This window comes from Streptomyces sp. NPDC007088 (assembly GCF_042869355.1).
Classification (GTDB): Bacteria; Actinomycetota; Actinomycetes; order Streptomycetales; family Streptomycetaceae; genus Streptomyces.
This window is the reverse complement of the sequence record NZ_JBIAFO010000029.1, coordinates 1-57,671: the sequence shown is the minus strand read 5'-3', so window position 1 is coordinate 57,671 and position 57,671 is coordinate 1. Positions and strand designations below refer to the sequence as shown.

The 57,671-nt window shown below is 73.7% G+C and carries 38 protein-coding genes and 1 other RNA gene (1 of these 39 running past the window's edge); 21 read left to right on the top strand and 18 right to left on the bottom strand.

What is annotated here, in order from left to right:
- The 4 genes in view from ACFYMP_RS29845 to ACFYMP_RS29830 are tightly spaced (at most 56 nt apart) and all read right to left on the bottom strand, a layout consistent with a single transcriptional unit that may run on beyond the window.
- Positions 1-215, bottom strand: the start of a protein-coding gene (locus ACFYMP_RS29845) for an AAA family ATPase (protein ID WP_388863367.1). It extends 769 nt beyond the left edge of the window; the window shows 215 of its 984 coding nt (coding positions 1-215); the start codon lies at positions 213-215; its stop codon lies off the left edge, out of view.
- On the bottom strand, positions 212-1,492 hold the full coding sequence (locus ACFYMP_RS29840) for a DUF4350 domain-containing protein (protein ID WP_388863375.1): 1,281 nt from the start codon (positions 1,490-1,492) through the stop codon (positions 212-214). The genes ACFYMP_RS29845 and ACFYMP_RS29840 overlap by 4 nt, the downstream gene beginning before the upstream one ends.
- A gap of 56 nt (positions 1,493-1,548) precedes the next feature.
- Complete coding sequence (locus tag ACFYMP_RS29835; protein WP_388863365.1) at positions 1,549-2,247, bottom strand: DUF4129 domain-containing protein; 699 nt, start codon at positions 2,245-2,247, stop codon at positions 1,549-1,551.
- Between the two features lie 4 nt (positions 2,248-2,251).
- On the bottom strand, positions 2,252-3,751 hold the full coding sequence (locus ACFYMP_RS29830; RefSeq protein WP_388863363.1) for a glycerophosphoryl diester phosphodiesterase membrane domain-containing protein: 1,500 nt from the start codon (positions 3,749-3,751) through the stop codon (positions 2,252-2,254).
- A gap of 140 nt (positions 3,752-3,891) precedes the next feature.
- Between ACFYMP_RS29830 and mtnA the strand changes: the two genes are divergently transcribed.
- From mtnA to ACFYMP_RS29795, 7 genes are all read left to right on the top strand, one after another.
- On the top strand, positions 3,892-5,040 hold the full coding sequence (gene mtnA / locus ACFYMP_RS29825) for an S-methyl-5-thioribose-1-phosphate isomerase (protein ID WP_388863361.1): 1,149 nt from the start codon (positions 3,892-3,894) through the stop codon (positions 5,038-5,040).
- Positions 5,041-5,044: 4 nt separating this feature from the next.
- The gene (gene mtrA / locus ACFYMP_RS29820; protein ID WP_363148841.1) at positions 5,045-5,734 is read left to right on the top strand and encodes a two-component system response regulator MtrA; all 690 of its coding nucleotides are present in this window, start codon (positions 5,045-5,047) and stop codon (positions 5,732-5,734) included.
- Between the two features lies 1 nt (position 5,735).
- Positions 5,736-7,937: an MtrAB system histidine kinase MtrB gene (gene mtrB / locus ACFYMP_RS29815; RefSeq protein WP_388863358.1), complete on the top strand. Its 2,202-nt coding sequence runs from the start codon at positions 5,736-5,738 to the stop codon at positions 7,935-7,937.
- Positions 7,927-9,765 (top strand): LpqB family beta-propeller domain-containing protein, encoded by a 1,839-nt coding sequence (locus tag ACFYMP_RS29810; RefSeq protein ID WP_388863356.1) that lies wholly within the window; start codon positions 7,927-7,929, stop codon positions 9,763-9,765. Before mtrB ends, ACFYMP_RS29810 begins: the two co-directional genes overlap by 11 nt.
- A gap of 90 nt (positions 9,766-9,855) precedes the next feature.
- The gene (locus ACFYMP_RS29805) at positions 9,856-10,815 is read left to right on the top strand and encodes a ComF family protein (protein WP_388863354.1); all 960 of its coding nucleotides are present in this window, start codon (positions 9,856-9,858) and stop codon (positions 10,813-10,815) included.
- Positions 10,816-11,095: 280 nt separating this feature from the next.
- Positions 11,096-11,806, top strand: a complete 711-nt coding sequence (gene hpf, locus ACFYMP_RS29800) for a ribosome hibernation-promoting factor, HPF/YfiA family (RefSeq protein ID WP_388863373.1) — start codon at positions 11,096-11,098, stop codon at positions 11,804-11,806.
- A 207-nt stretch (positions 11,807-12,013) separates the two neighbouring features.
- Positions 12,014-12,763 (top strand): response regulator, encoded by a 750-nt coding sequence (locus ACFYMP_RS29795; protein ID WP_388863352.1) that lies wholly within the window; start codon positions 12,014-12,016, stop codon positions 12,761-12,763.
- 201 nt (positions 12,764-12,964) lie between these two features.
- Here ACFYMP_RS29795 and ACFYMP_RS29790 read toward each other — a convergent pair whose 3' ends face one another.
- Entirely contained in the window at positions 12,965-14,176 is a 1,212-nt protein-coding gene (locus tag ACFYMP_RS29790) for a winged helix-turn-helix domain-containing protein (protein WP_388863350.1), read from the bottom strand.
- Positions 14,177-14,786: 610 nt separating this feature from the next.
- Positions 14,787-15,365, bottom strand: coding sequence for a GNAT family N-acetyltransferase (locus tag ACFYMP_RS29785; RefSeq protein WP_388863348.1), 579 nt, complete (start codon positions 15,363-15,365; stop codon positions 14,787-14,789).
- Between the two features lie 239 nt (positions 15,366-15,604).
- Here ACFYMP_RS29785 and secA point away from each other — a divergent pair, with 239 nt between their 5' ends.
- On the top strand, positions 15,605-18,421 hold the full coding sequence (secA, locus tag ACFYMP_RS29780; protein WP_388863346.1) for a preprotein translocase subunit SecA: 2,817 nt from the start codon (positions 15,605-15,607) through the stop codon (positions 18,419-18,421).
- A gap of 200 nt (positions 18,422-18,621) precedes the next feature.
- Here the strand turns inward: secA and ACFYMP_RS29775 are convergent, their stop codons facing one another.
- The gene (locus ACFYMP_RS29775; RefSeq protein WP_388863344.1) at positions 18,622-19,047 is read right to left on the bottom strand and encodes an Rv3235 family protein; all 426 of its coding nucleotides are present in this window, start codon (positions 19,045-19,047) and stop codon (positions 18,622-18,624) included.
- A 396-nt stretch (positions 19,048-19,443) separates the two neighbouring features.
- On the opposite strand from ACFYMP_RS29775, the gene ACFYMP_RS29770 reads away from it, so the two are divergent.
- From ACFYMP_RS29770 to ACFYMP_RS29760, 3 genes are all read left to right on the top strand, one after another.
- Entirely contained in the window at positions 19,444-19,938 is a 495-nt protein-coding gene (locus ACFYMP_RS29770; RefSeq protein WP_388863342.1) for a DUF6912 family protein, read from the top strand.
- A 300-nt stretch (positions 19,939-20,238) separates the two neighbouring features.
- Positions 20,239-20,904 carry an HAD family hydrolase gene (locus ACFYMP_RS29765; protein ID WP_388863340.1) on the top strand — a complete coding sequence of 222 codons (666 nt, stop codon included), beginning with the start codon at positions 20,239-20,241 and terminating at the stop codon, positions 20,902-20,904.
- A 679-nt stretch (positions 20,905-21,583) separates the two neighbouring features.
- Positions 21,584-26,569: an NAD-glutamate dehydrogenase gene (locus tag ACFYMP_RS29760; protein WP_388863338.1), complete on the top strand. Its 4,986-nt coding sequence runs from the start codon at positions 21,584-21,586 to the stop codon at positions 26,567-26,569.
- Positions 26,570-26,630: 61 nt separating this feature from the next.
- Here ACFYMP_RS29760 and ACFYMP_RS29755 read toward each other — a convergent pair whose 3' ends face one another.
- From ACFYMP_RS29755 to ACFYMP_RS29740, 4 genes are all read right to left on the bottom strand, one after another.
- Positions 26,631-28,355, bottom strand: coding sequence for a glycosyltransferase family 2 protein (locus tag ACFYMP_RS29755; RefSeq protein ID WP_388863336.1), 1,725 nt, complete (start codon positions 28,353-28,355; stop codon positions 26,631-26,633).
- On the bottom strand, positions 28,352-30,595 hold the full coding sequence (locus ACFYMP_RS29750) for a CDP-glycerol glycerophosphotransferase family protein (protein ID WP_388863334.1): 2,244 nt from the start codon (positions 30,593-30,595) through the stop codon (positions 28,352-28,354). The genes ACFYMP_RS29755 and ACFYMP_RS29750 overlap by 4 nt, the downstream gene beginning before the upstream one ends.
- Before the next feature lie 303 nt (positions 30,596-30,898).
- A complete protein-coding gene (locus tag ACFYMP_RS29745) occupies positions 30,899-31,702 on the bottom strand; it encodes an ABC transporter ATP-binding protein (RefSeq protein ID WP_388863332.1) in 804 nt (267 codons plus the stop codon).
- The gene (locus ACFYMP_RS29740; protein ID WP_388863330.1) at positions 31,695-32,621 is read right to left on the bottom strand and encodes an ABC transporter permease; all 927 of its coding nucleotides are present in this window, start codon (positions 32,619-32,621) and stop codon (positions 31,695-31,697) included. Before ACFYMP_RS29740 ends, ACFYMP_RS29745 begins: the two co-directional genes overlap by 8 nt.
- A gap of 227 nt (positions 32,622-32,848) precedes the next feature.
- Here ACFYMP_RS29740 and ACFYMP_RS29735 point away from each other — a divergent pair, with 227 nt between their 5' ends.
- Positions 32,849-33,493, top strand: a complete 645-nt coding sequence (locus ACFYMP_RS29735; RefSeq protein ID WP_388863328.1) for a TetR/AcrR family transcriptional regulator — start codon at positions 32,849-32,851, stop codon at positions 33,491-33,493.
- Between the two features lie 49 nt (positions 33,494-33,542).
- Here ACFYMP_RS29735 and ACFYMP_RS29730 read toward each other — a convergent pair whose 3' ends face one another.
- The 6 genes from ACFYMP_RS29730 to ACFYMP_RS29705 form a co-directional block, all read right to left on the bottom strand.
- Positions 33,543-35,144 (bottom strand): glycosyltransferase, encoded by a 1,602-nt coding sequence (locus ACFYMP_RS29730; protein WP_388863326.1) that lies wholly within the window; start codon positions 35,142-35,144, stop codon positions 33,543-33,545.
- A complete protein-coding gene (locus tag ACFYMP_RS29725) occupies positions 35,141-36,823 on the bottom strand; it encodes a hypothetical protein (protein WP_388863324.1) in 1,683 nt (560 codons plus the stop codon). Before ACFYMP_RS29725 ends, ACFYMP_RS29730 begins: the two co-directional genes overlap by 4 nt.
- A gap of 386 nt (positions 36,824-37,209) precedes the next feature.
- Positions 37,210-38,151, bottom strand: coding sequence for a carbohydrate ABC transporter permease (locus tag ACFYMP_RS29720; RefSeq protein ID WP_388863322.1), 942 nt, complete (start codon positions 38,149-38,151; stop codon positions 37,210-37,212).
- Positions 38,148-39,560 carry a carbohydrate ABC transporter permease gene (locus ACFYMP_RS29715; RefSeq protein WP_388863320.1) on the bottom strand — a complete coding sequence of 471 codons (1,413 nt, stop codon included), beginning with the start codon at positions 39,558-39,560 and terminating at the stop codon, positions 38,148-38,150. Before ACFYMP_RS29715 ends, ACFYMP_RS29720 begins: the two co-directional genes overlap by 4 nt.
- A 4-nt stretch (positions 39,561-39,564) precedes the next feature.
- On the bottom strand, positions 39,565-40,926 hold the full coding sequence (locus tag ACFYMP_RS29710) for an ABC transporter substrate-binding protein (RefSeq protein ID WP_388863318.1): 1,362 nt from the start codon (positions 40,924-40,926) through the stop codon (positions 39,565-39,567).
- A gap of 343 nt (positions 40,927-41,269) precedes the next feature.
- Entirely contained in the window at positions 41,270-44,992 is a 3,723-nt protein-coding gene (locus ACFYMP_RS29705) for an FHA domain-containing protein (RefSeq protein WP_388863371.1), read from the bottom strand.
- Positions 44,993-47,221: 2,229 nt separating this feature from the next.
- Here ACFYMP_RS29705 and ACFYMP_RS29700 point away from each other — a divergent pair.
- The 4 genes from ACFYMP_RS29700 (at position 47,222) to ACFYMP_RS29685 (ending at position 52,767) form a co-directional block, all read left to right on the top strand.
- Complete coding sequence (locus ACFYMP_RS29700) at positions 47,222-48,934, top strand: serine/threonine-protein kinase (RefSeq protein WP_388863316.1); 1,713 nt, start codon at positions 47,222-47,224, stop codon at positions 48,932-48,934.
- A gap of 248 nt (positions 48,935-49,182) precedes the next feature.
- Complete coding sequence (locus ACFYMP_RS29695; protein ID WP_388863314.1) at positions 49,183-50,430, top strand: serine/threonine-protein kinase; 1,248 nt, start codon at positions 49,183-49,185, stop codon at positions 50,428-50,430.
- 78 nt (positions 50,431-50,508) lie between these two features.
- Complete coding sequence (gene prfB, locus ACFYMP_RS29690; RefSeq protein WP_388863312.1) at positions 50,509-51,624, top strand: peptide chain release factor 2; 1,116 nt, start codon at positions 50,509-50,511, stop codon at positions 51,622-51,624.
- Between the two features lie 381 nt (positions 51,625-52,005).
- Complete coding sequence (locus ACFYMP_RS29685) at positions 52,006-52,767, top strand: hypothetical protein (protein WP_388863310.1); 762 nt, start codon at positions 52,006-52,008, stop codon at positions 52,765-52,767.
- 255 nt (positions 52,768-53,022) lie between these two features.
- Here ACFYMP_RS29685 and ACFYMP_RS29680 read toward each other — a convergent pair whose 3' ends face one another.
- Complete coding sequence (locus ACFYMP_RS29680; protein WP_388863308.1) at positions 53,023-53,214, bottom strand: hypothetical protein; 192 nt, start codon at positions 53,212-53,214, stop codon at positions 53,023-53,025.
- A 277-nt stretch (positions 53,215-53,491) separates the two neighbouring features.
- On the opposite strand from ACFYMP_RS29680, the gene ftsE reads away from it, so the two are divergent.
- The 5 genes from ftsE (at position 53,492) to ssrA (ending at position 57,547) form a co-directional block, all read left to right on the top strand.
- The gene (gene ftsE, locus ACFYMP_RS29675; RefSeq protein WP_388863306.1) at positions 53,492-54,181 is read left to right on the top strand and encodes a cell division ATP-binding protein FtsE; all 690 of its coding nucleotides are present in this window, start codon (positions 53,492-53,494) and stop codon (positions 54,179-54,181) included.
- 64 nt (positions 54,182-54,245) lie between these two features.
- Positions 54,246-55,163 (top strand): permease-like cell division protein FtsX, encoded by a 918-nt coding sequence (ftsX, locus tag ACFYMP_RS29670; RefSeq protein WP_388863304.1) that lies wholly within the window; start codon positions 54,246-54,248, stop codon positions 55,161-55,163.
- Between the two features lie 159 nt (positions 55,164-55,322).
- The gene (locus tag ACFYMP_RS29665) at positions 55,323-56,483 is read left to right on the top strand and encodes a S41 family peptidase (protein WP_388863302.1); all 1,161 of its coding nucleotides are present in this window, start codon (positions 55,323-55,325) and stop codon (positions 56,481-56,483) included.
- Between the two features lie 18 nt (positions 56,484-56,501).
- Positions 56,502-56,984 (top strand): SsrA-binding protein SmpB, encoded by a 483-nt coding sequence (gene smpB / locus ACFYMP_RS29660; protein ID WP_388863300.1) that lies wholly within the window; start codon positions 56,502-56,504, stop codon positions 56,982-56,984.
- A gap of 175 nt (positions 56,985-57,159) precedes the next feature.
- Positions 57,160-57,547, top strand: a transfer-messenger RNA (tmRNA) gene (gene ssrA, locus ACFYMP_RS29655).
- Positions 57,548-57,671: the final 124 nt, after the last annotated feature.

Below are 57,671 nucleotides of genomic sequence, written 5' to 3'. Positions count from 1 at the left end.
TCGAGTGAGGCGGCCAGGGCTCGCACCAGGAGGGTCTTGGCGACGCCGGGGACACCTTCGAGCAGCACATGGCCCCGGCACAGGAGGGCGACGACGAGACCCGTCACGGTCGCGTCCTGGCCCACCACCGCCTTGGCGATCTCCGTGCGCAGGGATTCGAGTGCCGCGCGGGCCTGGTCCGCGTCGCCGGGGACGGAGGCGGTCGGGGCGGTCATGAGGTGCGTACCTCTCTTTCGAGGGCGTCGAGCCGGTCGGCGAGGGTGACAAGTGCGAGGTCGGTCGTGGGTGGCGGGCCGAAAAGGAGGGCGGCGAGGGTGTCGGGGGCGCTCGTGCGGAGCCTGGCCTCGACGGGCGGCAGCAGTGTCTCCGGCAGGTGCGCCTCGGCGGCGGGGAGGCCGAGTGCGGCGGCGAGCCGGGCGCGGGCCGCCGCGCGGAGAGTTTGCGCGGCGCGGTCCCTGGCGTCCGCCTTGCGGTAGAGACGGGCGCGGCCCTCGACGGTCTCGGAGGCGCGTACCGCCACCGGGAGGCTCTCCTCGACGAGCGGGCCGAGCCGGCGGGAGCGCCACAGGGCGGTCAGGAGGGCCGCGACACCGAGTTGGAGTGTGCCCCAGCGCCAGCCGGACGGGATGAGGTCGAAGAAGCTCTGGTTGCCCTCGGCGCCGGAGGAGTCGGTGCCGGGGTCGTCGGCGGAAGGGAGGTACCAGACCAGATGAGGGCGGGAGCCGAGGAGTTGGAGAGCGAGCGAGGCGTTGCCGCGCTCGTCGAGACGGTCGTTGGCCAGGATGCCGGCGGCGCCGAGGACCACCGTGTCGCCCTGGACGGCCTTCCGGTCGTGCGGCCTGCCGGGCGCCGCCGGTACGTCCTGGCGTGGCGGTACGGCGGTGTTCGGCAGGCGCAGGACCGTGGGGGTGCCCTCGCTCAGGTAGCAGAGGTCGGCCCCGGCGCGGGTGGTGGAGTAGCGCAGTCCGCCGGTCGACAGCGGGCCGGCGCGGCGGGCCTGCGGCAGGTCGCAGGAAGGGGTGAGGCCGGTGGAGCCGCTGGTCCCCACGAAGGTGACGTCGGGCAGGAGATCCCGCGTCGAGACGGTGGGGGCGACGAGGACCGTGCGGGCGTCCGAGGCCGTGAAGGTGCGCCGGAGAGCGGTTCTGCCCTCGGCGCTGAGCGCGTCGGGGCGGGCGACGAGGAGGGTGCTGTCGGGGCGGAGGGCCGCGCGGGCCTCGGCGAGGGTGGTCACGACGCGGGTCGTGACGTTCCGGTCCTTGAGCAGTTCGGCGACGGCCCTGCTGCCCTGCGGGTCCGCGGAGCGTGGATCGAGCCGGCCGTGCTGGGCGCCCGAGCGGGCCAGGGCTATCGCGAGCGCCGCGACCAGCAGGATCGCGAAGCCGATGAGCAGGCCCCGGTTGCGGGTCCATATCTGCCGGGGCGACCTGTTCAGCGGCGTGGAGCCCGAGGGCGTGGACGACGGCGCGACGGTGTCGCCCGTGGTCCTCATGCCGCCCGTGGTGCCCGTGGTGCCCTTGGCCCCCGTGGTTCCTGTGATCCCCGTGGTCATCGGACGGCGCCCCCGTCCGTCGTGAGGGCCGGGCGGCTGTGCCCGAGGTCGGTGTCCAGGGCGGTCAGCCGCTCGTACAGCGAGGCGTCGGCGCTGTGGCCGCCGTACGCGACCGCGTCGAAGTCCCGGGCGGCGGAGCGCAGTTGCCCGCCGTACGCGGGGAGGCAGCGGCCGGCTTCGGCGGCGGCCTCGTCGGCGGTGCGTCCGGGGCGCGGGTCGAGCAGGGCGCGCTCCTCCAGCGCGCGGAAGACGGCGCGCATGCGTTCCTGTACGGCCGCGTTCCAGTGGCCGCGGGCGGCGTGGGCCTCCGCCGTCGCCCGGTGCTCGGCCGCGCTGCGCGGGCGGGTGTCGAAGAGCGGGGCCGCGGGGGTGGTGCGGGAGCGGCGCGGGGAGCCGAGCCGCCACCACAGGGCCAGCAGGGCGAGAGCGACGACGAGGACGACGGCCACGAGCCCCAGGGTGCCCCCCGGGGTCGCCCCGGCGGCACGGTCGAGGAGGTCGCCGGCCCAGCCCCAGAAGCGGTTGAGGGCGCGCTGGAACAGGTTGGGATCGTGCTCGTGGTACATCGGCCTGCTCAGCTCGCGCTCCGCGGCCCGGCGGGCGTCCTCGGCCGGAACGGTCAGCGGTGGCGTGTCCGTGTCGCGCGCGAGGCCGCCGAAGGCCGCCCAGGACGCCGCTCCCCCCGTGGCTGTCACCCCGTCAGCTCCCGGGGGCGGTGTCGGAGCGGCCGGTGGCCTGCCGGGCCGCGGCCGAGGCGAGTTCGATGTCCAGGGCCTCGCGGCGGATGCGCTGGTCGACGTAGAGGAGGACCGTCACCCCCGCGGTGATCGGGAAGGTGAAGGTCGTGGCGATCACGGTCCCGACGGCCGAGACGATCAGGTAGGCCCAGCCGAAGTCGCCGCCCTCGATGAGGAAGTTGCCGGCCTGGTCACCGCCGGTCATCGCGGCGATCAGGCCGAAGGGGATGCCGACGATGCCCTGGATCATGACCGCGAGGACCATGGTGAGCAGCTGGATGCCGAAGACCCGCCACCAGGAGCCCCTGACGAGCTTCGCCGAGCGGCGCAGCGAGGCGATCACGCCCTGCTTCTCCAGCATCAGCGCGGGGGAGGCCAGGACGAACCGGACGTAGAGCCAGACGGCGAGGACGAGTCCGGCGAGGCCGCCCAGGACCGCCAGGGCGAGACCGCCGTCGGTCGGGCCGACGGCGCTCACCACGATGCCGGGGACGGTGCAGACGAACACGGTCGCGACGACGATCACCGGGACGAGGAGGGTCACGCCGAGCAGGCGCCACAGTTGCGGGCGGGCGTCGCGCCACGCCTCGCCCGTCGTCGCAGGCCGGTCGATGACGGCCCGGCTGATGATCATGGTGAGCATGGCCGTCGCGACGATCGTCCCGAGCAGGGCGATGAGCTGGACGACGGCGCTGCCCGCCAGGGTGGCACCGAGGGCGTCGCTGATCTCACTGAAGCTGGCCGAGGGGTCGTCCAGGGCTTCGGGGTCGAGGGAGTCCAGGAAGAGGCCCTGGACCAGGACCGACAGGACCTGGGTGACGGCGGCGACGGTCAGGGAGATGCCGAGGACGGGGCGCCAGTAGGCGCGCATCGTGGAGACCGCGCCGTCGAGTATCTCGCCGACGCCGAGCGGGCGCAGCGGGATGACGCCCGGCTTGGCCGCGGGAGGCGGCCCTCCCCAGCCCGCGGGCCCACCGGCCCAGCCGCCGCCGGGAGCGCCCCAGTTGCCGCCGGGGCCGCCCTGACCGGGGCCGGCGGGCGGACCGGGCGCAGGAGCCGGCGGCGGGGTGTGTGGGGCGCCCCAGTTCTGCGGCCCCGGCGGAGGGGGCGGGCCCTGCTGGGGCGGCACCTGCGGCTGCCGGGGCCGCTGTCCGGGAACACCGGCGGGCGACTGCGGGTCCGGGCCGGGGACGCCGGGAGCCGCCCAGGAGGCGGGGGGCGGCTGCTGCTTCGACCACTGGTCACCGGCCGGACGGCCGTCCGCCGGGCCGCTCGCGCCGCGGTCGTCCTGGCCCTGGGCGCCCTCGGCCTGGGCCTGGGGAGCGTCCCCGGCCCGCACGCCTCGGCTCCGGGCCTCCTGGTCCTGCGCGTCCCGGACATGGTCGTCCTGGCCCTGTGCGCTCCGGTCCGGACCGTTCGAGGGGCCCGGTCCGGGCGAGGCCCAGCCCGGAGTGTCGTTCATCGTCGCTCCTTCACGGTGCCCGGCCGCGGTCGCGGCGGCAGCTTGGCTGCCATCGTGTCATGGGGGCGCGCCCGGCGAACCGGGTGCCGCTGGGGCTGCGCGTCTTCAATTGTCCGGCTCCCAGGGGGCAGACTGAGCGGATGGCCGATCCGCACGCGCGAGCTGCGCAGACCACCCCGCCCCCCGACATATCCGCGATCCGCTGGGAGGAGCCGCCCGAAGGGCCCGTCGTGGTCCTCCTCGACCAGACCCGGCTGCCGGCCGAGGAGGCCGAGCTGGTGTGCACGGACGCGCCCGCGCTGGTCCAGGCGATCCGCACCCTCGCGGTACGCGGGGCGCCCCTGCTCGGCATCGCCGGAGCCTACGGGGTGGCGCTCTCGGCCGCCCGGGGCTTCGACGTGGACGAGGCCGCCGACGCCCTCGCGGGAGCGCGGCCCACCGCCGTGAACCTCGCCCGGGGCGCGCGCCGGGCCCAGCGTGCCTTCGGTGCGGCGCTCGCGGCGGGCGAGGACCGCGCCGGTGCGGCCGCCGCGGCGCTCGTGGAGGCCCGCGCCCTGCACCGGGAGGACGCGGCGGCGTCCGCGGCGATGGCCGGGTACGGTCTGGCCCTGCTCGACGAACTGCTGCCGGGCGGCGGCCACCGGCTGCTCACGCACTGCAACACCGGCGCGCTCGTGTCCGGCGGGGAGGGCACGGCCTTCGCGGTCGCGCTCGCCGCTCACCGGCAGGGGCGGCTGCGGCGGCTGTGGGTCGACGAGACGCGGCCGCTGCTCCAGGGGGCGCGGCTGACCGCGTACGAGGCGGCGCGGCGCGGAATGGCGTACACCTTGTTGACGGACAGCGCGGCGGGTTCACTGTTCGCGGCGGGAGAGGTGGACGCCGTGCTGATCGGCGCCGACCGGATCGCCGCGGACGGGTCGGTGGCGAACAAGGTGGGGAGTTATCCGCTCGCGGTGCTCGCCCGCTATCACCACGTGCCGTTCGTCGTGGTCGCTCCGGTCTCCACGGTGGATCTCGGGACGCCGGACGGCGGGGCGATCGAGGTCGAGCAGCGCGGTGGCCACGAGGTCACCGAGATCGCCGCCCCGCACGCGCGGGTCCCGGGGGTCGAAGCGGGTTCGGGGGTGCCGCTGGCGCCCCTGGGGACGCAGGCGTACAACCCCGCGTTCGACGTGACGCCGCCGGAACTGGTGACCGCGATCGTCACGGAGGAAGGGGTGGTCTCCCCGGTCACGGGGCCCGCCCTGCGAGAGCTGTGTGCCAGGTCACGTCAGGTAACGATGAGCTAATGGGATGATGTCAGGCATGAAGGGACGAGTCCTTGTCGTCGACGACGACACCGCACTGGCCGAGATGCTCGGCATTGTGCTGCGTGGTGAAGGTTTCGAGCCGTCGTTCGTGGCGGACGGGGACAAGGCGTTGGCTGCCTTCCGCGACACCAAGCCCGATCTGGTGCTGCTGGACCTGATGCTGCCCGGGAGGGACGGCATCGAGGTGTGCCGGCTCATCCGTGCGGAGTCGGGCATCCCCATTGTGATGCTCACGGCCAAGAGCGACACGGTGGACGTGGTGGTGGGCCTGGAGTCCGGGGCCGACGACTACATCGTGAAGCCGTTCAAACCGAAGGAGCTGGTGGCGCGTATCCGGGCGCGGCTGCGCAGGTCGGAGGAGCCGGCCCCCGAGCAGCTGACGATCGGCGATCTGGTGATCGACGTGGCCGGTCACTCCGTGAAGCGGGAGGGGCAGTCGATCGCGCTGACCCCGCTGGAGTTCGACCTGCTGGTCGCGCTCGCCCGCAAGCCCTGGCAGGTGTTCACCCGTGAGGTGCTGCTGGAGCAGGTGTGGGGATACCGGCACGCGGCCGACACGCGGCTGGTCAACGTGCACGTCCAGCGCTTGCGCTCGAAGGTCGAGCGGGACCCGGAGCGGCCCGAGATCGTGGTGACCGTGCGCGGTGTCGGCTACAAGGCCGGACCGAGCTGACATGTCCCGGGACAGTGCCGCTTCGGCGACCGGCCGGACACCGGCGGGGCCGCCCGAGCGGACCGTCCGGGGCAGGGGTACGCGGCTGGGCCGCCTCGTGGACGGGGGCCGGGTTCTGGGTGGCGGGGTGAACGGCAGCCCGTTCCTGCGCCTGTTCACGCGCTGGGTGCGGCGTCCGCTGCTGCCCGCGGTGCGGTTGTGGCGCCGCAACCTCCAGCTCAAGATCGTGGTGACGACGCTCCTGATGTCGATGGGCGTCGTGCTGCTGCTCGGCTTCGTCGTCGTCGGCCAGGTGCGCAACGGGCTGCTCGACGCGAAGGAGAAGGCCGCCCAGAGCCAGGCCAGGGGCGGGTTCCTCGTCGCCCAGGAGCAGGCCAACGCGGCCGGAGCGCTGGGCGGCGCCGACGACGGTTCCGGCGGCGAGGCCGCGCCCGACGACGGCGCCCCGCAGAACGTCATCCAGTGGTTGTCGAAGCTCACCACCCAGCTGTCCAGTGGGGGCCAGGGCTCCTTCGACGTCGTCACCCTCGGCGCGAGGTACACCGGTGACTCGACCAGCAGCCGGGGGCCGCGGGTCTCGGGCGGGGTGCAGCCGTTCGAGAGCGTCCCCGCCGCGCTGCGCGACGAGGTGACGCGCAGCAGCGGCGCGCTGCGCAGCTACACCCGCGTCGTCTACATCAACGGGGAGCAGCCGAAGCCCGCCCTCGTGATCGGCCGGGAGCTGAACGACCCGACCGGGACGCCCTACCAGCTGTACTACCTGTTCTCCCTGGAGCAGGAGGAGAAGACGCTCAGCCTGGTCAAGACGACCCTCGCGACGGCCGGGATGTTCGTCGTCGTGCTGCTCGGCGCCATCGCCTGGCTCGTGGTGCGGCAGGTCGTGACCCCGGTGCGGATGGCGGCGTCCATCGCGGAGCGGCTGTCCGCGGGGCAACTCCAGGAGCGCATGAAGGTCACGGGCGAGGACGACATCGCGCGCCTGGGCGAGGCGTTCAACAAGATGGCGCAGAACCTCCAGCTCAAGATCCGGCAACTGGAGGAGTTGTCGCGGTTGCAGCGGCGCTTCGTGTCGGACGTGTCCCACGAGCTGCGTACGCCGCTGACGACCGTGCGGATGGCGGCCGACGTCATCCACGAGGCGCGGTCCGACTTCGACGCCGTCACGGCCCGGTCCGCGGAGCTGCTCGCCGATCAGCTGGACCGCTTCGAGTCGCTGCTCGCCGACCTGCTGGAGATCAGCCGTTTCGACGCGGGGGCCGCCGCGCTGGAGGCCGAGGCGATCGACCTGCGGGAGGTGGTGCGCCGGGCCGTGAGCGGGGCGGAGCCGCTCGCCGCGCACAAGGGCAGCCGCATCCTGGTCACGGGCGACCAGCAGCCGGTGATAGCGGAGGCGGACGCCCGCCGGGTCGAGCGGGTGCTGCGCAACCTCGTGGTCAACGCGGTCGAGCACGGGGAGGGCCGCGACGTCGTGGTGCGGCTGGCCGCCGCCGGCGGTGCGGTCGCCGTCGCCGTACGCGACTACGGGGTCGGGCTGAAGCCCGGCGAGGCGACGCGGGTGTTCAGCCGGTTCTGGCGCGCCGACCCGGCGCGGGCCAGGACGACCGGCGGTACGGGCCTGGGCCTGTCCATCGCGCTGGAGGACGCGCGGCTGCACGGCGGCTGGCTCCAGGCGTGGGGCGAGCCGGGCGGCGGTTCGCAGTTCCGGCTGACCCTGCCGAGGACCGCGGACGAACCGCTGCGCGGATCGCCGATACCGCTGGAGCCGGAGGACTCCCGGGCCCGGCGGGCCGAACAGGAGGCGGCGCGCGAGGCGCGGTCCCGTACGGCCGCTCCCGCGCGCGAGCCGGCCGCCGAGCCGCGGTCGCCCGGCGAGGAGCGGGCCGTGTCGGTACCCGCGCGCGGACCCGTGACGCTGCGCGGCACCGCGCAGCCCTCGGCGGACCCGACGGCGCTGCCCGGCAGCGGGGCCCGGGTCGTGACCCGGGGCACCACCGAGCGGGGCACCGCGCCCCGCAACGGCAACGGCAACGGCAACGGCAACGGCAGCGGCGAGGGCGTGGCCGGGCGCCCGGCCGCGCGACAGGCGGGGCACGCGCCGGGCACGGCGGCCGGAGTGGACGAGGGCGGCGACGAGGACGTGCGGGACGCGGCGGAGGACAAGGCCCACGAGGGCGGGCGGGGGACGGGGCGGCATGAGGGCTGAACGGCGCTGGTACACGGGCGCGGCACTGGCCGCGGCGGCCCTGCTGGTCAGCGGCTGTGCCTCGATGCCGGACAGCGGCGACGTCCAGCCCGTCGACTCCTCACCGCGCACCGACCCACGGGTACGGGTGTTCGCGCTCGCCCCGCGTGAGGGCGCGGAGCCGGTCGAGGTCGTCGAGGGCTTCCTGGAGGCGCTCACGAGCGAGGACCCCGACTACGCGGTCGCCCGCAAGTACCTGACCGAGGACGCCTCGCGCAAGTGGCGCCCCGAGGAGTCGACGACCGTGCTCACGGACGGGGCGGGTATCCACTCCGACGAGGAGGGGATGTCCGGCAAGGGCCGTGAGGAGTACACCTTCACGCTCACCGGCCGGGAGGTCGCCCGGGTCGACAGCCGGCTCGCGTACCGGCCGCACGAGCAGCCCTACGAGAAGGTCATCCATCTCGTCCGGGGCACGAAGGGCGACAAGGGCGAGCGGGAGTGGCGGATCGACCGGCCGCCGGCCGGGGTGGTGCTCGGCCGGCTCGACTTCCAGCGCCTCTACTGGCCCGTCAACAAGTACTACTTCGGCGCGCGCTCGGTGAACGGGCGGCAGGCCCAGCAGCGGCTGGTCGCCGACCCGATCTACGTGCGCTCCTGGGAGGACCCGGTCACGGTCACCGTCCAGGAGCTGCTGAAGGGCCCCACGGGCTGGCTGAGCGGGGTGGCCGACTCGCCGTTCCCGGAGGGCACGCGGCTGCGCAAGGGCACGAGGACCCTCGTGCCGGACGACCAGAACCTGCTGGTCGTGCCGCTCAACAAGACCTCGAAGGACGTCCACCTCGGGCAGTGCCGGCAGATGGCCGCGCAGCTCATCTACTCCCTGAAGGACCTGACGTCGACGAGCGTGGATCAGGTCGAGCTGCGCGGGGAGAACGACACGCAGCTGTGCGTCGTCGACGACGAGCAGGCCGACAATCTGGTCACCTCGCGCACGGCGGGCCACGCCGCCTACCAGTACTTCCTGGACAAGGAGCACCGGCTCGTACGGCTGTCGGCTCGCTCCGACAGCCGTACCACCGAGGTCCGGGTACCCGGGCCGCTGGGCGAGGGGGAGCAGTCGCTGCGCTCGGCCGCGGTCTCCCTCGACGAGGAGCGGGCCGCCGGTGTCTCGCTCGACGGCAAGAGGCTGTTCACGGCCGGACTCGGCGGCGAGGAGTCGCTGGAGACCACCGTGGTGCGCAGTACGGCCAAGGACGAGAAGGACCGTCTGTCCACGCCGAGCTGGGACGGGTTCGGCGACCTGTGGATCGCCGACCGGGACCCGCGCGCGCCCCGGCTGCTGTGGCTCGGCCAGGGCGCGGGCGAACCCGTGGAGGTGCCGGTCGCCGGACTCGGCGCGAAGGCGCGGATCGAGTCGGTGCGGGTCGCGGCCGACGGGGTGCGGATCGCCCTGCTGATCCGGGACGGCGGTACGACCTCGCTGCGGACCGGGCGGATCGAGCGGTCCGGTACGGCCGAGCACCCGAAGGTGTCGGTGGCCGGACTGCGGTCGGCCGCCCCGCAGATGGAGGAGGTCACCGCGATGTCCTGGGCCGGGGGCAGCCGGCTCGTCGTGGTCGGCCGCGAGTCGCGCGGGGTACAGCAGCTGCGGTACGTGCAGAGCGACGGATCGGTTCCGGCCAAGCCCTCGCTGCCCGGACTGACCGGGGTCACCGACGTCGCCTCCTCCGGCGACGCCGGGCAGCCGCTGATCGCGCACTCGGACGACGGCATCGTCCGGCTCCCGGCCGGGGGGAACTGGCAGACGGTGTTCAAGGACGGGACGGCGCCCTTCTACCCGGGGTAGCGCGGCGGTCACGCAGCCGTCGGCCGAGTTGTCCACAGGGGGTTGTCCACAGGGGTGGCCGAGGTGCCGGGGGCTTGGCACAGTGGCCGTATGCCCGGATGGTGGGAGGACTTCGCCGATCTGGTGCTGCCGGCCGAGTGCGGGGGCTGCGGGGATCCTCGTGCGCAGGTGTGCCGGCGGTGCCGGGAGGCCCTGTGCGGTGCGCCGCCGCTGCGGGTGTGGCCGGAGCGGGTGCCCGGGGGCCTGCCTCCGGTGAGCGCGGCGGCCGCGTACGGCGACGCGGTGCGGGCCCTGCTGCTCGCGCACAAGGAGCGGGGCGCCCTGGGACTGGCGCGGGTTCTCGGACCGGCCCTCGCCGCGGCGGTGCGGCACTCGGTGGCGGGCGCGATGGGTGCGACGGGTGCGGCGGGCTCCGGCCGGGGGACGGCCGCGGGCCCCTCCCGCCACCAGGGCGGGGCGCCCTGGCCGGAGGTCGTCCTGGTGCCGGTGCCCTCGGCGGGGGCGGCGGTGCGGGCCCGGGGCCACGACCCGGTGCTGCGCCTCGCCCGGACGGCGGCCGGGACGCTGCGCGCACAGGGCCTCGTGGCGCGGTCGGCGCCCGTGCTGCGCTTGCGCGGTGCCGTACGGGACCAGGCGGGGCTGGACGCCGCCGCGAGGTTCGCGAACCTCGCGGGTGCCCTGGAGGTCAGGCCCCGCTGCGGGGCGCTGCTCGGGCCCGCGTCGCGAACGGGCCGGTCCGCGGGCACCGCCCTCGTCCTGGTCGACGACCTGATGACGACCGGAGCCACGATTGCCGAGGCCGCCCGTGCATTACGCGCCGCAGATGTGGAAGGAGTCCTGACAACGGCGCAAGCCCTGGAAACAGAGACAGCACGGACCACTCGAAGTGGGACACCGGGACACGGGGAGCGGGACATGACGCGGGAGCCGGTAATGATCACCGCGGCCGTCGTCGCCGCTTCCGTGGGCCCCTTCGAAATAAACCGGGACCGACGGAAAACTTCCGCCATCGCAGGTGAAGCGGGGGGTAATTCCCCTGAATGGAGGTAATGGCCGGTAGAGGGTGCCGACACCCCTCCGAGCGAGCTATGTTCGGTGGTGAGGAAAGGTTCAAGCCATTCCTCAGCGAGATGTCGCCCCTCGATGAAGCCGAACGCGCTGCCCGGTCCCCGCGACCGGGGCGGGTGTTCGGGCATCTTTTCCCCCGCGGGGTGGAGGAGGTGGAAGTCGCCGAGTCCGGGGCTTTCGGGTAACGAGCCGGAAGCCTGGTGCAAGAGGGAGATTCTCCGCCGAGGGCGGAGTGAATCCGGGAACGGAGTTCTGCGTGGACATCGACATCGTCGTCAAGGGCCGCAAGACCGAGGTACCCGAGCGGTTCCGCAAGCACGTGGCCGAGAAGCTGAACGTGGACAAGATCCAGAAGCTCGACGGCAAGGTGATGAGTCTGGACGTCGAGGTGTCCAAGGAACACAATCCGCGTCAGGCGGACCGCTGCGACCGGGTGGAGATCACCCTGCGTTCGAAGGGTCCGGTGATCCGCGCGGAGGCCTGCGCGGCCGACCCCTACGCGGCTCTCGACCTCGCGACGGCGAAGCTCGCGGCACGTATGCGCAAGGAGCACGACAAGCGCCGCTCCCGCAGGGGCAGCGACCGGCTGACCGCGGCCGAGGTGGGCGAACGCATCCCGGACGCGGCGGAACTCAACGAGGACGGCACGTTCGTCGGTGACGACGAGCCGGACGACGGCGTGCCCACGACGAAGATCGGCTCCCTGGAGGTGCAGGGGGACGGGCCCCTCGTCGTCCGCGAGAAGAACCACGTGGCCGCACCGATGTCGCTGGACCAGGCGCTGTACGAGATGGAGTTGGTCGGACACGACTTCTATCTCTTCGTGGACGCCGAGTCCAAGGAGCCCAGCGTCGTCTACCGGCGTCACGCCTACGACTACGGCGTGATTCATCTCAGCACCGATCCGATGATCGCCTCGGCGCCTGAGCCCGCGGGGGCGGGCGGAGCGCTCGGGGGTCAGCCGGAAGACTGAAAAGCGCTCCTCGCGCGGCGGTCCGCGCGGGTGGCTCTCCTATGCCCCTGGCGTGCGCTGATGCGCCCCCAGGGGCATCAGCCTGCTGTGATGGGTACGTCGCCGCCGCGCCGGGGCATGGAATCATGGCCGGATCGGCCAACCGGTGTGCTGCCGACCCGGGTTGGCACAGTTGACATCAGGTCGCGGCCAGCAGGGGGAGAGACGATGGCGGACAGCTTCGGACCGGTGCGGGACGAGGACGTCGACGACGGCTCCGTGGACCTCCTCCCGGAGGCGGCGGCCCGGCCGCGCGAGGAGCCCATCAGGGTCCTGGTCGTCGACGACCACGCGCTGTTCCGGCGCGGGCTGGAGATCGTGCTGGCCGCCGAGGAGGACATCCAGGTCGTCGGTGAGGCCGGGGACGGCTCGGAGGCCGTCGAGAAGGCCACCGACCTGTTGCCGGACATCGTCCTCATGGACGTCAGGATGCCCAAGCGCGGCGGGATCGAGGCGTGCACCGCCATCAAGGAGGTGGCCCCCAGCGCGAAGATCATCATGCTGACGATCAGCGACGAGGAGGCCGACCTCTACGAGGCGATCAAGGCCGGGGCCACGGGCTATCTGCTCAAGGAGATCTCCACCGACGAGGTCGCCACCGCGATCCGCGCGGTGGCGGACGGGCAGTCCCAGATCAGCCCTTCGATGGCCTCGAAGCTGTTGACCGAGTTCAAGTCGATGATCCAGCGCACCGACGAACGGCGCCTGGTGCCCGCGCCCCGGCTGACCGACCGGGAGCTGGAGGTGCTGAAGCTCGTCGCCACCGGGATGAACAACCGGGACATCGCCAAGGAGCTGTTCATCAGCGAGAACACCGTGAAGAACCACGTCCGCAACATCCTGGAGAAGCTTCAGCTGCACTCCAGGATGGAGGCCGTGGTGTACGCGATGCGGGAGAAGATCCTGGAGATCCGCTGAGCCGGGGGGGCCGGGCCCCTGGGGCCGGTGATCTCGTGGCCGGGAGGCTTCCTTGATCGGGGCGGGACGTGTTCGGGACGAGCGGCCTCGGTTTCTCCTTTTCTGTTGGCCCCTCTGCTCTCTCTACTCCTTCCAGCCCTCTCCTCCCGCCAGGCTCTCTGGTCCCTCTGGTCCCTGTGGTGATTTTCGCTGTCGCGGCCGCTACCGCTGCCGGGCGGCGACGGCCCGCGTCGCTTCGGCGGCCAGGGCGGTGCGCAGCTCGGGAGGGTCTACGCGTTCGACGCGGACCTCCGTGCAGCCGACCCAGGAAGCGGCCTCGGCGAGCGCCTCGGCCGTCGGGCCGAGCGCCTTCTTCGCCGGCACGCCGCCGGGCTGGTCCCCGCCGAGGGACGCCTGCCGGGCCACCAGGGTGCGGCCCTCGCGCGCCGGGTCGACGCGGCCGACCAGCCGGCCTCCCGCCAGGACGGGCATCGCGAAGTAGCCGTACACCCGCTTGGGTTTGGGGACGTACGCCTCCAGGCGGTGCGTGAAGCCGAACACGCGCTCGGTGCGGGCGCGTTCCCAGATCAGCGAGTCGAAGGGCGAGAGCAGCGTCGTGCGGTGGCGGCCGCGCGGGACGGTCTCCAGGGCCTCCGGAGCGGCCCAGGCCGGTTTGGCCCAGCCCTCCACGGTGACCGGGACCAGACCGCAGTCGTCGATCACCGCGTCGAACTGCTCGGCCCGCAGCCGGTGGTAGTCGGCGAGGTCGGAGCGGGTGCCGACGCCGAGGGCGGTGGCGGCCTGGCGGATCAGGCGGCGGGTGCACTCCAGGTCGTCGAGGTCGTCGTGGAACAGCTCCTTCGGGACGGCGCGTTCTGCGAGGTCGTAGACGCGCCGCCAGCCGGTGCGGCGGGTGCAGACCACCTCGCCGTACATCAGGGCGCGCTCGACCGCGATCTTGGCGTCCGACCAGTCCCACCACGGGCCGCCGTTCTTCGCGCCGCCGAGTTCGGTGGCCGTCTGCGGTCCCTCGGCGCGGAGTTGGGCGATGACCGCCTCGTAGGCGGCGGGGCTCAGCTCGTGGTTCCACTGCGGGCGGGAGCGGTAGGCGCGGCGGCGGAACGCGAAGTGCGGCCACTCCTCGACCGGGAGGATGCAGGCCGCGTGCGACCAGTACTCGAAGGAGTGGGCCGGGGCCGGGGGCGTGGCCCAGTACGCCTCTTCGATCGCGGGACGGCTGATCGCGCCCAGGCGCGCGTACGGGACGAGTTCGTGCGAACGCGCGAGGACGGAGATGGTGTCGAGCTGCACCGCGCCGAGGTGCCGCAACACGCCGCGGGTCGCCGCGCGGCGGTCGGGGGCGCCGAGCAGGCCCTGGGCCCGGAGCGCGATTCTGCGGGCCTCGGGGGCCGAGAGAGGGGTGGCGGTGGTCATGAGGTGCAGCCTATGGCTCTGCTCGGACAGTGTGGGGGTGTCCTCAAGCGCCGGACGGGCTGGAGGTGGCTCGGGTCGGGGTCGGGGTCGGGGGCGGGGCTGGGGTGGGGATCGGGTGTGGGCGCGGGCTGTGTGGGGGTGGCCTTGCGGCCGGCAGGATGTCCTCAAGCGCCGGACGGGCTGGGGGTGGCTCGGGTCGGATGTGCCTTTCGGGACGTGGCACGGGCTGGAGGCGGCTCGGGCCGGGTGTGCGTGTCGGGACGTGGCACGGGACGGAGCGAGGCGGACCGAAGTGTGGGCGCGTCGGCGTGTGCTTCACGTAGGGATGTGTTCGGGGGGGGGGGGGGGGGGGGTAGTGGGGCTCGCCGGGGTGTGGCCCGGGTCCGGGTGTGGCCCGGGTCCGGATGTACTCGTGTCGGGGTGTGGCCCAGGTCTGGATGTACTCGCTTCCGGATGTACTCGTGTTGGGATGCGGCCCGCGTCCGGATGTACCCGTGTCGGGGTGTGGCCCGGGGCCGGATGTACTCGCGTCCGGATGTACTCGCGTCCGGATGGGGCCCCGGGCCGGGCCTCCCCTCGTCAGGGCGGCTCGGCCCGGTACTTCGCGGGGTCACGAGTGCGGGGGGTGGTGGGGGTGTTGGGGGCGGGGGACCGGGTCGGTGGGGAGGAGGGAGGCGAGCCAGGTGTCTCTTCTCGTGGAGTGGTGGAGCAGGGCCGAGCGCAGGGTGCCCTCGTGGGTGAAGCCCGTGTGCTCGGCCACCGTTCGGGAGGCCGTGTTGCCCACCTCGGCGCGCCATTCCAGGCGGGCCACTCCGGCGTGCTCGAAGGACCAGCGGGACACCGCGCGCACCGACTCGGTGACGTATCCGCGGCCCCGGTACCCGGCGACGGCCCAGTAGCCGATCTCGGCGCAGCCCTGGCCGCGCGGGGTGAGCGAGACCATCGCGACCAGCGGGGAGCCCGGCGCCGCGCGCAGGACGGCCGCGAAGGTGTACATCGACGCCTCGCGCCAGCCCGCCGGGGCCGTCCTCGACGTGAACTCCACGGCGTGCTCCCACGTGTACGGAGCGGGTACGGCCGTCCAGCGCTGGATCTCGCGGTCCTGGCAGGCGGCCCGTACCTCCTCGGCGTCCCCCGGGACCGGGGGACGCAGCAGGAGACGTTCGGTGGTGAGGGCTACCGGTTCCATCAGAGTGCGCGCCTTCCGCTCGGGAGATGTTCGGGAGATGTTCGGGAGATGTCCTGTCGGGAAATGTCCTGTTTCCGGCGACCGCGCCCGCGAATCACCGACGGGGTACGGCACCTTCTGCCCTCCGCGTCCGTTGACGTGGTGGCAGACCTCCCGGCGCGGGCGGGTCCTCGCATACGATGGCCGTTGCCCGAAGACTCAAACCGTGCCAGGCCCGACCGGCAAGGAGACCAACCCCCGTGTCCGTCCTCTCAAAGATCATGCGTGCAGGCGAAGGCAAGATCCTGCGCAAGCTGCACCGCATCGCGGACCAGGTCAACTCCATCGAAGAGGATTTCCTGAACCTCTCCGACGCCGAGCTGCGCGCCCTCACCGAGGAGTACAAGGAGCGGATCGCCGGCGGCGAGAGCCTCGACGACCTGCTGCCCGAAGCCTTCGCCACCGTGCGCGAGGCTGCCAAGCGGGTGCTCGGCCAGCGCCATTACGACGTGCAGCTCATGGGGGGCGCGGCCCTCCACCTCGGCTACGTGGCCGAGATGAAGACCGGTGAGGGCAAGACCCTCGTCGGCACGCTGCCCGCGTACCTCAACGCGCTCTCCGGCAAGGGAGTGCACCTGATCACGGTCAACGACTACCTCGCCGAACGTGACTCCGAGCTGATGGGCCGGGTGCACAAGTTCCTCGGCCTCAGCGTCGGCTGCATCATCGCGAACATGACTCCGGCCCAGCGCCGCGAGCAGTACGCCTGCGACATCACGTACGGCACGAACAACGAGTTCGGATTCGACTACCTGCGCGACAACATGGCGTGGTCGAAGGAAGAGCTGGTGCAGCGCGGCCACAACTTCGCGATCGTCGACGAGGTCGACTCGATCCTGGTGGACGAGGCCCGTACGCCGCTCATCATCTCCGGACCGGCCGACCAGGCCACCAAGTGGTACAGCGACTTCGCGCGGCTCGTGAAGCGGCTGGAGCGCGGCGAGGCCGGCAACCAGCTCAAGGGCATCGAGGAGACCGGCGACTACGAGGTCGACGAGAAGAAGCGGACGGTGGCGATCCACGAGTCCGGCGTCGCCAAGGTCGAGGACTGGCTCGGCATCGACAACCTCTACGAGTCGGTGAACACCCCGCTCGTCGGTTACCTGAACAACGCCATCAAGGCGAAGGAACTGTTCAAGAACGACAAGGACTACGTCGTCATCGACGGCGAGGTCATGATCGTCGACGAGCACACCGGCCGTATCCTCGCGGGCCGCCGCTACAACGAGGGCATGCACCAGGCGATCGAGGCGAAGGAAGGGGTGGACATCAAGGACGAGAACCAGACCCTCGCCACGATCACCCTGCAGAACTTCTTCCGCCTCTACGAGAAGCTCTCCGGCATGACCGGTACGGCGATGACCGAGGCCGCCGAGTTCCACCAGATCTACAAGCTCGGCGTCGTCCCGATCCCGACCAACCGGCCGATGGTCCGCGCCGACCAGTCCGACCTGATCTACCGCACCGAGGTCGCCAAGTTCGACGCGGTCGTCGACGACATCGCGGAGAAGCACGAGAAGGGCCAGCCGATCCTGGTCGGCACGACCTCGGTCGAGAAGTCCGAGTACCTCTCGCAGCAGCTCTCCAAGCGCGGTATCCAGCACGAGGTGCTCAACGCCAAGCAGCACGACCGCGAGGCGCCGATCATCGCGCAGGCCGGCCGCAAGGGCGCCGTCACCGTGGCCACCAACATGGCCGGCCGCGGTACCGACATCAAGCTCGGCGGCAACCCCGACGACCTCGCCGAGGCCGAGCTGCGTCAGCGCGGTCTCGACCCGGTCGAGCACGTCGAGGAGTGGGCCGCCGCCCTGCCGGCCGCGCTGGAGAAGGCCGAGCACGCCGTCAAGGCGGAGTTCGAGGAGGTCAAGGCGCTCGGCGGGCTCTACGTCCTGGGCACCGAGCGGCACGAGTCGCGGCGTATCGACAACCAGCTGCGCGGCCGTTCCGGACGTCAGGGCGACCCGGGCGAGTCCCGGTTCTACCTCTCGCTCGGCGACGACCTGATGCGGCTGTTCAAGGCGCAGATGGTCGAGCGCGTCATGGCCATGGCCAACGTCCCCGACGACGTGCCGATCGAGAACAAGATGGTCACCCGCGCCATCGCCTCCGCGCAGTCCCAGGTGGAGACGCAGAACTTCGAGACGCGCAAGAACGTCCTGAAGTACGACGAGGTCCTCAACCGCCAGCGCGAGGTCATCTACGGTGAGCGCCGCCGCGTCCTGGAGGGCGAGGACCTCCAGGACCAGATCGTGCACTTCATGGACGACACGATCGACGCGTACGTCGCCGCCGAGACGGCCGAGGGCTTCGCCGAGGAGTGGGACCTGGACCGTCTGTGGGGCGCCTTCCGGCAGCTCTACCCGGTGAAGGTCACGGTCGAGGAGCTGGAGGAGGAGGCGGGCGACCGGGCCGGTCTGACCGCCGAGTTCATCAGCGAGGCCGTCAAGGAGGACATCCACGAGCAGTTCGCGGCCCGCGAGGAGCAGCTCGGCTCGGAGATCATGCGGGAGCTGGAGCGCCGGGTCGTCCTGTCCGTGCTGGACCGCAAGTGGCGCGAGCACCTCTACGAGATGGACTACCTCCAGGAGGGCATCGGCCTGCGGGCCATGGCGCAGAAGGACCCGCTGGTCGAGTACCAGCGCGAGGGCTTCGACATGTTCAACGCCATGATGGACGGCATCAAGGAGGAGTCCGTCGGCTACCTGTTCAACCTGGAGGTCCAGGTCGAGCAGCAGGTCGAGGAGGTCGAGGTGCAGGACTCCGCGCTCTCCCTGGACAAGACGCAGGACACCGTCCCGGCCGGCGGGGTGCGTCCCGAGATCCGCGCGAAGGGCCTCGACAGCCCGCAGCGACCGGACCGGCTGCACTTCTCGGCGCCCACCGTCGACGGTGAGGGCGGGGTCGTCGAGGGCGAGTTCTCGCAGGACGCGCCCTCCGACGCGGTGGCCTCCGGTGACGGCCTGACGCGTGCCGAGCGGCGCAAGGCGCAGAAGGGCGGCCGGCGGCGCAAGAAGTAGCCGGCCCGTCCGTCGCCGGACCGCCCCCGGCGGTTCCTGGCGCGGTGCTCGTCCCGAGGCCCGTCGCCCCTGTTCTGGGGTGGCGGGCCTCGCGCGTGGTGGTAGCGGGTGGCGGTGGGCCCGCCGGTGGCCGGAGGTCCGGTGAGTGCCGGGGGGCCTCTCGTCTACTGCCTCTGCCCGGGAGTGGCCGTCGTCCGTGCTCAGGGGCGGTGCGGTCCGTGTGCCGCCGCGAGCTCCAGGGCGGTGCAGCGCCAGCGGTGGTCCTCGCCTTGTTCGAGGCGGAAGGCCAGCGCGTGCACCCGGGGGCCGATCTCCACGCTCGCGCACGCCTCGACCACGCCCCGGCGCAGGGGGACGCCGCGACAGCCGCGCAGGACCGGGTGGGCGGTGCGGTAGGCGGCGACCGGGGCGAGGGTCACCGCGCGCTCGTACGCCTCGCCGACGGCGTGCCCGATCAGGTGGTGCACGGGGCGCAGTCCGCACAGCACGGACAGCAGGCGTTCGGCGAAGAGCTCGTGCGGAGTGGGGCGGGGGCGCGGGGCGCGGGGGCGCGGACGAGCGCCGGGAGCCCTCGCGTCCGTACGGGTGGGGGGTCTGCGGGTCGTGGCCGGCCTGTGCCTGTTCATGGGGTCCCCGGTCTCTGCCTGCGGTGGTCTCTGCTTGCGGTGGTCTCTGCTTGCGGTGGTCTCCGCCCGCGGTGGTCACTGTCCGCGCGGTCCTCGCCCGGTCGGTCACCGCCGGTGTCCGACTTCGGTGACGCCGCGTGTCTCTACCCGTCGGTAACCGCCGTGTTCCGGACTTCTACGGGAGTCCGGCAGGGGTGGGCAAGTAACTGTGTGTGACGATTCGGGGGTCTGCCCGATTCACTTATCAGAGTGAAGGGGGCGCGACGGGCCCGCGTGCGCCGGTGGGCCGGGCCGGTGCGCGCCGCGAGGTGTTGACGGGCGGGGCGGAGGTGACAGGCGTTCGAAGGGGTACGTACGCACGTATCCTGGCGGTCTCCGACCAGAAAGCGGCCTCTCATGCGTGTCTATGTCCCCCTCACCCTCAGTGCTCTCGCGCGGGCCCACGAGGCGGGCGAACTGGCGGGCGGGCCGGTGACCGCCTACGCCGTGACGCCCGCGCTGCGTGACTGGTACGGCTCCGAGGACCAGGAGGAGCTGGAGTACGCGGCCCTCGGGCGGGCCGCCGGGGCCTCGCTGCGGCTGCTGGCCGAGGACCCGGAGGCCGTACGGCGCCGGGTCGTTCTCGCCGTGGACGTGCCGGACTCCGCGGCGCACGCCGACCCGGACCCGTCCTCGGCGGGCGAGGTGCGCGTCGAGGGGGCCGTGCGGATGGCGAAGGCGGCGGCGGTCCACGCGGACGCGGCCGACGCGGCCGAGGCGGTCGCCGCCGCGACCGAGGCGCTCACCGCGGCCGACCGGGGGGACCGCGAGGCGGCCTCCGTCGTGGACGGCGCGGAGGACCACGAACTGCTGTGGTTCGCCCGGCAGGAGATCCCCGACCTGCTGGCCTAGCCGCAGGGCGCCGGAACGCCCACGCCCCGGTCGGACTTCACGCGAAGGCCGCCCAACGCCCGTACGAGCGCCGCTCACGCCCGGTCGGCCTTCACGCGGGGCCGCCCAACGCCCGTACGAGCACCGCTCACGCCCCGGTCGGACCGCGCGCGAGGGCCGCTCGACGCCCGTACGAGCGCCGCCCAATGCCCCTACAAGTGCCCCTCACGCCCCGGTCAAGCGCCACTCAAGCCCCGCGCAAGCTTCGCTCAAGCCCTGGTCGAGCCACACGTCCACGGCCCGGCGCGGTATTTTTTTCGTATGGCTCGGAGTGACGCGCATCTGGTGTGGGACTGGAACGGGACGCTGTTCCAGGACATGGACGCGGTCCTCGCGGCGACCAACGCGGCCTTCGCCGAACTCCGGATGCCGGGGCTGCGGCCGCTGACGATCGAGCGGTACCGCGAGCTGTACCGGGTGCCGGTTCCCGAGTTCTACGAGACGCTGCTCGGCCGCGCCCCCACCGCCGCCGAGTGGGAGCGGATGGACGGCGCCTTCCAACGGCACTACGCGGAGGCCCGGCTGGGCTGCGGACTGGCCGAGGAGGCCCGTACGGTGCTCGGCGCCTGGCGCGAGGCGGGGCACGGGCAGTCGCTGCTGAGCATGTACGGGCACGAGGAACTGGTGCCGCTGGTGCGGGGGTTCGGTATCGAGGCGTACTTCCTCCGGGTGCAGGGGCGCACCGGGCCCGCCGGGGGCGGGAAGTCCGCGCATCTGGTGCGCCATCTCGCCCGGCTGCCCGAGGTCGACCCGGCGCGCACGGTGGTGATCGGGGACGCGGCGGACGACGCGGTCGCGGCGCTGGCGGCCGGGGCCCGCGCCGTGCTCTACACCGGTGGTTCGCACAGCCGCAGGAGCCTGGAGGCGGTCGGCGTCCCCGTGGCGGACACTCTGCGGGAAGCGGTGGAGCGGGCCGCCGAGCTGTAGCGGGCACCGGTTCCGCGTCGCGGTCCGGAGCGGGCCGCCGAGCGGTGCGCGCCTTCGTCCCGTCTCGCGACCGCGGGGTGCCGCCGCGCGGTGGCGCGTACCCCTCCCGCGCCGGGTCGGGTGGGTGCCCGTCGAGCGGTGGCGCGCCCTCGTTCCCCTTCACGTCCGCGGGGAGCCGTCTAGCGGTGGCGCATCGTGGTCCCGCGTCGCGTCCGCGGGGCGCCGCCGGGCGGTGGCGCACTCCTCCCGTGCTCCTTTCGCGCCCCCTTCCGGAGGCCGTCGCCACCTGCCCCTTACGTGATTTCGCCCACCTTCGGCGTGGTGCGGGCCGCCAAACCCGGGCCCCTTGTTTTGTGCGTATACGGCTCATGACGCGGCTCGCCCCCGGAGGGTTAGCCTGGTCCCGTGATCAGCGCGATATGCCGCGGGGGCGCCGACGCCCCTGCCCCGCGCCCGGCGCACGTGTCCTGTGCCCCGGGCTCCGCTGACCGACCGCGCGGGAACGGCGCGATGCCGGGATTGGCGGATATGGCCGCCCCTGGCGCAGATACCGGCATAACGTCGTCGGAGACCGGACACCCCGCGCCGCGGCGTTACGCCCCGAGCGGCACACACCCCTCGTGCCGTCTTCACTTTCCTTCAACGTCACGCAACGGCGCGCGACAGGAGCCAGAGGATCATGCAGACCAAGCTGGACGAAGCCAAGGCCGAGCTGCTCGAAAGGGCCGCCCGGGTCGCTGAGAACAGTCCGGTCGGTGGGCACCTACCGATCGGGTACGACAACGGGCCGGCCGAGGGCCGGGCGCCGGACGCCCCGGAGACCCCGGACGCCGCCCGCGTACTCGCCTACCTCCAGCGCTACTACCTGCACACCGCCCCCGAGGACATCACCGGCCGCGACCCGGCCGACCTCTTCGGCGCCGCCTTCTCCCACCTCCGGCTGGCCGCGAACCGTCCGCAGGGCACCGCCAACGTCCAGGTGCACACCCCGACCGTCGACGAGAACGGCTGGGCCTCCCCGCACTCCGTGGTCGAGGTCGTCACCGACGACATGCCCTTCCTCGTGGACTCCGTCACCAACGAGCTGTCCCGCCAGGACCGCGGCATCCACGTCGTGATCCACCCCCAGCTCACCGTCCGCCGCGACCTCACCGGCAGGCTGCTCGAAGTGCTGCCGCAGCGGCCCGGCCCCGAGGGGCGCGCGCACGACGTCCTGACCGAGTCGTGGATTCACGTCGAGATCGACCGCGAGACCGACCGCGAGGACCTGCGGCAGATCACCGCCGACCTGCTCCGCGTCCTGTCCGACGTGCGCGAGGCCGTCGAGGACTGGGAGAAGATGCGTGACGCCGCGCTGCGCATCGCCGACGAACTGCCCGCCGAGTTCCCCGAGGACGCCGAACTGCCCGACAGCGACGTCCAGGAGGCCAGGGAGCTGCTGCGCTGGCTGGCCGCCGACCACTTCACCTTCCTCGGCTACCGCGAGTACGACCTGATCGACGGCGACTCGCTCGCCGCCGTCCCCGGCACCGGCCTCGGCATCCTGCGCTCCGACCCGCACCACGAGAAGGACGAGGACCACCCGGTCAGCCCGTCCTTCAGCCGGCTGCCCGCCGACGCCCGCGCGAAGGCCCGCGAGCACCGGCTGCTCGTCCTGACCAAGGCCAACAGCCGCGCCACGGTGCACCGGCCCAGCTACCTCGACTACGTCGGCGTGAAGAAGTTCAACGAGAAGGGCGAGGTCGTCGGCGAGCGCCGCTTCCTCGGGCTGTTCTCCTCCGCCGCGTACACCGAGTCGGTACGCCGGGTGCCCGTCGTGCGCCGCAAGGTCGACGAGGTGCTGCGCGGCGCCGGGTTCACGCCCAACAGCCACGACGGCCGCGACCTGCTCCAGATCCTGGAGACCTACCCGCGCGACGAGCTGTTCCAGACCCCGCCCGACGAACTGCGGTCCATCGTGACCTCGGTGCTCTACCTCCAGGAACGCCGCCGGCTGCGGCTGTACCTGCGCAAGGACGCGTACGGGCGCTACTACTCGGCCCTCGTCTACCTGCCGCGCGACCGGTACACGACCGATGTGCGCCTCAGGATCATCGACATCCTCAAGGAGGAGCTGAACGGCGAGAACGTCGACTTCACCGCCTGGAACACCGAATCGGTCCTCTCCCGGCTGCACTTCGTCGTCCGCGTCGCGCCCGGCACCGAACTGCCCGCCCTCACCGACGCCGACGCCGACCGCGTCGAGCGCCGTCTCGCCGAGGCCACCCGCTCGTGGTCCGACGGCTTCGCCGAGGCCCTGCACGAGGAGTTCGGCGAGGAACGCGCCGCCGCGCTGCTGCGCCGCTACGGGAAGTCCTTCCCCGAGGGCTACAAGGCCGACCACGCGCCGCGCTCCGCCGTCGCCGACCTCGCCCACCTGGAGCAGCTGCACGCCGAGCGCTCCGGGGTGCGGGACTCCGCGCTGAGCCTGTACGAGCCGGTGGGCGCCGCCCCCGGCACGAAGCGCTTCAAGATCTACCGGGCGGGCGCCGAGATCTCGCTGTCCTCGGTGCTGCCGGTGCTCACCCGCCTCGGCGTCGAGGTCGTCGACGAACGCCCCTACCGGCTGCGCTGCGCCGACGGCGCCACCGCCTGGATCTACGACTTCGGGCTGCGCATGCCCGAGGGCAGCGGCGAGCACCTCGGTGACGACGCCCGCGAACGCTTCCAGCAGGCGTTCGGCGCCGCGTGGAGCGGCAGGGCGGAGAACGACGGCTTCAACGCGCTCGTCCTGGGCGCCGGGCTCACCTGGCGCCAGGCCATGGTGCTGCGCGCCTACGCCAAGTACCTGCGGCAGGCCGGGGCCACCTTCAGCCAGGACTACATGGAGGACACCCTCCGCAACAACATCCACACGACGCGGCTGCTCGTCTCGCTGTTCGAGGCGCGCATGTCCCCGGAGCGGCAGAACGCCGGGACCGAACTCATCGACGGGCTGCTGGAGGAGCTGGACGGGGCCCTGGACTCCGTCGCCTCCCTCGACGAGGACCGCATCCTGCGGTCCTTCCTCACCGTCATCAAGGCCACGCTGCGCACCAACTACTTCCAGCGCGCCGACGACGGCGAACCGCACTCCTACGTGTCGATGAAGTTCGACCCGCAGGCCATCCCCGACCTGCCCGCGCCCCGGCCCGCCTTCGAGATCTGGGTGTACTCCCCGCGCGTCGAGGGCGTCCACCTGCGCTTCGGCAAGGTCGCGCGCGGCGGTCTGCGCTGGTCCGACCGGCGCGAGGACTTCCGTACCGAGATCCTCGGCCTGGTCAAGGCGCAGATGGTCAAGAACACCGTGATCGTGCCGGTCGGCGCGAAGGGCGGCTTCGTCGCCAAGCAGCTGCCCGACCCGTCCGTGGACCGGGACGCGTGGATGGCCGAGGGCGTCGCCGCGTACAAGACCTTCATCTCGGCGCTGCTCGACATCACCGACAACCTCGTGAGCGGCGAGGTCGTACCGCCCGCCGGGGTCGTACGCCACGACGAGGACGACACCTACCTCGTGGTCGCCGCCGACAAGGGCACCGCGACCTTCTCCGACATCGCCAACGGGGTCGCCGAGGACTACGGCTTCTGGCTCGGCGACGCCTTCGCCTCCGGCGGTTCGGCCGGCTACGACCACAAGGGCATGGGCATCACGGCGCGCGGCGCCTGGGAGTCCGTCAAGCGGCACTTCCGCGAACTGGGCCACGACACCCAGAGCGAGGACTTCCGGGTCGTCGGCGTCGGCGACATGTCCGGCGACGTGTTCGGCAACGGCATGCTGCTGAGCGAGCACATCCGCCTGGTCGCCGCCTTCGACCACCGGCACATCTTCATCGACCCCGAGCCCGACGCCGCCACCTCCTACGCCGAGCGGCGCCGCCTGTTCGAGCTGCCCCGCTCCTCCTGGGGCGACTACGACAGGGCGCTGCTGTCCACCGGCGGCGGGATCTTCCCGCGCGGCGCCAAGTCGGTGCAGCTCAACGCGCACATCAGGAAGGCCCTCGGTATCGAGGACAAGGTCGCCAAGATGACCCCGGCCGACCTGATGCGGGCCATCCTCAAGGCCCCCGTCGACCTGCTGTGGAACGGCGGCATCGGCACCTACGTCAAGGCGGGCTCCGAGACCGACGGCGACGTCGGCGACAAGGCCAACGACGCGATCCGGGTCAACGGCGCCGACGTCCGTGCCAAGGTCATCGGCGAGGGCGGCAACCTCGGCCTCACCCAGCTCGGCCGGATCGAGTTCGCCCGCCTGGGCAACGGCGGGGGCGGCGGCAAGGTCAACACCGACGCCATCGACAACAGCGCGGGCGTGGACACCTCCGACCACGAGGTGAACATCAAGATCCTGCTCAACTCGGTGGTGCGCGAAGGGGACATGACCGTCAAGCAGCGCAACGCGCTGCTCGCGAGCATGACCGACGAGGTCGGCCGGCTCGTGCTGCGCAACAACTACGCGCAGAACGTGGCCCTCGCCAACGCCAAGGCGCAGGCGCCCTCGCTGCTCCACGCGCAGCAGCGGCTCATGCAGCGGCTCGTGGCCGAGGGCCACCTCGACCGGGCCCTGGAGTTCCTGCCGCGCGACCGGCAGATCGCGGAACTGCTGGGCTCCGGGCGCGGTCTCGCCCAGCCGGAACTGGCCGTCCTGCTCGCCTACACCAAGATCACCGCGGCGCAGGAGCTGATCTCCACCCCGCTGCCCGACGACCCGTACCTGCGCGGGCTGCTGTTCACGTACTTCCCGAAGGAGCTGCGCGAGCGCTACGCGCAGCAGATCGAGAACCACGCGCTGCACCGCGAGATCATCACGACGGTCCTGGTCAACGACACCGTCAACAGCGGTGGCAGCACCTTCCTGCACCGGCTGCGGGAGGAGACCGGGGCCTCGCTGGAGGAGATCGTCCGCGCCCAGCTCGCGGCCCGGGAGATCTTCGGGCTCAGCACCGTGTGGGACGCCGTGGAACGCCTCGACAACCGGGTGCCCGCCGAGGTCCTGACCCGGATCAGGCTGCACTGCCGCCGGCTCGTCGAACGCGGCACCCGCTGGCTGCTCAACAACCGGCCGCAGCCGCTCCAGCTCGCCGAGACCATCGAGTTCTTCCGCGCCGACGTCACCAAGGTGTGGGACCGGCTGCCGGACCTGCTGCGCGGGGCGGACGCCGAGTGGTACCGCTCGATCCACGACGAGCTGACCGGCGAGGGGGTGCCCGAGGAACTCGCCACGCGTGTCGCCGGTTTCTCCTCGGTCTTCCCCGCGCTCGACGTCGTGGCCGTGGCCCAGCGCTCCGGGCACGACCCGCTGGCCGTCGCCGAGGTGTACTACGACCTCGCCGACCGGCTCGGCATCACCCAGCTCATGGACCGCATCATCGAACTGCCGCGCAGCGACCGCTGGCAGTCCATGGCCCGCGCCTCCATCCGCGAGGACCTGTACGCGGCGCACGCCGGGCTCACCCAGGACGTCCTGGGCGCCGGTGGCACCGAGGACGGCCCCGAGCAGCGGTTCAGGGCCTGGGAGGAGAAGAACGCGCCGATCCTGACGCGCGCCCGTTCGACGCTGGAGGAGATCCAGAACTCGGACAGCTTCGATCTCGCGAACCTCTCGGTCGCGATGCGGACGATGCGCACGCTGCTGCGGGCGCACGGCTGAGCGGGCACGACGGACGGCGGGGGCCGGGGAGCGGAGCACCGCTCCCCGGCCCCCGCCGTGTTCAGCGCACCGCGCCCCCGGCGAGTCCGGCCAGGCGGCGCAGGGGCCCGCGGGACAGGGCGCGGGCCAGCGGGCGGATGCCCGCCGTGGGCCCGGCCGGCTGCCAGCGCACCTGGAGCCGGCCCGCCCCCGCCGGTTCCGGACCGACCGTGACCCGGTGCTCCGACAGCCCGCCGTACGCCCGCACCCAGGTGGTGCGCGAGGGGAAGTCGCGCGGGGCGAGCAGGGGCCCGCTGTTGCGCAGCCGGCCCTGCCGCAGTTCCAGTACGGGGTGGCGGAAGCCGTCGAAGCCCTGGAGCGGCAGCCGCGCGTGCGCCGGGTCGATCCGCACCCGCCCCTCGTACACCCCCGGCCGCACCGGGTCGAGCCGGAAGGCGACCGTGTAGCGGTGGGGGCCCGGGGCGAGGGCCAGGTGCGCGATCTGCGGGCCGATCGGCAGCCGCAGCAGCGGGTCATAGGTGCGGATCGTCAAGTCGAGCGCCGTACCGGCCAGTTGGCGCAGTCCGGTGATCTCGTGGCGGAAGGCGGCGACCGCGAAGGGACCGGCCTCCACGCCCTCCTCGGTGAGGTCGAGTTCGCGCCGCGCCTCCTCGGTCCCCGGCACGGTGTCGCCCCAGTAGACCCGGCCCGCCCCGTCCCGGACGACCGTGCGCGGGCCGACCGGCAGGCCCAGGCCGCGCGCGGCGGTGCGCGCCTCGTCGAGCCGGTGTTCGCGCACGAGCCGCGCCACGACCCGTTCGGTGCGCGGCAGTCGCGCGTACGCCTCGGGGGCGAGCGTGTCGAGATACGGCACGAGGAGACCGGCGAAGCCGGTGAGCCACGCGTCGTCGCGCAGCGGCAGGTCACCCGCGTACATCCGGAAGTCGTGCTTGAGGAACTTGTAGTCCTTCTGCGGGCGGACCGCCTCGTGCCCCGACTCGGTGAGGAAGGCGTCGATGAGCCGCTGCACGTGGACCCGGTCGCGGACGTTGTCGAGCCGGTCGCGCTGGTTGGAGATCGAGGCGGCCCAGGACGCCGCGTACGGCTCGACGTACCAGCGGTACACGGTCTGCGGGATCACCGTGAACGCCGTCGCCAGGCAGTACGCCTGCGCGGAGAACAGCTGGTCCTCGTAGTGGATGCCCTCGGGGAAGCGCAGACCGTGCCGGTCGAGGAAGGAGCGCGCGTACATCTTGCTGGTCGACAGGTGCTCGAAGAAGAGTTCCGGTTCCGCGTCGATGCCCTCGACGGTGCGCCGGCGTGCGACCAGCCCCGGCATCCACAGCGAGGAGCGGCCGGTGTCCACCCGCACCCGGCGCACCGCGCCCATCGCGAAGTCCACGGGCCGCTCCCGGTGTGCGGTGAGCAGCAACTCGACCGCCTTCGGGGGAAGTTCGTCGTCGCTGTCGAGGAACATGACGTAGGGCGCGGTGGTCGCGTCGAGCGCGGCGTTGCGTGGGGCGCTGCACCCGCCGCTGTTGCGGGGCAGCCGCAGGTACCTGATCCGCGGGTCGCGTCCGGCCAGGGCGCGGGCCACCTCGGGCGTCTCGTCCGTCGAGTGGTCGTCGCTGATCAGGATCTCGAGGGCGCGGTGACTCTGGCGGCGCGCGCTCTCCACGGCGCGCGGCAGCCTGCGGGCGTCGTTGTAGACGATGACGACGACCGCGACGTCGGGGGCGGCCGGGGCCCCGCCCTGCGTGCGGGCGCGCGGGGCGGGGCCGGGCGGGGTCACGGGGGTGGCGGTCATCGCCGCACCGCCTCCTCGGGGGTGGGGGCCGGGGTCCGCTCGTGGAGGGGCAGGACGGGGGGCAGCCGCGCCTCGGGGGTGCCGAGGAAGACGCGGCGTACGACGCGTTCGGCGGCCCGCCCGTCGTCGAACTCGCAGAAACGGCGGCGGAAGACGGTGCGCGCGGCGGCCGAGGCCGGGTCGTTCCAGGCCCCCGAGGTGAAGATCTCCGCCAGTTCGTCCTCGGTGCGCGCGAGGGGCCCCGGGGCCTCGGCGAGCAGGTCGAAGTACACGCCGCGGGTGCGCCGGTACACCTCCCAGTCGTCGGCGTACACGACGACCGGCCGGTCCAGGTTGGCGTAGTCGAACATGATCGAGGAGTAGTCCGTGATCAGCGCGTCCGAGGCGAGCGCCAGTTCCTCGACCGGGTCGTACGCCGACACGTCCAGGACCCGGCCCGCCGCCCGCAGACCGGCCAGCGGGGTCGGGGCACCGCTGTAGAAGTAGTGCCCGCGCACCAGCAACACGGTGTCCGGGCCGAGGCGTTCGGCGAACCGGGCCAGGTCCAGCCGGGGCGACCACGTGGCCTCGTAGTCGCGATGGGTGGGCGCGTAGAGCAGTGCTCTCGCCCCCGGCGGGATGCCGAGGCGGGCGCGGACCGCGCGGACGCGCTCGGCGTCGGCGGCGTAGAACACGTCGTTGCGGGGGTAGCCGTGCTCCAGCTCCGTGTAGCCCGAGGGGTAGGCCCGCTGCCACATGCGGGTCGAGTGCGCGTTCGCGGTGACGCTGTAGTCCCACTTGTCGACGCGGCGCAGCAACTGGCGGAAGTTGAGGCCCTTCGCCGCGGCCGGATAGGGGATCTGGTCCAGGCCCATGCACTTCAGCGGGGTGCCGTGGTGGGTCTGCACATGCACCTGGCCCGGCCGTTTGACGACCGCGTTGGGGAAGTTGACGTTGTTGACGAGATACGTCGCGCGGGCCATGACCTCGCTGTAGCGCGGGGTCCCGGGCACGACGTGGTCGGTGCCGGGCGGCAGCAGCGGCACCCGCGCGCCGGACACGACCCACACGGGGTGGATGTGCGGGGCCAGCCTGCGCAACTCCTCGGCGATCGCCCCGGGATTGCAGGCCACGCCCCGGTCCCAGTAGGCGCTGAACACCGCCAGACGCGGATCGAGCGGTCGCTCCAGGGCGCCCTGGTAGCGGCGGGCGCGGACCTTCCCGCCCAGCTTGCGACGCTGCCTGCGGACGCCGGCGCGCAGCCCGCGGCGCCGGTCGTTGAGCGCGGCCAGCCGCAGGTACCCCCGGTAGGCCCCCGCCTCCAGGAGCGACTGCCGTACGCCCTCCAGGCCCTCCGGCCGTTCGTGGCCGGGCGGCCGGCACGCGCGGGCGGCTCGGGAGGCGGCGCGGAAGAACTCCTCGGCGGCGTCCCCGGGCAGCGTGCGGGCGGAGATGACCCGCAGCCACTCGTGCGTCATGAGGTCGTAGAGCCGGTGGCGCAGCGCGGCGGGGCGGTGCAGCGAGGTCAGCAGCGAGTCGGCGGCGACGTACGGCTCGATCAGGCCGAAGGGACCGTCGGCGGTGGGCGGCGGGAGGGTCGCGGCCCGCTCCACCCGGTCCTCCAGCACGATCTGGTCGGCGCACGCGACGCGGCCCGCGACCAGCAGCAGCGCGTACGCCGTGTAGCGCTCGTTCCCCGCGGCCAGTACCTCGTGGTGCGCGGCCCAGAACGCGGAGCGGACGAGGCGGTTGCCGAGCAGGGGGGCCACGCCGAGCAGTTCGGGGCGCGCGTCGGGCGGGACGGGGGCGTGGCCCGCGCGGGCCAGCAGCGGGCCGTCCGGTGAGGGGGCCGCCCCGGTGTGCCAGGTCGTGCGCACGTGGTCCATCAGGACCACGTCGGCCGGACGGCTCTCCACGGCCGCGCCGCACAGCTCGGTCGCGCCGGTGGCCGCGCGCAGGGCGCCCGCGGGGAGCCGGTCCTTGCCGCGGAGGAACAACAGCCACTCGCCGCTCGCCCGCTCGGCGCCGGCCCGGCGGGCCTCGGCGTCCGGGGTGGAGTCGGGCAGCGGCAGGGACACGAACCGCGGATCGCGCGCGGCGGCCTCCCCGGCGAGCCGGCGGGCCCCCGCGTCGGTCCCCGCCACGACGACCTCGACCCCCGGCCGCCCGGACGTCACCTGCCGCTCGACGCTCTCCAGGCACTCCGCGAACCGGCCCCGGACCTCCGGCCCGTGGACGACGACAGTGAGACGAGGTGGCACGACAGCCCCTTCCGCTCGACGCCATCCCAGTGTGCGGCGGGGCGGTACGGCGGGCCGGGTGGCCGGGACCGTCCGGGTGAAGGGGGCGTGCGAAGGGGGCACGCGGCCGGGGGAGCGGGGACGGGGGAGCGGGGACGTGCGAGCGGGGGCGGACCGGCTCCGGCGAGGAGAAGGGCCCCGTCCGGGCGGGGACGGGGCCCTTCTACGAGGCGCCGCGCCGGGTGCCGTGCCGTGGCGGCGGCCCGCCCGGCCGCCGCGCCTCCCGCACGGTCACCGGCTCCGCGGGTGCCCAGCCCGCCGGTCTCAGCGGGCCGTGAACTTCTCGTACGCGCGCATGACCTCCTCGGAGGGGCCGTCCATGCGCAGCTCGCCGTGCTCCAGCCACAGGACGCGTTCGCAGGTCGTGCGGATCGACTTGTTGTTGTGGCTCACCAGGAAGACCGTGCCGGCCCGTGCGCGCAGTTCGCGGATGCGGGCCTCGGAGCGCTTCTGGAACGCGCGGTCGCCCGTGGCCAGCGCCTCGTCGACGAGCAGGACGTCGTGGTTCTTGGCGGCGGCGATCGAGAACCGCAGCCGGGCGGCCATCCCCGAGGAGTACGTGCGCATCGGCAGGGAGATGAAGTCGCCCTTCTCGTTGATACCCGAGAAATCGACGATCTCCTCGTAGCGCTCGCGCACCTGCTCGCGGCTCATGCCCATCGCCAGCCCGCCGAGCTGGACGTTGCGCTCGCCGGTCAGATCGTTCATGAGGGCCGCGTTGACGCCGAGCAGCGAGGGCTGCCCGTCGGTGTAGATGTGGCCGCTCTCCACCGGGAGCAGGCCCGCGACCGCCTTGAGCAGGGTCGACTTGCCCGAGCCGTTGGAGCCGATCAGGCCGATCGCCTCGCCCCGGTACGCGGTGAACGACACGTCGCGCACCGCGTGCACCCGGCGCCCGCCCGGGGCGCCGCCCCGGCGCGCGATCCGGCTGAGCGCGGCGACGGCGCCGCCCCTGCCGCCCCTGGTCCCGTTGACCCGGTAGACGATGTCGACGTGCGAGGCGATCACGGTGGGGCGGCGCCCGGTCCCGGCGGGCGCGGCGGGGATCGCGGTGGTCGGTTCAGCCACGGCCGTACCTCTCCTCGGACTTCCAGAAGTAGACGAAACCGAACACGCCGCTCAGCAGCGCCCAGCCCAGGGCCACCGCCCACACGTGGTCGGGGAGCTGGTCGGCGTGGAAGCTGTCGATCAGCGCGAAACGCATGAGGTCGATGTAGACGGCCGGCGGATTGCACTGGAGGGCCACGGTCACCCAGTGCGGCAGGTCGTGCTTGGCCAGCATGTTGTCCAGGCTGAACATGACCCCGGAGGTGTACATCCAGGTCCGCATCACGAAGGGCATGAGCTGCGCGATGTCCGGGGTCTTCGCGCCCAGCCGCGCCATGACCAGCGCGAGCCCGGTGTTGAAGACGAACTGGAGCGCCAGCGTCGGCACGATCAGCACCCACGAGGGGCCCGGGTACACGCCGAAGGCCACGAGGATCACGGCGAGCGCGACCATCGAGTACAGGAGCTGCTGGAGCTGCTGGAGCGAGAAGGAAATGGGCAGCGAGGCGCGCGGGAAGTGCAGCGCCCGCACCAGGCCCAGGTTTCCGGAGATCGCCCTGGTCCCGGCGATGACGGTGGACTGCGTGAAGGTGAAGACGAAGACGCCCGTCACGAGGAAGGGCACGAAGTCCTCGACGCCCCGGCTCGTGTTGAGCAGCAGGCCGAAGATCAGCAGGTAGACCAGCGCGTTGAGCAGCGGGGTCATGACCTGCCACACCTGGCCCAGCTTCGCCTGGCTGTACTGCGCGCTCAGCTTGGCGGTCGAGAAGGTCAGGATGAAATGGCGCCGGCCCCACAGCTGGCGCACGTACTCCGGAAGGCTCGGCCGGGCCCCGCTGACCGTGAGGCCGTAGCGCTCGGCCAGCTCGGCGGGGCTCAGCCCGGCGTCGGGGCCGGGGCGGTCGTGCCGGGGCGGCGGGGTGTCGAGAACCTGGCTCATGGGCGGGCTGCTTTCGCCTACGAGGCTTTCGCCTTGGGGGGATTCGCCTGGGGGGTGCGGCTCGGTCGCGCGGGGCCGCGGCGGTGACCGCGGCCCCACGCGAGTTCTTCGCTCCGGTCGTTCGCGTCCGCTTCGCTCGCTGTTCACGTCGGAACGCAACCGTATCGTCGTCGCGCTGAGCCTAGGACTCCCGACGTCGGAACGCAACCGTTCCGTCGTACCGCCCTATGCTGGGGGCCATGGCGAGCGGCGAGGACACCAGCGGAACGGGCGGCGCACCCCGCGCCAGGCGGGCTCCCGCCGGGGCGGCCGTGCTGCGCGAGGACGTGACGGAGGCGATCCGCGCGGCGGTCTTCGCCGAACTGGCCGCCGTGGGCTACGGGCGGATGTCGATCGAGGGCATCGCGCGCCGCGCGGGCGTCGGCAAGACGGCGGTGTACCGGCGGTGGCGCTCCAAGCTGCACCTCGTCCTCGACCTCGTGTCGGCCATAGCGGCCTCGGGCCTGCCCGCCCCCGACACGGGCTCCCTCGTCGGGGACCTCACGCTCCTGTACGAGGTCACCTCACGCGCCCTGCGCCACCCCGTCGCCTCGCAGATCGTCCCCGACCTGCTGGCCGAGGCGGCCCGCACCCCCGATCTCCAGGAGGCGCTCCAGCGCGCGCTGCGCGAGGGCCAGCAGGGCGCCTTCCGCGGAGTGCTCGACGCGGCCGCGGCGCGCGGTGAACTGAGGCCCGGCCTCGACCAGGACCTCGCCCTCGACCTCGTCTCCGGCCCGCTGTACTGGCGCACCGTCGTGGTCCGTACGAAGGTGGGGCGCGGCTACGCGGCGGCGCTCGCGAAAAGCGTCGCGGGAGCGCTGCGCGAGCTGTAGCCGCGAGAGCTGTAGCCGCGAGAGCCGCGGCGGGCCCGGTCCGCCGTGCTCAGCGCTCCGCCCCGACCAGCCGTGCCAGCCTCCGCCGTGCGACGACCGCCGCGCCCCGCAGGCCCGGCGCGACGCGCAGCGCCAGCGAGCCCGAGTGGGTCGCGTAGGGCTGGACGAGGACGAAGCCGTGCCGGCGGCTGGGCAGCGCGGTACGGCGCAGCAGCCCCCGGGAGCGCACCGCGCGGGCCGTCGTGCGGCGCGTCGTACCGTCCGCGAAGCCCAGCAGGAGCCACAGGTCCCACGAGCCGGTCTCCAGGTCGGCGAGGTTCACCCGCAGGTCCGCCGTCCACGTCCCCGGCCGCGGCCCCGGGGTGAGGGCGGCGGTCCTGCGCTGCACCGACCGGCGGCTGGAGCGGTGCGTGAACTCGGCCTGCACCCCCGTCGGCCGGGCCCGCGCGAGCCGCCCGTACAGGTCGTGCACCCGCAGCCGCAGCACGCCGCCGTGCGCCCGGGGGCGCAGCGCCGCGTCCACCGTCACCGGCAGGACCCGCACGGGACGGTCCAGCAGTTCGCCGAGCCGCACCCCGGGCAGGTCGCGCGCCCACACGGGGCGGCCCCCGGCGTCCTCGGCGTACGGCGGCAGCAGGCGCGAGGGGCGGGACACCAGATCGCGCAGCCGTTCCAGGTCGCGCGGGGCGTCCGAGGCGAGCACGACCCGCCCGGCGATCCGGCCCGGGGCGGGGGCCGCCGCGAAGTCCCCGGCGTCGAAGCCCGCCAGATAGGCGCGGCTGAGCCGCCACCACTCCCTTTGGTACGCCTCGCCGCGCTGCGGCAGTTCGCGCAGGTACATCCGCAGCCCGCGCTCCAGGAAGGTGGCGCGCGCGGCCCGCAGGAGTCCGGGCTCCCCGGCCTCCTCGAAGGTCAGGACGGCCTGGCGGTGGGCCTCGATCCGGGCGTGCCAGTTGGCGACGTCGGAGCGGTCCAGGGACAGCGAGGGACGTTCCGCCGTGCGCCGCACCTGCCACACGTAGACCGGCTCGGTGATGAGCGCGACGCGCGGCCGGGCGGCGAGGACCCGCGCGCCGAACACGAAGTCCTCGTACACGAAGCGGCCCTCGGGGAAGCGGATGCCGTGCGCGCGCAGGAACCTCGTGCGGTACAGCTTGTTGACGCACAAGGTGTCCTGCGCCAGTCGCGGCAGGTCCTTTGGGCTCTCGACGAGCGCGGGCCGCTCGTACAGGCGCGGCTGCCACGGCGTCTCCCGGCCGTCGGGCAGTTCGCGGCGCACGCACAGACCGGCCGTGACCTCGCTCCCGTGCTCCCCGGCCGCTTTCAGGAGGGCGTCGAGCGCCCCGGGCGGCAGCAGGTCGTCGCTGTCCAGGAACATGACGTACGGGGCGGTCGAGAGGGCCAGGCCCTCGTTGCGCGGGGTGCCGCAGCCGCCGCTGTTCGTGGAGCGCCGCACGACGCGCAGCCGGGGCTCGTCGGCGGTCAGCGCGGCGAGGACCTCCGTGCTGCCGTCCGAGGAGCAGTCGTCCACCGCGATGACCTCGCGCACCCCCGGGCCCTGCGCCAGCGCCGAGCGCACCGCGTCCGCGATGTGCGGGGCGTCGTTGTAACCGATCACGACGATGTCGGCCTGTGCGGAGAAGGGGGTCATCCGCGCTCACCGCCCCCGCCGGAGACCCGCGCCAGGACCTCGCCGGTCTCCCGGCTCCAGTCCACCACCACGGCCTCCGCGGGCAGCCGTTGCCAGCGCGACAGCAGCAGCCAGCGCACGTGGTAGCGGCGCACGATCGCGGCGCGCCGCGCGGCGTCCGCCCTCCCCGACACGTAGGCGCGCGCCGCCCGCCAGCGCGCCGCGCGGTCCCGCTCCGCGAGGGCCGGGTCGGACCACACCGGGGCGGCCATGTCCACGCCGAAGCCCGGCAGGCTGCGGGTCGCCATCCGCTGGACCGTCAGCAGCGGCTCGCCCGGCCGCACGTGCTCCGCCGCCCACGCGTACGAGGGCCAGTCCGGCGGCCGGGCGCCGCCCTTCGGCAGGGCCGAGGCCGGCAGCACCGCCCCGGCCTGCGCGAACAGGAACCCGAGGCACACCGCGAGGGCCGCCGCCGCGCCGTACGCCGTGCGCCACCACCGCCGGGGCCGGGACGAGGTCAGCTCCAGCGCCGCCGCCACCTGGGGCACCACCACCGTCATCCCGAGGATGCGGCCGTACGTGAAGTGCCCGCTCGCCCCGCCGTAGCAGGCGACCACGAGGAAGACGAGGAACATCCAGGCGAGCGGGTCGCGCCGGTCCCGGCGCAGCCGCAGCGCGAGCGCGGGCAGCCCGACGAGGGCCACGAGCCAGTACCGGCCCACGAGGTCCCGGTACAGCGGACGGTGCGTCGGGTCGAGGACGTCCGAGGCCGAGCCCAGCGAGAACACCCCGAAGTACGGCCACACCGCGCCCGCCACCACGGCGGCGAGCGGGACGAGGGCCCAGCCCGCCGCCGCCCGCCACGTCCAGCCGCGCCACCGGGTCAGCACCAGGACCGCGACCCCGGCGACCGCCGCGACCGCGCTGATCGCGTGGATCAGCAGGATCAGCCCGCACAGGAGACCGAGCCCCGCCTTCGCCCACGCCGTGGCCGGGTACTCGCGCTCCGGCGAGGTCAGCCGCGCGGCCACCGCCCACGCGGCCAGCGCCAGGCCCATCGCGAAGGTGCTCGGGTAGCCGACCACGCTGACCAGCGACAACAGCCCGAGGAAGCCGCTCCACCGCAGCGGGTCGGTGCCCCACAGCGTCACCAGGAACACCAGGGCGAGCACGGGCGCCCACGGCCGGCGGCTGAACTGCTTCACGAAGGCGTTCAGGCCCAGCAGCAGCACCAGCAGGTTGACCGGCGCCGCGAGCCGGAAGACCGTCCAGCCGTCGGAGCCGGTGGCCTTCGCGAACAGCGCCTGCGCGAGGGCGTACGGCGAGTAGTACGGGCTGCCCGCGCCCGGCAGGTCCGCCATGGGGTGCGCGGGGTGGAACAGGCCGGCTTTGAGCCGTTCGACGACGGCCGCGTGCTGGCCCGCGTCGCAGCACACCGGGTGCGCCCACGCGGCGAGCGTGATCCCGATCCACAGCAGACCGCCGAACACGAAGTACGGCGTGGGACGCCAGCGCCCGAAGGGCCGCGTGCCGCTCGCCCCGGCGACCCGGGCCCGGCGCAGCGGCGGCGGCGCGGGGGCGGTACGGGCCGGGGCGGGGGAGGGGCCGAACGTGCCGGCCGCCCCGCTCGCGGCCCCGGCCGCCCCGCTTCCGCCACCGGCCGCTCCCGCGCCCTCGGACCCGCCGGGCGTACCGCTCACGGAGTCCACGGAATCCACGGAGTCCTCTCGGTCGAGGTCACCGGCCGCGGGCGTCCCGGGGCCGGCGGTCCCCGCGGGCGGCTCCCACGGGTGGTTCCGCACGGAGCTCGTCTCCCCGCGGATACCGCCGTCAAGCGGTACCTCCCACTTTTACGCCTTTTGTCCGCCGACAGAGAGTGTTCGGCGCCCAAAAGCGTGGCCCCGGGCACGAGGGGCCGAGGGCGGGCCGAGCGCCGGGGGCGGGCCCGGGGGCGGCCGAGGACGTGCGCCGCCCCTGGGCGGCCGAGCGCGAGCCCGGGGCGGCTTCGCGCACGAGGGCGGGGCCACACCGCTGCGCGCGGTCCGGCCCCGCCCTCCCGTACCGGGTGACCCGGCCGGTGTCCGCCCTACTTCACCGCCCCCGCCATCACCCCCGACACGAACTGCCGCTGGAAGGCGAAGAACACGATCAGCGGGATCACCATCGACAGGAAGGCGCCCGGCGCGAGGATGTCCACGTTGTTGCCGAACTGGCGGACCTGCTGCTGGAGCGCCACGGTGATCGGCGGGCTGCCCGAGTCCGCGAAGATCAGCGCGATCAGCATGTCGTTCCACACCCACAGGAACTGGAAGATGCCGAGCGAGGCGATCGCGGGACCGGCCAGCGGCATCACGACCCGCGTGAACAGCCGCAGCTCCCCGGCCCCGTCCAGCCGCGCCGCCTCCAGCAGCTCGCGCGGGATCTCCGCGAAGAAGTTGCGCAGCAGGAACACCGCGAACGGCAGCCCGAAGGCGACGTGGAAGAGGATCACGCCGATCGTCGTCTCGAAGACGCCGATCGCCCCGAACAGCTTGGACACCGGCAGCAGCGCCACCTGCACCGGCACCACGAGCAGCCCCACGACCAGCAGGAACCACCAGTCGCGGCCCGGGAAGTCCATCCAGGCGAAGGCGTACCCGGCCAGCGAGCCGATGACCACGACGAGCAGCGTCGCGGGCACCGTGATCAGCACCGTCGACCACAGCGAGTGCGTGATGGTGCTGTCGTCCAGCAGCCGCGCGTAGTTGTCCACGGTCAGCTGGGCGGGTTTCGTGAACACCTGCCACCAGCCGCTCTCCCCGATGTCCGAGGGGGAGCGCAGCGAGGACAGCAGCAGACCCAGCGTCGGCACGAGCCAGAACACGGCGACGACCAGCAGGAACAGCCGCATCACCCCGCCCGCCGCGTAGCCCGCGAGCCGCGCCGCGAGCGGCCTCGTCGCCCGGACGGGACGAGGCGCCCCGTCCCCGGACGGCTTCGCGGCCGCCCCGCGCGGTTCCGGCACGGCCTCACCCGGAACGGTGGTCATCGCCTCGCCTCCTTGCGCAGCCTGCGGACATTGAGCAGCATCACCGGGACCACCAGGACGAACAGGAAGATCGAGATCGCGCTCGCCACGCCCGCGTCGCCGTCCACGAACGCCGTGTTGTACAGCTCCAGGGCCAGCACGTTGGCGTCGTCCCTGACCGCTCCCGGCGGCACCACGAAGACCAGATCGAAGATCTTCAGGACGTTGATCATGAGGGTGACCAGGACGACGCCGAGCACCGGCGCGAGCAGCGGCACCGTGACCCGCCGGAACACCTGCCACTCGTTGGCGCCGTCGACCCGGGCCGCCTCCAGCAGCTCCCTGGGCATCCCCGCGAGGCCCGCCCCGATCAGCACCATCGCGAAACCGGCCCACATCCAGATGTACGCGCCGATCACCGCCCAGGTCACGAGCGAGGGACCGAGCCAGTCGACCCCGTTGTACGGCTCGCGGAAGTTGTCCGCCGGGTAGCGCAGCAGCGCCCCGTCGGCGGCGGCCGGCAGCGTGAAGGTGCCGTCGGCGCGGGCCGTGGCCGAGGCCACGACCTTCCCGTCCCTGACCGCCTCGACCCTGATCCCGGCGTAGCCCAGCTCCTTCGGGTCGACGGTGTCCGGTTTCCCGCCGCCGCCCTTCGTGAAGTCCTGCCAGGCGGTGCCGGTGACCTTGCCCGGTTCGGGCGCGGCCCGCTTCGCGGGCGCCGCCTTGTCCGGCATGACGTCGGGCGCGACGCCGACCAGCGGCAGCGTCACCGGCGTACCGGCCCGCACCGGCCGCTTCGTCACGAAGCTCCCGCCCGGCCCCTTCTCCAGCGGCGACTCCGGCCCCGGATGGGCCTTGGGGAAGGCGGAGGAGGAGGCGAAGGTGTCGTGCACGGTGACCGCGACGGCGTTCGCGACGCCCCGGTCCGGGTCCTGCTCGTACACCAGCCGGAAGATGATCCCGGAGGCCAGCATCGAGATCGCCATCGGCATGAACACGAGCATCTTGAAGGCCGTGCCCCAGCGCACCCGTTCGGTCAGCACCGCGAAGACCAGCCCCAGCGCGGTCGCCACAGTCGGCGCCACCACGAGCCAGATCGCGTTGTTCCTGATCGCGGTGCGGATGTTCGCGTCGGTGAACATCTCGACGTAGTTGTCGAAGCCGACGAAGCCGTCGCCCGGCTTGTCGAAGAGGCTGCGCACCAGCGAGTACCCGATCGGGTAGACCACGAGCGCGCCCAGCAGCACCAGCGCGGGCAGCAGGAAGGCCACGGCCATCGAACGGCGGGTCCGCGTCACGCTCCGTACGGTGCCCGGACGGCTCCCGGCGCCCTTCCGGGACGAGGACGAGGACGGGGAAGGGGACGTCGGGGACGGCGGCGGGCCCGGGGGCGGCGTCTGCGCGACGCCCCCGGCGGTCGGGTCGGCCATCCCCTCAGTCCTTGTACGCCTTGGCCGCGTCGCTCTCCAGCCGCCGCTGGATCGCCGTCACGTTCTCCGGCTGCCCCAGGAAGTCCTGGAGCGCCTTCCACTCGCCCTTGCCGGGGGAACCGCCGAAGGCCTGCGGCATCTGGTCGGACATGTCGTAGCGGATGTCGTCGCCCGCCGCGATGAGCGACTTCGCGATGTCCCGCTGCACCGGGTCGGGGTACGCGCCGAAGTCCAGCGACTTGTTCGGGGAGACGAAGCCGCCGGTCCTCGCCCAGATCCCGGCCGCCTCCGGCGAGGCGAGATACGTCAGCAGGGCCTGTGCGCCCTTCGAGTCCTTGAGGGCGACCGCGGCGTCCCCGCCGACCACCGCCGGAGCCTTCCCGTCGCCGACCGCGGGGAAGGGGAACACCTTCGCGTCCGTGCCGATCTTCGCGTCGGTCTGCGCGATGTTGATGCCGACGAAGTCCGCCTCGAAGACCATGCCGGCCTTCGGCTGGTCACCGCCGGTGAAGGTCTGTGTGACCGAGGCGGGGAACTCCGTGCTGAGCGCCCCCTTCGCGCCGCCCGCGATCAGCTCCGGCTTCCCGAAGAGCTGCCCGAGCGTGGTCAGCGCCTCCTTGACGGAAGGGTCGGTCCACTTGATCTCGTGCCGGGCGAGCTGGTCGTACTTCTCGGGGCCGGCCTGCGAGAGGTAGACGTTCTCGAACCAGTCGGTCAGCGTCCAGCCGTCCGCGCCCGCCACCGACACCGGGGTGACCCCCGAGTCCGAGACGGTCCGCGCGGTCTTCAGGAAGTCCTCCCAGCTCTTCGGCTCGCTCGCCCCCGCGTTCTCGAAGACGGCCGTGTTGTACCAGACCAGCGACTTGTTGGCGGCCTTGAAGTAGACGCCGTACTGCGTCCCGCCGACCTTGCCGAGGTCCTGCCAGCCCTGCCCGTAGTTCTTCGCCAGCTCGGCCTTGGCCGCCGCGCCCACCGGCTTGGCCCACTTGCGGTCCACGGCCTGCTCGATCGCCCCGACCTGCGGCAGCATCCCGACGTCCGGGGGCTCCCCGCCCGCGATCTTAGACTCCAGGAAACCGATCACCGGGTCCTGCGCCGGTACGTACTCGGTCTTCGCCCCGGTCCGCTTCTCGAAGTCGGCCAGCACCTTGAGGAACGCCTTGCGCTCCTCGCCGCTCCACACGGCGGCGACCTTGACGGTCTGCCCTTTCAGGTCCGGCAGCTTCGGCCCGGCGGCCGCGGGCTTGGACTCGGGCTTGCCGTCCCCCTCGCCCCCGTCCTCGTCCCCACCGCAGGCGGTAAGCAGCAGAGCCCCCGCCGCCACCGCCACGATCGCGGACCTGCGTATCCGAAGAGTTGCGCGCATCATTGCCCCGTTCTCTTCAACTGCCGTCGTTCACAAGATCGTTCGGACACTGATCCTCGGATCAGAGAGGGGACCTCTGCCCCGTCGGGACGTGTCTACGCCTGCGCTCACCGGCCCGGCAAGGGAGCCACCACCGCCAAGTGCACCATCGTGATGCGGTCGTTACGTCGCGTAATCGCCAACAGGGTTGTGCGGGGCGGGCGTTGAGGGCGCGAGGAGGGCCTCGCGGCTCGCGTGGGGCAGCCGGGGCGGGGCGTGAGGGGGCCGGGCGCGAGGGCGTGCGGGGCGCGTCGGCCCGGGTCGCGGCGCGGTGAGCGGCCGTGGGCGGTGGGCCGGGCGGCGCTCAGATCAGCGGGGGCGGACCCTGTGCCCCGCTCGAACGCGCCGCCCGCTCCAGGGCGCTCGCGAGCAGAGCGAGGTCGGTCGGCCCGTTGCCCAGCTCCCGCACCGGCCGGCGGGCCGGGGGATCGCCCATGCGCTCCCACTCCAGCGGCAGCACGGTGGGCCGCAAGGTCGCCGTACGCGGTATGCGCCCGGTGACCCGGCCGCCCTGGAACGGCAGCGCCGCCCCGTCCGGGGTGTGCAGCCTGCCCCGGCCCGGCGCCGGGTCCTCGGGCGCGGTGGACGGCGCGTCCAGCGTGATCCGCAGCCCCGCCCCGCGCGCCAGCTCGGTCACGGCGACCCGTTCGGTCCGGGTGGCGGCGGCCACCAGATGCACCCCGAGCCGCGCCCCCTCACGCGCCACCGCCTCCAGCGCCCGCACGACGGAACCCGCCGCGGGCCGGGCCGTGGAGCCGAGCGGTGGATCGAGCAGCGCGTCGAGATCGTCCACGACGACGACGAGCCGGGGCAGCGACTCGTCCTCAGCCGCCTGCGAGGCCGCCTGCGCACCGGGCTGTCGCGTACGGGAGTTCGGCCGCAGGCGCAGGGTCCGGCTGGGCGGCGCGTCCAGATCCCCGTCCGCGGACCGCTCCGCGCGCGGAGCGCCGGGCTGCGACGGGACGGACTCCCCGTGCGAGGAGCGCGGCCGGGCCCGCTCCCCGTACGGGGGCTCCGCGGCGCCGCGCCCGGCCTCCGCGTGCCCGCCGGAGCGCGCCACCGGGGCGTCCGCCGGATGCGGGGCGGGGGCCTCCCGCCGCGCGCCTTCCCGTTCCTGGCGTACGGCGTCGGGGCGCGGGTGCTGCCCCCACGCCGCTTCCCGCGAACGGGCCGATCGCTCGGACCGCGCCTCGGACACGTCCCGCCCGCCCTGGGCGGCCGGCCCGTCCCAAGGGGCGCGGACCGCGCGGCCGGAGTCCCGCGGGTCCCTTGCCCGCCGCGTCTCCCGGGCCTCGTACGCCTCGCCCGGACCACGCGTCTCCCCGCGCTCGCGTACGTCCGTGCGGAGCGTGCCGTCCCGCTGCGGGGGTACCTCACCGTCGCCGTAGTCGCCGTACCCGAGGCGCCGCTGCGTGCGCGTGGCGGCGCCCCGCCCGTACGCCCCGGTCCTGATCTCCTCGGCGAGCGCCGCCTCCGGCGGCAGGTCGGCGCGGGTCTCACGGCGCCGCTCGCCCTGCGCGGGCGACTCCCGGCGGCGCGCGGAGGCGGCACCGGCGATGCCCCGGCCGTGGGTCTGCGCCTCGGAACCGCCGGCCGGGGGCGGGCCGGCGAGCCGGTCGCCGAGCCCGCCGCCCGCCGGGGAACCGGGGCGCGTGAGAGCGTGCCGGCCGAGGAAGTCGGTGCCTTCGAGCAGGCGCGCCCGCCGCTTCAGCTCGGCGGTCAGCGACTGCGCGAACTCCCGCATCCGCACCGGGTCCTGGGCGACGAGATGGGTGGAGACGTGCGGCAGGTCGAGACAGACACCGAGCCCCTCGCCGGGCTGCGCCGGGGCGCCGCCGCCGTCGATCAGCACGAGCCCGAGCCGGTCCGGCCGCTCCCCGGCGGCCAGCGAGGCCGACACGGAACGCAGCAGTTCGGTGCGGCCGCTGCCGGGCGGGCCCTCCACGAGCAGATGCGGACCGTGCGGACCGTCCAGATCGACGGTCGCGGGACCGTGCGGCCCCGCCCCCAGCACCGCGAGCGCCCGGCCGCCGCGGGCCGCGGCCTCGTCGGCCGCCGCCGCCCAACGGGCCAGCAGCGAGGCGGGCGTGGCCCGCGCGAGCCCCAGTTCGTCGAGGAGCCGCGCGGCCTGCGGCAGCGGGGCGGCGAGCGCGCCCCGCGGGTCCCCGGGGGCGGTGTCGGTGCGCAGCGGGGCGAGCGCGCGGGCGAAGCGCTCCGCCCAGGCCGCCGACACCCCGTCCGCCGTCCCCACCGTGCCCGAGCCCACGGGCGTCCCGCCCACCGTGCGCAGCAGGTGCAGCCCGGTGGCCACCTCCCCGCTCAGCAGCGCGACGGCCCCGCACTCCCGGAAGGCGGGCAGCCGCGCGCAGGCCGTCTCGAAGGTGTCGGCCACGGGCGAGGCGGCCGTCGCCGCGGGCGTCTCGACCAGGCACAGCAGGTGCACCCCGGCGGCGGGCCCCTCGCTCGCGCACCAGGCCGCCGCCTCGCGCAGCGCCGGGGTGCCCGGGTCCCCGTCCAGGACGACCACGGTGTGCGGGGCCCGCGCCGCGTCGTGCGGACGGCGCCGCACCTCCTCGAACCGTGCCCGCGCCTGCTCCCGGTCGTAGGCCACGAGGACCCGGCAGTCCTGGCCCCGGGTCGGCCGGGCCTGCGGCAGCCAGCCGAGCCAGGACCAGTCCGCGGTACGCCCGGCGACCGGCCACCGCTCGTCGGCGCTGACCAGGACGATCTCCAGCAGGTCGGGGGAGTGCAGCGCGGCGAGCTGGGCGAGCACCGAGCGGGCCAGCCCGAGCAGCCGCTCACGCGGACCGGCCAGCCCCAGCGCCCCCGCCTCGCGCGGGCTCACGGTCACCGGGACGGTCAGCGTCACCCCGTCCGGGCCCGTGCGGTCGGCCGTGCCGACGCGGACCACGAGGCTCTCCGGATGGCCGGGGCCGCGCTCCCACAGGCGGGTCCCCGGGCCCAGCGCGGTGAGCAGCAGCGCGGCCGGATCGGGCCAGGGATCGGTGGCGCCCGCCCGGACCCGGCCGGCCGCGAAGGTGGCGGGGACCCGGCCGGCACCGCTTCCCGCACCGCCCTCCGGCAGCCCCGGGAGCGTGTCGGGCACCTCCTCCCCGGCCCGGCCGCCGAACCGCCGCGTCCACTTCGACAGCCCGCGCCTGCGCCCGCCGCGCGCCTCCTCGGCGGGGGCGGGTGGCGGGACGTGCGACCCCGGTTCGTCCGCGTACGGCTGCGCGTACCCGGCGCCCTCGCCCGCCGTGTCCAAGGTTCCCGGAGACGCCGGGAGGCCGCCGGGGGCGGCCGGGCCGCTCCCGGCCCCCCCGGCTTCCCCGGTCTCCGCGAGGGCCGGGCGGTCCGTACCCCGCGCCGGGGTGGCCGGCTCGGCCGGCGGACCGTCGGCGATCCGCACCCGGACGTGCCCCTCGCCGTCCGGCGTCGTCGCGGCCGACGGGAGCGCGGCACCCGGCACCACGCGCAGCACCGATTCGCCGACCCGCAGCAGAGAGCCCCATGAAAGCGGGACGGGCTCCGGCCCGACCCGCCGCCCGTCGAGCGTGGTGCCGTTGGTCGAGCCGAGGTCGGCGACCCGGACCCGGCCCGTGCCGTCGACCGTCACCGCGCAGTGCGTACGGGAGACGTCGGGGTCGTCGAGGGTGATGTCCGCGCCCGCCGAGCGGCCGAGGCTGATCTCGCCCCCGTGCAGCAGATGGACGCCGCCCGCGTCGGGCCCGGACAGGACGTGCAGCTGCGGGGTCGAGCCGTCCGGGGCCGGTCCGGGGGGCACCGGGGCACCCAGGGACAGCACCGCCCCGTCCACCAGCGGGGGCTCACCGAGGACCGCGCGCTGGGCGTCGAGCCGCTGCCCGCCCGCGTAGAGCACGGCGGGGCCCTCACCGGCCTGCGCCGCGCTCGCGAGCCCGGCCGCGACGGCGGACAGCGTCGTACCGGCGGGGGCGGTGACCAGAACGTCGCAGGTGCGCGCGGGATGGCCGCCGCGCGGCCCGAGGAGGGTCAGCCGAATCTGCATCGCGGTCAGCGGTCCCTTCTGTGCGGGCGCCCGGCAGCGGAAACCGGTGGCTCCCCCGCCGCGCACGGGCACGTCGGCCTGTACGACAGGCATCCTCGCACTTGCCACCGACAACACGCCCGTCACCTGACGTCAATTGATCTTGATTGGTCGGCTCCGGTCGGAAAAGTTCCTGCTCGAACGATGCCGGTCGCCGTGCGAGCTTCCTCACGGAGTCCGGCGGGGCCGGCGGAGTCGCGAGGGAACGCGCGCCCGGCGCGGCGGCGGCCCTTCCGCCCCCGGAGCGGGGGGCTGCCCGGCCGCCGGGTCCCCGGGCCACCGGGTCCGCGGGCCGCCGGGCCGCCGGGCCGCCGGGCCGGGGCCGTCCGCTCGCGCGGTCGCGGGACCGCCCCCGCCGCCCCTTCGTGGCATCGCAGAAAAGACGGCGGAACGGTCGGAATGCGGCACCTAAGAAATGTAACTCCCTAAATACTACTTGTTCAATGTTTTCTTGTTTCGGTTAACGCAATTGAAGGGAGGGAATGCAGGGAGTGGGGAGAGCCAGGAAGAAGATGCACAGTTCATGGTTCCGGTGTCGCTATCCGGAATGATAAACGTCCCGCATCCACCTCGGCGGCGTAGGGGTCCGTACGGCGAGAGCGACTGCCGTCGTACGGGCGATGCACTCCGATCACGGTCCGGGACGACCCGGCAGGGCACCGCACCACGCAGTGAACACCAGGAGGCACCATGGCCACACCGCCCCCACCCACCACTACGACGGCCGCCGAGGCGCAGCCGCAGGTCCCGGCTCAGGCCCAGGCTCCGGCGCGGGCCCAGGTCCCGGTGCAGGCCCAGGCCGCGCCGCAGGCCCAGCCACAGGCGGCGGGCGTCGGCGAGGGCGTCGTCCCCGGTCCGGGACCGGAATGCGTCCCCCCGTCCGACGAGCCGCCCGCGCGACCGTGCTCGTGCTGCCCGCCCGGCCCTCCCGGGCCGCGGGGGCCGTCCGGGCCCCAGGGGCAGCCCGGCCGCTCCGGGCAGGCGGGTCCCCCCGGACCCGCCGGACCCGCCGGGGGGACGGGGCCCGAGGGCCGGACCGGTCCTCCCGGACCGCAGGGCGAGTGCGGTCCGGAAGGGCCCCCCGGGCCGCAGGGCCCCCGTGGCGTCGAGGGGCCGGTGGGCCCGGAGGGGGCGCAGGGCCCCGAGGGCTCTCCCGGCGCGCCCGGACGGGACGGCAGGGACGGGCAGCCCGGCGCCGCCGGCCTGCCGGGAACCGACGGGCGGGAGGGACCGGCCGGACCGCGGGGACCGCAGGGCACCCAGGGCGACCCCGGACCGGCCGGCCCCGCCGGTCCCCGGGGGCCACGCGGTCCCCAGGGGGACCCGGGAGACCCGCCCTGCCGCGATGAGCTGCGGCAGCTCATCCGGGAAGCCCTCGCCGACCTCGGTCTCGGTACGGCCGCCTGACCCGCGCGCCGGCCGGGCGCCGTAGCGGAGGCCACCGGTACCGCGCGGCACCGACGGAGAGGAACGCCGGCCGCCTCGTGAGGGGCGACCGGCGTTCCCGAGTCGAGAGGCGAGAGGCGAGAGGCAGGGAGTCGGGCGGGCTCCCCGTATCCCGGCCACCGGCCGGCCGGTGGCCGTCTCCCGCGTGCGCGCCTTTCACCGGGAACGCGTCACCGTAGTTCCAGAACGGACCCGAAAAGGCCGCTTTCCGTTTTCCTTTCCTTCCGGCCGACGCGCGATTTCCGAGTCTGTTTCCTGTCGCTGTCGCTGTCGCTGTCGCTGTCGCTGTCGCTGTCGCTGTCGCCTTTGCCGGCTGTCCTCGTCCGTCGCCGACCTGCCCGGAGTGCGCGGGCGGTAAGAGAAGTGTGGCGCCGGGCCGGACGCGCTCCGGAACGCGCCGGTAATTCGCGGAACGCTCCGGGGCTCCCCGTAACGCTACGGGAATGCGCGAGACGCCCCGGCTCTCCGGGATGCCCCGGGGCTCCCCGGCGCGCTCAAGGGCCCGCCGGGCCCGCCGGCCCCGCCGGGCCCGCCGCCGGGGCACACGCGTCCGCGACCGGCGCGTCGAGGGCGGTCCCCGGTTCCGGACGGCACGCGGAGCCGGAGAACCGCACGTGCGCACTACAGTGGGCGGGACTGTCCGAAGCGGCGGACGCCCCTCCCGGGGGCGGCGGCCGTCCGAAGAGCGGCGGAGCCGGCGGCGGCCGGTGACGTGGCGCGCCAGATGATCAGGGAGCGCATGACGTGCGGCCGGTAGGCAGCAAGTACCTCCTGGAGGAGCCGCTGGGACGCGGCGCGACGGGCACCGTCTGGCGTGCGCGGCAGCGGGAGACGGCGGGCGCGGAGGCGTCCGTGCCGGGCGAGCCCGGCGAACTCGTCGCGATCAAGGTCCTCAAGGAGGAGCTCGCGAACGACGCGGACATCGTGATGCGCTTCCTGCGTGAGCGCTCGGTGCTGCTGCGGCTCACCCACCCCAACATCGTCCAGGTCCGCGACCTCGTCGTCGAAGGCGATCTGCTCGCCCTCGTGATGGACCTCGTCGAGGGCCCCGACCTGCACCGCTACCTGCGCGAGAACGGCCCGTTCAGCCCGGTCGCGGCGAGCCTGCTGACCGCGCAGATCGCCGACGCGCTCGCCGCCAGCCACGCCGACGGCGTCGTGCACCGCGACCTGAAGCCCGCGAACGTCCTGCTCAGGGACGACCCCGAGGGCGGGATGCACCCGCTGCTCACCGACTTCGGCATCGCCCGCCTCGCCGACTCCCCGGGCCTCACCCGCACCCACGAGTTCGTCGGTACCCCGGCCTACGTCGCGCCGGAGTCCGCCGAGGGCCGCCCGCAGACCTCCGCCGTCGACATCTACGGCGCCGGAATCCTGCTGTACGAGCTGCTGACCGGCCGCCCGCCCTTCCGCGGCGACTCCGCGCTGGAGGTGCTGCACCGCCACCTCAGCGAGGAACCGCAGCGCCCGCAGAACGTCCCGGAACCGCTGTGGACCGTCATGGAGCGCTGCCTCAGCAAGAACCCGGACCGCAGGCCCAGCGCGGAGAACCTGGCCCGCGCGCTGCGCACCGTCGCCGAGGGCGTCGGCGTGCACGCCAACTCGGCGCAGATCGCGGCGGCCGACGGGGTCGCGGCGCTGCTCGCCCCGGACCCCGACCCCGCCCCGGTCCCCGAGGTGCCGGGCGCGGCCGACCCGACCCAGGTCCTCCCGCACCACGCCGGCTCCTACGACCCGGCGGCCCCCACCGACGTCCTCCCGCGGACCGGCGAGCGCACGCCCGCCGGTCCGGACGCCGAGCCGACCTCCGTGCTGCCGGGCAACCAGGGCGCCGCCGACCCCACGGCCGTCCTGCCGCCCGTGCCGCCCGGCTCCGGCGACCCCGGGCAGCCGCACCCCTGGCAGAACCAGATGCGCGCGGCGCGCGACCGCAACGAGCAGACCTCGGTGCAGTACGTCGACCCGGAGCAGGATCCGCTGCGCCGCAGGCCGCAGCGCCGCCCCGCCCCGCCCCAGCAGCCGCAGAACCGGCCGGGCCCGCAGGGCTACGGCCACCCGCAGCAGCCCCAGCAGTACGGCGGGCAGCAGCAGCCCTACCCCCGGCAGCAGCCCTACCAGACGCCGCAGCCGCCCGAGTACGCCCCGCCGCCCGCGCGGCAGCAGCGTCCGCAGCCGCAGCAGCGCCAGGCGCCGCCCGCCGCCCCGCCGCCCGCGCGCCGCGAGCCGAGGCCGCCGCGCGAACCGCGCAGGCGCAGCGCCAACCCGATGCACATCCCCGGCCTCGGCTGCCTCAAGGGCTGCCTGTTCACCGTCGTGATCCTGTTCGTCGTGGGCTGGATCGTGTGGGAGGTCAGCCCGCTCCAGGACTGGATCGGCAGCGGCCGGGGCTACTGGGACCAGCTGACGACCTGGGTGTCGAAGGTGGGCGGCTGGATCAGCGACCTGACCGGCAACTGAGACGGGCCGCCCGTGCCGCCCGCCGCGACGGGCGGTGGGCGGCACGCGCGACGGCGGCCGAGCCGACAAGTCGACTTACTCCTGCCGTCACCCGCCGCGCAAAGCGGGAGAAACGCCCACGAAACGACGGGCCGGGGTGGCGTATGCGCCGATCCTGGACACAGGACCCCCCGGGACGCGCGTAACTTTGCGGTCCATCGCCACCTCACGCCCCGGGTCGCGCCGGGGCCCGACCTGTCGGAGCAGTTTTGGCACGCAAGATCGGCAGCCGGTACACCGCTCACCAGATCCTCGGGCGGGGCAGCGCCGGGACCGTGTGGCTGGGCGAGGGACCCGGGGGACCCGTCGCGATCAAGCTCCTGCGCGAGGACCTCGCCGCCGACGAGGAACTGGTCGGCCGCTTCGTCGGGGAACGCACCGCGCTGCTCGGCCTCGACCACCCGCACATCGTGTCGGTCCGCGACCTCGTCGTGGACGGCAACGACCTCGCCCTCGTCATGGACCTCGTACGCGGCACCGACCTGCGCACCCGGCTCGACCGTGAACGCCGTATGGCCCCCGAGGCCGCCGTCGCGATCGTCGCCGACATCGCCGACGGTCTCGCCCTCGCCCACAAGGCCGGGGTCGTGCACCGCGACGTCAAGCCGGAGAACATCCTGCTCGACATGGAGGGCCCGCTCGGTCCGGGCGGCGCGCACCCCGCGCTGCTCACCGACTTCGGCGTCGCGAAGCTCATCGACTCGCCGCGCCGCACCCGCGCCACCAAGATCATCGGGACGCCGGACTACCTGGCCCCCGAGATCGTCGAGGGCCTGCCGCCGCGCGCCGCCGTCGACATCTACGCCCTCGCGACCGTGCTGTACGAGCTGCTGGCCGGCTTCACGCCGTTCGGCGGCGGCCACCCCGGCGCGATCCTGCGGCGGCACGTCACCGAGACCGTCGTCCCGCTGCCCGGCATCCCCGAGGAGCTGTGGCAGCTCCTCCTCCAGTGCCTGGCCAAGGCCCCCGCCTCCCGGCTGCGCGCGAGCGAACTCGCCGAACGCCTGCGGGACCAGCTGCCGCTGCTGGCCGGCATCCCGCCGCTGGACGTCGACGAGCCGGACTCCGCCGAGGACGGCGCCCCCGCCCAGGGGCCGTACGAGCAGACCGGGCAGGAGCCCTCCGCCGAGCCCGAGCGGCCCCGGCGCGGAGCGGTACCGCTCGTGCCGCGCGCCACCGAGTCCGACTCGGGCCGCGACACCCACACCAGCATGCGGGTCCCCGGACCGGACGAACTCTCCGGCGGCCCGCGCGGCACGGCCCGCGCCCCGAGGGCCACCGGGGCACCCCGCCCCGGAGCGGCCCGCGCCCGCGCCGAGGCCGTCCGCCGGCGCCGGGTACGGGTGGGGGTGGGCGGACTGCTGCTGGCCGCGGTCCTCGGCGTCGGAGGCTGGTTCGCCTTCGGCGGGGGCGAGGACGGGGGATCTCCGCGGCCGGGGATCTCCGCGAGCCCCTGACCAGCGCCCCGGGCCGTCGGCGGGGGGCCGCGGAAGGCTCGCACGGGCTCCCCGCCGCGACCCGTTACCCTGATAGACGTGGCAGTCGTCGATGTATCCGAAGAGCTGAAGTCCCTCTCCTCGACCATGGAGTCGATCGAGGCCGTCCTCGACCTCGACAAGATGAGGGGGGAGATCGCCTCTCTGGAGGAGCAGGCGGCCGCTCCCTCCCTGTGGGACGACCCCGATGCGGCCCAGAAGATCACCAGCAAGCTCTCGCACCTGCAGGCCGAGGTCCGCAAGGCGGAGACGCTGCGCGGCCGTATCGACGACCTGAGCGTGCTGTTCGAGCTCGCCGAGGACGAGGACGACCCGGACGCCCGCGCCGAGGCGGAGAACGAGCTGACCTCGGTCCGCAAGGCGCTGGACGAGATGGAGGTCCGGACCCTGCTCTCGGGCGAGTACGACTCGCGTGAGGCGGTCGTCACGATCCGCGCCGAGGCCGGCGGGGTCGACGCCTCCGACTTCGCCGAGAAGCTCCAGCGCATGTACCTGCGCTGGGCGGAGCGCCTCGGCTACAAGACGGAGCTGTACGAGACCTCGTACGCGGAGGAGGCCGGCATCAAGTCGACGACTTTCGCCGTGCACGTCCCGTACGCCTACGGCACGCTCTCCGTCGAGCAGGGCACGCACCGCCTGGTGCGCATCTCCCCCTTCGACAACCAGGGCCGGCGCCAGACCTCCTTCGCGGGCGTCGAGGTGCTCCCCGTGGTCGAGCAGACCGACCACATCGAGATCGACGAGTCCGAGCTGCGCGTCGACGTGTACCGCTCCTCGGGCCCCGGCGGCCAGGGCGTCAACACGACCGACTCCGCGGTGCGGCTGACCCACCTGCCCACCGGCATCGTCGTGTCCTGCCAGAACGAGCGCTCGCAGATCCAGAACAAGGCCAGCGCGATGAACGTGCTCCAGGCCAAGCTGCTGGAGCGGCGCCGCCAGGAGGAGCAGGCCAGGATGGACGCCCTCAAGGGCGACGGCGGCAACTCCTGGGGCAACCAGATGCGTTCCTACGTCCTGCACCCGTACCAGATGGTCAAGGACCTGCGTACGGACCACGAGGTCGGCAACCCGGAGGCCGTGTTCAACGGCGAGATCGACGGCTTCCTGGAGGCCGGCATCCGCTGGCGCAAGCAGCAGGAGCAGCAGGCCGCCTGAGCTTCCCCGCGAGGCTTCCGCGCACCCTCCGGCACCGTCCCCGCGGCGGACGCCCGCGCACCGGCCGGCCCGGTCCTCCGCGAGCCGTGTCCGTACCTTTGTCGACAAGGCAACTGCCCGTCATGGCTGGGCAGTTGCCTTCTCGTCGTGCCCTTCGCCGGATGGCGGGGGCGTACACAATCTCTTGACATGGCCAAGTGCCGCAATCCGGTCAATAGCCCCGCAACGCGCTTGACGCGCCCATGCGGAGACCGCAAGGCTGGCGCGCGGCATGCGTGTTTCTGGGGCGTGTGTGAACGGGGGAGCGGTCCAGAGCCCCCGGTGTCCACGGCCCTCTGCACCGCCGCACCCGACCTTTCAGCTACTGGGGGTAGCACGCTCATGACGAAGAAGATGCGGGTCCGCGTGGCGCGAATCGCGGCCGGCGCCGTGATCGCCGCCGGCGCCTCGCTCACCGCCGCCGGGGCCGCACAGGCTCTGGAGTTCTCCTCTCCCGCGCCGTCCACCAGCGCGGACGACCCGTCCGACCCGGGCACCGAGCCGACCGAGCCGGGCGGGGACGACCCCACGGAGATCCCGGGTACCGACCCGACCGACCCGGGTACCGACCCGACCGACCCCGGCACCGACCCCACGGACCCCGGCACGGACCCGACCGACCCGGGTACCGACCCGACCGACCCGGGTACCGACCCGACCGACCCGGGCACGGACCCGACCGGCCCCGGCACGGAGCCGACGGACCCGGGCACGGACCCGACCGGCCCCGGTACCGAGCCCACCGACCCCGGCACGGAGCCGACCGACCCGGGCACGGACCCCTCCGGCCCCGGCACGGAGCCGTCCGGCCCGGGAACGGACCCGAGCGAGCCCGGCACCACCGACCCCTCCGGCAACCCCTCGCTGCCCGCCCAGGGCGGTAGCGGGAGCACCCCGGGCGCGGGCGGCCAGGACGACGTCTCCGGCCCCGGCACCGACAACGCCGGTTCGCAGCCCGTCGAGCAGGGCGAGGTGAAGGACGAGCTGGCCGAGACCGGTTCGGGCGACACCACCTTCCTGATCCTCGGTGCCGCCACGATGATCGCGGGCGGCGTCGGCTTCCGCTTCCTGCCGCGCCTCGCGGGCAACCGCACCGCCGCCTGACCCCGGGCCGCGCGGGAGTACGCACCACGAGGGAGGGGCCCGGGGCCCCCCGGCCCCGGGGGGCGGGCCCCCCCCCCCGCGGGGGGGGGGGCCCCCGGGCCCCCCCCCGGGGCCCCCCCCCCCCCGCCCCCCCCCCGGCGCCGGGCCCCCCCCCCCCCCCCGCCCGGGCCCCCCCCCCCCGGCCCCGGGCCCCCGGGCCCCTCCCTCAGGTCGTCGGCGGCCACGCGGCCGCCCTCGTGGCGCCGCCGGCCCCGCTCAGCCCGCCCGGTGGGCCAGCAGCGCCACCACCGCCACCAGGACCACCAGTACGGCCAGCAGCGCCGCCGGGCTCAGCCCGCCCAGCGGTCCGTCCTGCTGAAGCCGCTCCCGGCTCGCGCGGCACACCGGGCACCTGCCCTCGCTCACCGGCCCCGCGCAGTTCGCGCACACCAGTCGGTCGTAGGTCATGCGCACCATCCTCCCGCGGCACACCGCGTCAGACGCCGGGGAATCCCGGACGTTCCCCTCTCCACTGTGCCAGCTCCCCGGGCGTTAGGCGCGCCCCGGCCCCGGCCGTGCGCCCCGGCCGCGGTCCGCGCACGGTTTCGGACGCCCGCTTTGCCCCTGAAGATGCCCGTGTTTACCGAAAGCCCCCCGCCGGCGCGGGGCCGTCGCCTGCGCGTCCTACCCCGGTTCGCGTATGGTCACGCACACCTACCCCCAGCCAGCGATCCGTGGTGCATTCGTGATCCGATTCGACAACGTCTCCAAGACCTACCCCAGGCAGAACCGGCCGGCGCTCAGGGATGTCTCCCTGGAGGTCGAGCGCGGCGAATTCGTCTTCCTGGTGGGGTCCTCCGGTTCCGGCAAGTCCACCTTCCTGCGGCTGCTGCTGCGCGAGGAGCGCGCGAGCCACGGACAGGTGCACGTCCTCGGCAAGGACCTCGCCCGGCTCTCCAACTGGAAGGTGCCGCAGATGCGGCGCCAGTTGGGCACGGTCTTCCAGGACTTCCGGCTGCTGCCCAACAAGACCGTCGCGCAGAACGTGGCCTTCGCCCAGGAGGTCATCGGCAAATCGCGCGGCGAGACCCGCAAGTCGGTGCCGCAGGTGCTCGACCTCGTGGGCCTCGGCGGCAAGGAGGACCGGATGCCGGGCGAGCTGTCCGGTGGTGAGCAGCAGCGCGTGGCCATCGCGCGGGCCTTCGTCAACCGGCCCAAACTGCTCATCGCCGACGAGCCCACCGGCAACCTGGACCCCCAGACCTCCGTCGGCATCATGAAGCTGCTGGACCGGATCAACCGGACCGGCACGACCGTCGTGATGGCCACCCATGACCAGCAGATCGTCGACCAGATGCGAAAGCGCGTCCTCGAACTGGAGACGGGCCGTCTGGTCCGCGACCAGTCGCGCGGCGTCTACGGCTATCAGCATTGAGCACGCGGCGCCACGGGGCAGGGCCGGCCGCCCCGCCGGCGCCCTGAGATCCTGAAAGGACGCCATGCGCGCCCAGTTCGTCCTGTCGGAGATCGGGGTCGGTCTCCGACGCAATCTCACGATGACCTTCGCGGTGGTCGTCTCCGTCGCCCTGTCCCTCGCCCTCTTCGGTGCCTCGCTGCTCATGAGCGATCAGGTCAACTCGATGAAGGGCTACTGGTACGACAAGGTCAACGTCACCGTCTTCCTGTGCAGCAAGACCGACGCGAAGGACCACGAGGCCTGCGCGAAGGGTGCCGTCACCCCTGAGCAGAAGTCCCAGATCCTCGCCGACCTCAAGAAGATGCCGGTCGTCGACACCGTCCAGCACGAGTCCGCCGACGAGGCGTACAAGCTGTACCAGAAGGAGTTCAGCCGCTCCCCGATCGCCTCCCAGCTGACCCCCGACCTCATGCAGGAGTCCTTCCGCGTCAAGCTCAAGGACCCGAAGGACTACGCCGTCGTCGCCTCCGCCTTCAAGGGGCGCGCGGGCGTGCAGTCGGTGCAGGACCAGCGCAGTATCCTCGACAACCTCTTCGGGCTGCTGGACGGGATGAACTGGGCCGCGCGGGCCCTCATGGCGCTGATGCTGGTCGTCGCGCTCATGCTGATCGTCAACACGGTCCGGGTCTCCGCGTTCAGCCGCAGGCGGGAGACCGGCATCATGCGCCTGGTCGGCGCCTCCGGCTTCTACATCCAGGCGCCGTTCATCATGGAGGCCGCGGTCGCCGGGCTCATCGGCGGGATCGTCGCCTGCGGGTTCCTGGTCGTGGGCCGCTTCCTCATCATCGACGGCGGCCTCAACCTCGCGGACAAGCTGAGCCTGATCGACTTCATCGGCTGGAACGCCGTCATCGAGAAGCTGCCCCTCGTCCTCGCCACGAGCATCGTGATGCCGGCCATCGCCGCGTTCTTCGCCCTGCGCAAGTACCTGAAGGTCTGAGGCACTTCCCGCCACGGGAAGCCCCCCGGCGCCGCACGGTCCGTCAACGACCGCGCGGCGCCGCTTCCTTGTACGCCCCGCGAGGCCCCCGTCGCGGACCGCGGCCCGCCCCGCGACGGCTTCCCCCACGCCCGGCCACGGTGTCCTAGACTCCCCGCCATGCCGGATTCCGACGCCTTTCCCCGAAGCCGGTCCACCCGTTCCGGCGGCCGCGGCGCCGCCCTGCCCCTGCTGTTCGCGGGCGTCCTCGCGGCCGGGGTCTGCGGCGGCTGGCCCCCGCAGACCGCCGTCGCGGGCCCCCCGGACCCGGAGGCCGCCGCGGCCCGGCCCGCCCGGCCGGCCCCGCCCACCGGGTCCCTGGAGGGCCGCGGGACGGACCCGGCCCCCGTGAGCCGGGGTGGCGCACGCTGGGACGCCGTCTACGACCCGGCGGGCTGGAGCGCGTACCGGCGCTCCCTGGAAGGCGCGTACACGGGGGTCGGCCTGTCCGTCGCCCACGACGCCGGGGGCGCCCTGCGCGTACGGCGCCTGCGAGGGGGCGGCCCCGCCGATCGGGCCGGACTGCGCGCGGGCGACCGCCTGCTCGCCGTGGCGGGCCGTACGACGGCGGGCCGGCCCGTCACCGAGGTCGTCGCCCTGCTGCGCGGCGGCCCCGGCGCGAGCCCCGGCTCCCCGGTCACCGTGCGCGTGGCGCGGGCCGGCCGCGAACACACCGTGCGACTGCGCCGCGCCACCGTCACGACACCCCCGGTGACCGTGCACCCGCTGGGGGCCGAGGCCGTACGCATCAAGGTCAGCGCCTTCACGAAGGGTTCGGGGGCCCGGCTGCGGGAGGCGGTCGCCGAGGTCCCGCACGGCACCGGTATCGCGCTCGACCTGCGGGGCAACCCCGGCGGACTGGTCACCGAGGCCGCCGACGCGGCGGGCGCCTTCCTGGACGGCGGACTCGTCGCCACGTACGAGGCGCACGGCGCCCAGCGGGCCCTCTACGCCGACCGCCCGGACCCGGGGGAGCCGGGCCCCGACGCCCGCAGACCCGTGGTCGCGCTCGTCGACGCGGGGACGATGAGCGCGGCCGAACTCCTCACCGGGGCGCTCCAGGACCGGGGCCGGGCCGTCGTCGTCGGCGAGAGGACCTTCGGCAAGGGCTCCGTGCAGCAACCGGAGCCGCTGCCGGACGGGGGCGCCGCCGAGCGCACCGTCGGCCACTGGCGCACCCCCGCGGGCCGCGACGTGGACGGCACCGGCCTCGTCCCGGACGTCCCCGGCGGCGACGAGCAGGCCCGTACGGTATTGAGTGGCCTCGGACACCCCTCGTAGTGCGAAAATGGACGGACCATGGCTAAGGAAAAAGGACGCAAGCTGGTCGCGCAGAACAAGAAGGCGCGCCACGACTACACCATCATCGACACCTACGAGTGCGGAATGGTGCTCAGCGGTACGGAGGTCAAGTCGCTGCGCCAGGGCAGGGCGTCCCTGGTGGACGGCTTCGTGCAGATCGACGGGCACGAGGCCTGGCTGCACAACGTGCACATCCCGGAGTACACGCAGGGCACCTGGACCAACCACTCGGCGCGTCGCCGCCGCAAGCTCCTGATGCACCGCGAGGAGATCGACAAGCTGGAGACGAAGTCCCAGGAGACGGGGCACACCATCGTCCCGCTCGCCCTGTACTTCAAGGACGGCCGCGCCAAGGTCGAGATCGCCCTCGCGAAGGGCAAGCGCGAGTTCGACAAGCGGCAGACCCTGCGCGAGAAGCAGGACACCCGCGAGGCCCAGCGCGCCATCTCGGCGGCCCGCCGCAAGCAGCGCGCGGCCTGAGCGGCACCGGTCCGCGCCCGCGGTGACGGTGGCGGTGGCGGTGGCGGACGGATCGGACCGGGCGCGCGGGAATGCGCTGGCCCCGGCCCGCGTTGTTCACGTACGATGGGCCACGCACCCTTGGAGGTGCGGGCGACCGGCGCCTTCCGGGGCGGCGGTCTTGACAACACCACATGGGGATGATCGGTTTCGACAGCGGATGTCGAAGCAGGGGAAGCGAGCCGAGGAAGCGGCAATGATCTCGTAAACCATATGTCGCAAAAAATAATCGCCAATACCAAGCGCGATTCCTCCGCCTTCGCCCTCGCTGCCTAATTAGCAGCTAAGCGAAGACTCTGCGGAGTGTCAGCCCGGGAGTGTTCCCGACCCGGATCCTGGCATCAGCTAGGGAACTAAACCACTAGACCCGGTCACGGGGCCTGGTGGGAAATCAAACAGTGACTGAGCCCGTCGGAGACTTGTCCGCGAGATCTCCGGGGCCGAGAAAAGCGAAGCGGACTGCGCTCGGAGAAGCCCTGGTTCCGCACCGTTGGACGCGGGTTCGATTCCCGCCATCTCCACCACCCCATGTAAAGCCGTGGGGGCCCCCCCCCAAAAGTTGGGGGGCCCCCCCGTTCTTTTTGTGTGGTGGGCACCACCAAGCGCGCCAAACCCCCCACCAACCCCCGGGGGAATGGGCGGACTTAG

What these genes read in the sequence shown, in the direction of transcription:
- ACFYMP_RS29840 (WP_388863375.1), bottom strand. Translation starts at nt 1,492, where the DNA reads ATGAGGACCACGGGCGACACCGTCGCGCCGTCGTCCACGCCCTCGGGC.
- ACFYMP_RS29830 (WP_388863363.1), bottom strand. Translation starts at nt 3,751, where the DNA reads ATGAACGACACTCCGGGCTGGGCCTCGCCCGGACCGGGCCCCTCGAAC.
- mtnA (WP_388863361.1), top strand. Translation starts at nt 3,892, where the DNA reads ATGGCCGATCCGCACGCGCGAGCTGCGCAGACCACCCCGCCCCCCGAC.
- mtrA (WP_363148841.1), top strand. Translation starts at nt 5,045, where the DNA reads ATGATGTCAGGCATGAAGGGACGAGTCCTTGTCGTCGACGACGACACC.
- mtrB (WP_388863358.1), top strand. Translation starts at nt 5,736, where the DNA reads ATGTCCCGGGACAGTGCCGCTTCGGCGACCGGCCGGACACCGGCGGGG.
- ACFYMP_RS29810 (WP_388863356.1), top strand. Translation starts at nt 7,927, where the DNA reads ATGAGGGCTGAACGGCGCTGGTACACGGGCGCGGCACTGGCCGCGGCG.
- ACFYMP_RS29805 (WP_388863354.1), top strand. Translation starts at nt 9,856, where the DNA reads ATGCCCGGATGGTGGGAGGACTTCGCCGATCTGGTGCTGCCGGCCGAG.
- ACFYMP_RS29795 (WP_388863352.1), top strand. Translation starts at nt 12,014, where the DNA reads ATGGCGGACAGCTTCGGACCGGTGCGGGACGAGGACGTCGACGACGGC.
- ACFYMP_RS29790 (WP_388863350.1), bottom strand. Translation starts at nt 14,176, where the DNA reads ATGACCACCGCCACCCCTCTCTCGGCCCCCGAGGCCCGCAGAATCGCG.
- ACFYMP_RS29785 (WP_388863348.1), bottom strand. Translation starts at nt 15,365, where the DNA reads ATGGAACCGGTAGCCCTCACCACCGAACGTCTCCTGCTGCGTCCCCCG.
- ACFYMP_RS29775 (WP_388863344.1), bottom strand. Translation starts at nt 19,047, where the DNA reads ATGAACAGGCACAGGCCGGCCACGACCCGCAGACCCCCCACCCGTACG.
- ACFYMP_RS29770 (WP_388863342.1), top strand. Translation starts at nt 19,444, where the DNA reads ATGCGTGTCTATGTCCCCCTCACCCTCAGTGCTCTCGCGCGGGCCCAC.
- ACFYMP_RS29765 (WP_388863340.1), top strand. Translation starts at nt 20,239, where the DNA reads ATGGCTCGGAGTGACGCGCATCTGGTGTGGGACTGGAACGGGACGCTG.
- ACFYMP_RS29760 (WP_388863338.1), top strand. Translation starts at nt 21,584, where the DNA reads ATGCAGACCAAGCTGGACGAAGCCAAGGCCGAGCTGCTCGAAAGGGCC.
- ACFYMP_RS29755 (WP_388863336.1), bottom strand. Translation starts at nt 28,355, where the DNA reads ATGACCGCCACCCCCGTGACCCCGCCCGGCCCCGCCCCGCGCGCCCGC.
- ACFYMP_RS29740 (WP_388863330.1), bottom strand. Translation starts at nt 32,621, where the DNA reads ATGAGCCAGGTTCTCGACACCCCGCCGCCCCGGCACGACCGCCCCGGC.
- ACFYMP_RS29735 (WP_388863328.1), top strand. Translation starts at nt 32,849, where the DNA reads ATGCTGGGGGCCATGGCGAGCGGCGAGGACACCAGCGGAACGGGCGGC.
- ACFYMP_RS29730 (WP_388863326.1), bottom strand. Translation starts at nt 35,144, where the DNA reads ATGACCCCCTTCTCCGCACAGGCCGACATCGTCGTGATCGGTTACAAC.
- ACFYMP_RS29720 (WP_388863322.1), bottom strand. Translation starts at nt 38,151, where the DNA reads ATGACCACCGTTCCGGGTGAGGCCGTGCCGGAACCGCGCGGGGCGGCC.
- ACFYMP_RS29715 (WP_388863320.1), bottom strand. Translation starts at nt 39,560, where the DNA reads ATGGCCGACCCGACCGCCGGGGGCGTCGCGCAGACGCCGCCCCCGGGC.
- ACFYMP_RS29710 (WP_388863318.1), bottom strand. Translation starts at nt 40,926, where the DNA reads ATGCGCGCAACTCTTCGGATACGCAGGTCCGCGATCGTGGCGGTGGCG.
- ACFYMP_RS29705 (WP_388863371.1), bottom strand. Translation starts at nt 44,992, where the DNA reads ATGCAGATTCGGCTGACCCTCCTCGGGCCGCGCGGCGGCCATCCCGCG.
- ACFYMP_RS29685 (WP_388863310.1), top strand. Translation starts at nt 52,006, where the DNA reads ATGACGAAGAAGATGCGGGTCCGCGTGGCGCGAATCGCGGCCGGCGCC.
- ACFYMP_RS29680 (WP_388863308.1), bottom strand. Translation starts at nt 53,214, where the DNA reads ATGACCTACGACCGACTGGTGTGCGCGAACTGCGCGGGGCCGGTGAGC.
- ftsX (WP_388863304.1), top strand. Translation starts at nt 54,246, where the DNA reads ATGCGCGCCCAGTTCGTCCTGTCGGAGATCGGGGTCGGTCTCCGACGC.
- ACFYMP_RS29665 (WP_388863302.1), top strand. Translation starts at nt 55,323, where the DNA reads ATGCCGGATTCCGACGCCTTTCCCCGAAGCCGGTCCACCCGTTCCGGC.
- smpB (WP_388863300.1), top strand. Translation starts at nt 56,502, where the DNA reads ATGGCTAAGGAAAAAGGACGCAAGCTGGTCGCGCAGAACAAGAAGGCG.